The 57,671-nt window shown below is 55.8% G+C and carries 48 protein-coding genes and 1 riboswitch (2 of these 49 cut by a window edge); of the genes, 29 read left to right on the top strand and 19 right to left on the bottom strand.

Annotation, left to right across the window (positions count from 1 at the left end):
* Positions 1-801, top strand: the 3' portion of a protein-coding gene (locus H5P17_RS15020) for an alpha/beta hydrolase (protein ID WP_182823729.1). It extends 108 nt beyond the left edge of the window; the window shows 801 of its 909 coding nt (coding positions 109-909); its start codon lies beyond the left edge, outside the window; its stop codon occupies positions 799-801.
* A 52-nt stretch (positions 802-853) separates the two neighbouring features.
* On the opposite strand, the gene H5P17_RS15015 is transcribed toward H5P17_RS15020, so the two are convergent.
* A complete protein-coding gene (locus H5P17_RS15015; protein WP_182823727.1) occupies positions 854-2,287 on the bottom strand; it encodes an NAD-dependent succinate-semialdehyde dehydrogenase in 1,434 nt (477 codons plus the stop codon).
* Between the two features lie 213 nt (positions 2,288-2,500).
* Here H5P17_RS15015 and H5P17_RS15010 point away from each other — a divergent pair, with 213 nt between their 5' ends.
* Both H5P17_RS15010 and H5P17_RS15005 read left to right on the top strand, forming a co-directional pair.
* Positions 2,501-3,328 (top strand): AraC family transcriptional regulator, encoded by an 828-nt coding sequence (locus tag H5P17_RS15010; protein ID WP_044551382.1) that lies wholly within the window; start codon positions 2,501-2,503, stop codon positions 3,326-3,328.
* A gap of 104 nt (positions 3,329-3,432) precedes the next feature.
* Positions 3,433-4,398: a DMT family transporter gene (locus H5P17_RS15005; RefSeq protein ID WP_044551380.1), complete on the top strand. Its 966-nt coding sequence runs from the start codon at positions 3,433-3,435 to the stop codon at positions 4,396-4,398.
* Positions 4,399-4,429: 31 nt separating this feature from the next.
* Here the strand turns inward: H5P17_RS15005 and fusA are convergent, their stop codons facing one another.
* From fusA to H5P17_RS14980, 5 genes are all read right to left on the bottom strand, one after another.
* Positions 4,430-6,535, bottom strand: coding sequence for an elongation factor G (fusA, locus tag H5P17_RS15000; RefSeq protein ID WP_044551378.1), 2,106 nt, complete (start codon positions 6,533-6,535; stop codon positions 4,430-4,432).
* Between the two features lie 194 nt (positions 6,536-6,729).
* Positions 6,730-6,942, bottom strand: a complete 213-nt coding sequence (locus tag H5P17_RS14995; RefSeq protein WP_044551376.1) for a hypothetical protein — start codon at positions 6,940-6,942, stop codon at positions 6,730-6,732.
* 125 nt (positions 6,943-7,067) lie between these two features.
* Positions 7,068-8,105 carry an ABC transporter ATP-binding protein gene (locus H5P17_RS14990; RefSeq protein WP_182823725.1) on the bottom strand — a complete coding sequence of 346 codons (1,038 nt, stop codon included), beginning with the start codon at positions 8,103-8,105 and terminating at the stop codon, positions 7,068-7,070.
* Complete coding sequence (locus H5P17_RS14985; protein WP_182823722.1) at positions 8,102-9,685, bottom strand: iron ABC transporter permease; 1,584 nt, start codon at positions 9,683-9,685, stop codon at positions 8,102-8,104. The genes H5P17_RS14990 and H5P17_RS14985 overlap by 4 nt, the downstream gene beginning before the upstream one ends.
* A gap of 34 nt (positions 9,686-9,719) precedes the next feature.
* Positions 9,720-10,736, bottom strand: a complete 1,017-nt coding sequence (locus tag H5P17_RS14980; protein WP_182823720.1) for an iron ABC transporter substrate-binding protein — start codon at positions 10,734-10,736, stop codon at positions 9,720-9,722.
* 515 nt (positions 10,737-11,251) lie between these two features.
* Between H5P17_RS14980 and H5P17_RS14975 the strand changes: the two genes are divergently transcribed.
* From H5P17_RS14975 to H5P17_RS14945, 7 genes are all read left to right on the top strand, one after another.
* On the top strand, positions 11,252-12,916 hold the full coding sequence (locus H5P17_RS14975; protein WP_182823718.1) for an ABC transporter substrate-binding protein: 1,665 nt from the start codon (positions 11,252-11,254) through the stop codon (positions 12,914-12,916).
* 146 nt (positions 12,917-13,062) lie between these two features.
* Positions 13,063-13,236, top strand: a riboswitch (M-box (ykoK) riboswitch).
* A gap of 72 nt (positions 13,237-13,308) precedes the next feature.
* Entirely contained in the window at positions 13,309-14,331 is a 1,023-nt protein-coding gene (locus H5P17_RS14970) for a magnesium transporter (RefSeq protein WP_370570042.1), read from the top strand.
* Positions 14,332-14,473: 142 nt separating this feature from the next.
* A complete protein-coding gene (gene mgtS, locus H5P17_RS14965; RefSeq protein ID WP_156033825.1) occupies positions 14,474-14,566 on the top strand; it encodes a protein MgtS in 93 nt (30 codons plus the stop codon).
* 111 nt (positions 14,567-14,677) lie between these two features.
* On the top strand, positions 14,678-14,857 hold the full coding sequence (locus H5P17_RS14960) for a hypothetical protein (RefSeq protein ID WP_020827000.1): 180 nt from the start codon (positions 14,678-14,680) through the stop codon (positions 14,855-14,857).
* 26 nt (positions 14,858-14,883) lie between these two features.
* Positions 14,884-16,260 (top strand): cation diffusion facilitator family transporter, encoded by a 1,377-nt coding sequence (locus H5P17_RS14955; RefSeq protein ID WP_182823715.1) that lies wholly within the window; start codon positions 14,884-14,886, stop codon positions 16,258-16,260.
* A 228-nt stretch (positions 16,261-16,488) separates the two neighbouring features.
* A complete protein-coding gene (locus tag H5P17_RS14950; protein ID WP_182823713.1) occupies positions 16,489-19,593 on the top strand; it encodes an efflux RND transporter permease subunit in 3,105 nt (1,034 codons plus the stop codon).
* Positions 19,594-19,634: 41 nt separating this feature from the next.
* Positions 19,635-20,282 carry a TetR/AcrR family transcriptional regulator gene (locus tag H5P17_RS14945; protein WP_182823711.1) on the top strand — a complete coding sequence of 216 codons (648 nt, stop codon included), beginning with the start codon at positions 19,635-19,637 and terminating at the stop codon, positions 20,280-20,282.
* Positions 20,283-20,333: 51 nt separating this feature from the next.
* Here H5P17_RS14945 and H5P17_RS14940 read toward each other — a convergent pair whose 3' ends face one another.
* Entirely contained in the window at positions 20,334-22,061 is a 1,728-nt protein-coding gene (locus H5P17_RS14940; protein WP_182823710.1) for an ABC-F family ATP-binding cassette domain-containing protein, read from the bottom strand.
* A gap of 491 nt (positions 22,062-22,552) precedes the next feature.
* On the opposite strand from H5P17_RS14940, the gene H5P17_RS14935 reads away from it, so the two are divergent.
* Positions 22,553-24,979, top strand: a complete 2,427-nt coding sequence (locus H5P17_RS14935) for a DUF3772 domain-containing protein (protein WP_182823708.1) — start codon at positions 22,553-22,555, stop codon at positions 24,977-24,979.
* Between the two features lie 5 nt (positions 24,980-24,984).
* On the opposite strand, the gene H5P17_RS14930 is transcribed toward H5P17_RS14935, so the two are convergent.
* Positions 24,985-25,482 (bottom strand): DUF2938 domain-containing protein, encoded by a 498-nt coding sequence (locus H5P17_RS14930; protein ID WP_044551351.1) that lies wholly within the window; start codon positions 25,480-25,482, stop codon positions 24,985-24,987.
* A 100-nt stretch (positions 25,483-25,582) separates the two neighbouring features.
* On the opposite strand from H5P17_RS14930, the gene H5P17_RS14925 reads away from it, so the two are divergent.
* Positions 25,583-26,248, top strand: a complete 666-nt coding sequence (locus H5P17_RS14925) for a metalloregulator ArsR/SmtB family transcription factor (protein WP_044551349.1) — start codon at positions 25,583-25,585, stop codon at positions 26,246-26,248.
* 21 nt (positions 26,249-26,269) lie between these two features.
* On the opposite strand, the gene H5P17_RS14920 is transcribed toward H5P17_RS14925, so the two are convergent.
* Positions 26,270-26,443 carry a hypothetical protein gene (locus H5P17_RS14920; protein WP_182823706.1) on the bottom strand — a complete coding sequence of 58 codons (174 nt, stop codon included), beginning with the start codon at positions 26,441-26,443 and terminating at the stop codon, positions 26,270-26,272.
* Between the two features lie 327 nt (positions 26,444-26,770).
* Here H5P17_RS14920 and H5P17_RS14915 point away from each other — a divergent pair, with 327 nt between their 5' ends.
* Positions 26,771-27,040 (top strand): PTS transporter subunit EIIB, encoded by a 270-nt coding sequence (locus tag H5P17_RS14915; RefSeq protein WP_122079431.1) that lies wholly within the window; start codon positions 26,771-26,773, stop codon positions 27,038-27,040.
* On the opposite strand, the gene H5P17_RS14910 is transcribed toward H5P17_RS14915, so the two are convergent.
* Positions 27,041-27,976 carry a LysR family transcriptional regulator gene (locus H5P17_RS14910; RefSeq protein ID WP_044551345.1) on the bottom strand — a complete coding sequence of 312 codons (936 nt, stop codon included), beginning with the start codon at positions 27,974-27,976 and terminating at the stop codon, positions 27,041-27,043.
* Positions 27,977-28,099: 123 nt separating this feature from the next.
* Here H5P17_RS14910 and H5P17_RS14905 point away from each other — a divergent pair, with 123 nt between their 5' ends.
* The 10 genes from H5P17_RS14905 to H5P17_RS14860 all read left to right on the top strand — a co-directional run bounded on the left by H5P17_RS14905 (position 28,100) and on the right by H5P17_RS14860 (position 39,794).
* On the top strand, positions 28,100-29,365 hold the full coding sequence (locus tag H5P17_RS14905; protein ID WP_182823704.1) for an ABC transporter substrate-binding protein: 1,266 nt from the start codon (positions 28,100-28,102) through the stop codon (positions 29,363-29,365).
* Between the two features lie 47 nt (positions 29,366-29,412).
* A complete protein-coding gene (locus H5P17_RS14900) occupies positions 29,413-30,408 on the top strand; it encodes a carbohydrate ABC transporter permease (protein ID WP_182823702.1) in 996 nt (331 codons plus the stop codon).
* Positions 30,405-31,250 (top strand): carbohydrate ABC transporter permease, encoded by an 846-nt coding sequence (locus H5P17_RS14895; protein ID WP_020826988.1) that lies wholly within the window; start codon positions 30,405-30,407, stop codon positions 31,248-31,250. The genes H5P17_RS14900 and H5P17_RS14895 overlap by 4 nt, the downstream gene beginning before the upstream one ends.
* Before the next feature lie 32 nt (positions 31,251-31,282).
* A complete protein-coding gene (locus H5P17_RS14890) occupies positions 31,283-32,644 on the top strand; it encodes an alpha-glucosidase (protein WP_182823700.1) in 1,362 nt (453 codons plus the stop codon).
* A gap of 62 nt (positions 32,645-32,706) precedes the next feature.
* Positions 32,707-33,822, top strand: a complete 1,116-nt coding sequence (locus H5P17_RS14885) for an ABC transporter ATP-binding protein (RefSeq protein WP_182823696.1) — start codon at positions 32,707-32,709, stop codon at positions 33,820-33,822.
* Between the two features lie 21 nt (positions 33,823-33,843).
* The gene (locus tag H5P17_RS14880; protein WP_182823694.1) at positions 33,844-35,538 is read left to right on the top strand and encodes an alpha-glucosidase; all 1,695 of its coding nucleotides are present in this window, start codon (positions 33,844-33,846) and stop codon (positions 35,536-35,538) included.
* Positions 35,539-35,851: 313 nt separating this feature from the next.
* On the top strand, positions 35,852-37,294 hold the full coding sequence (locus H5P17_RS14875) for a GGDEF domain-containing protein (RefSeq protein WP_182823692.1): 1,443 nt from the start codon (positions 35,852-35,854) through the stop codon (positions 37,292-37,294).
* A gap of 113 nt (positions 37,295-37,407) precedes the next feature.
* A complete protein-coding gene (locus H5P17_RS14870; RefSeq protein WP_122079426.1) occupies positions 37,408-37,761 on the top strand; it encodes a DUF1428 domain-containing protein in 354 nt (117 codons plus the stop codon).
* Between the two features lie 14 nt (positions 37,762-37,775).
* Complete coding sequence (locus tag H5P17_RS14865) at positions 37,776-38,246, top strand: VOC family protein (RefSeq protein WP_182823690.1); 471 nt, start codon at positions 37,776-37,778, stop codon at positions 38,244-38,246.
* A 210-nt stretch (positions 38,247-38,456) separates the two neighbouring features.
* Positions 38,457-39,794 (top strand): D-serine ammonia-lyase, encoded by a 1,338-nt coding sequence (locus tag H5P17_RS14860; protein ID WP_182823688.1) that lies wholly within the window; start codon positions 38,457-38,459, stop codon positions 39,792-39,794.
* Here H5P17_RS14860 and H5P17_RS14855 read toward each other — a convergent pair.
* Together H5P17_RS14855 and H5P17_RS14850 are read right to left on the bottom strand one after the other, a co-directional pair.
* Positions 39,791-40,624, bottom strand: coding sequence for an IclR family transcriptional regulator C-terminal domain-containing protein (locus H5P17_RS14855; RefSeq protein ID WP_044551322.1), 834 nt, complete (start codon positions 40,622-40,624; stop codon positions 39,791-39,793). The two genes, H5P17_RS14860 and H5P17_RS14855, sit on opposite strands and share 4 nt — an antisense overlap.
* Positions 40,625-40,647: 23 nt before the next feature.
* On the bottom strand, positions 40,648-41,277 hold the full coding sequence (locus tag H5P17_RS14850; protein WP_044551320.1) for a TetR/AcrR family transcriptional regulator: 630 nt from the start codon (positions 41,275-41,277) through the stop codon (positions 40,648-40,650).
* Between the two features lie 1,294 nt (positions 41,278-42,571).
* Between H5P17_RS14850 and H5P17_RS14845 the strand changes: the two genes are divergently transcribed.
* From H5P17_RS14845 to pcaC, 6 genes are all read left to right on the top strand, one after another.
* A complete protein-coding gene (locus H5P17_RS14845; RefSeq protein WP_182823686.1) occupies positions 42,572-43,882 on the top strand; it encodes a lysine N(6)-hydroxylase/L-ornithine N(5)-oxygenase family protein in 1,311 nt (436 codons plus the stop codon).
* A gap of 45 nt (positions 43,883-43,927) precedes the next feature.
* Positions 43,928-44,806 (top strand): ATP-grasp fold amidoligase family protein, encoded by an 879-nt coding sequence (locus H5P17_RS14840; RefSeq protein WP_044551316.1) that lies wholly within the window; start codon positions 43,928-43,930, stop codon positions 44,804-44,806.
* Positions 44,807-45,336: 530 nt separating this feature from the next.
* Entirely contained in the window at positions 45,337-46,692 is a 1,356-nt protein-coding gene (locus H5P17_RS14835; RefSeq protein WP_182823684.1) for an MFS transporter, read from the top strand.
* Between the two features lie 10 nt (positions 46,693-46,702).
* Positions 46,703-47,881 carry a 4-hydroxybenzoate 3-monooxygenase gene (locus tag H5P17_RS14830; RefSeq protein ID WP_182823682.1) on the top strand — a complete coding sequence of 393 codons (1,179 nt, stop codon included), beginning with the start codon at positions 46,703-46,705 and terminating at the stop codon, positions 47,879-47,881.
* A 133-nt stretch (positions 47,882-48,014) separates the two neighbouring features.
* The gene (locus tag H5P17_RS14825; RefSeq protein ID WP_182823680.1) at positions 48,015-49,382 is read left to right on the top strand and encodes a 3-carboxy-cis,cis-muconate cycloisomerase; all 1,368 of its coding nucleotides are present in this window, start codon (positions 48,015-48,017) and stop codon (positions 49,380-49,382) included.
* Complete coding sequence (pcaC, locus tag H5P17_RS14820) at positions 49,372-49,761, top strand: 4-carboxymuconolactone decarboxylase (protein WP_182823678.1); 390 nt, start codon at positions 49,372-49,374, stop codon at positions 49,759-49,761. Before H5P17_RS14825 ends, pcaC begins: the two co-directional genes overlap by 11 nt.
* Here the strand turns inward: pcaC and H5P17_RS14815 are convergent.
* The 7 genes from H5P17_RS14815 to H5P17_RS14785 all read right to left on the bottom strand — a co-directional run.
* Entirely contained in the window at positions 49,758-50,693 is a 936-nt protein-coding gene (locus H5P17_RS14815; protein ID WP_044551306.1) for a LysR substrate-binding domain-containing protein, read from the bottom strand. The two genes, pcaC and H5P17_RS14815, sit on opposite strands and share 4 nt — an antisense overlap.
* Positions 50,694-50,788: 95 nt before the next feature.
* A complete protein-coding gene (gene pcaG, locus H5P17_RS14810) occupies positions 50,789-51,412 on the bottom strand; it encodes a protocatechuate 3,4-dioxygenase subunit alpha (protein WP_182823676.1) in 624 nt (207 codons plus the stop codon).
* Positions 51,412-52,140, bottom strand: coding sequence for a protocatechuate 3,4-dioxygenase subunit beta (pcaH, locus tag H5P17_RS14805; protein ID WP_182823674.1), 729 nt, complete (start codon positions 52,138-52,140; stop codon positions 51,412-51,414). The genes pcaG and pcaH overlap by 1 nt, the downstream gene beginning before the upstream one ends.
* Positions 52,141-52,967: 827 nt before the next feature.
* Positions 52,968-54,404 (bottom strand): 6-phospho-beta-glucosidase, encoded by a 1,437-nt coding sequence (locus H5P17_RS14800; protein WP_182823673.1) that lies wholly within the window; start codon positions 54,402-54,404, stop codon positions 52,968-52,970.
* Positions 54,405-54,540: 136 nt separating this feature from the next.
* Entirely contained in the window at positions 54,541-55,275 is a 735-nt protein-coding gene (locus H5P17_RS14795) for a MurR/RpiR family transcriptional regulator (RefSeq protein WP_044551299.1), read from the bottom strand.
* Positions 55,276-55,364: 89 nt separating this feature from the next.
* A complete protein-coding gene (locus H5P17_RS14790) occupies positions 55,365-56,672 on the bottom strand; it encodes an MFS transporter (RefSeq protein ID WP_182823671.1) in 1,308 nt (435 codons plus the stop codon).
* A 91-nt stretch (positions 56,673-56,763) separates the two neighbouring features.
* Positions 56,764-57,671: the 3' portion of a 2-hydroxyacid dehydrogenase gene (locus tag H5P17_RS14785; protein WP_182823669.1), read on the bottom strand. Its footprint extends 43 nt past the window's final position; the window shows 908 of its 951 coding nt (coding positions 44-951); the start codon falls outside the window, past its right edge; its stop codon occupies positions 56,764-56,766.

Below are 57,671 nucleotides of genomic sequence, written 5' to 3'. Positions count from 1 at the left end.
CTGCAGGGCGAAGCCGAAGCCAGCGGTGGCGTCCGTGATGGTTGGGTGACCGCTGACGACGGGCAGGCTATCGCCATTCGTGCCTATACGCCGGTGGGGGCGACACCGGATGAGCCTTTGCCTGCGATGCTGTATGCCCACGGCGGCGGCTGGTGTCTGGGATCGCTGGCGCTGTACGACCGGCCTTGTCAGGCGTTGGCCAATGCCACCGGGCGATTAATCCTGTCGGTTGACTACCGGTTGGCGCCTGAGTATCCCTATCCGCGGCCGCTCGAAGACGTGTATCAGGCCTTGTGCGGCGTGGTGGAAAGGGCCGATGAGTGGGGCGTTGACGTTGCCCGCATGGCGGTAGGCGGCGACAGCGCAGGCGGTAACCTGGCCGCGGCGGTGGCGTTATCGGCCCGTGACCGTAAGGGGCCGCAGATTGAGCATCAGCTGTTGCTGTATCCGGCATTGAGTCGTGCGATGGATACCGCAAGCTATGAGGAGTATGCGCAAGGGTATTATTTGACGCGGGAAGTGATGGAGTTTTGCTGGGACACCTATCTGGGCAACGCGGACGAGTCACAGGATCCTTACGCAGAGCCACTGCATGCCCCAAGGTTACAGCGGTTACCCCCGGCGACCATTCTCAGTTGCGAATACGATCCGTTGCGCGACGAGGCCGAGCTTTATGCCCAGCGGTTGCAGGAGGCGGGTGTAGAGGTGCGTTGTGAGCGGCTGCCGGGCATGGTGCATGCCTGCATTCACATGCTGGGCTTGACCCCGGCGGCGCGCTTGTTGTTCGACAAGCTAGGCTGATAAAAAATGCCCCGAATGGATGATTCGGGGCATTTTTGCCGGCCTGAATGACTTAACGGCCGGCGACGGTGACGAAGCGGGTTTCCAGATAGGATTCGATCGCTTCGCTGCCGCCTTCGGTACCGTGGCCGGAGTCTTTAACCCCACCAAACGGCGTTTCAGGCAGGCCAAAACCTATGTGGTTGATGCTGAGCATGCCACTCTCCACATCGCGCCCCAGCGCCGTCACCGTGGCGATGTTGCGGCTGTAGGCGTAAGCCGCCAGACCGTACGGCAGGCGGTTAGCCTCGGCGATGGCTTCTTCATAAGTGGCGAACGGACGCAGCAGGGCTACCGGGCCAAAAGGTTCTTCAGACATCGCGCGCGCATTCAGCGGCACGTCACGCAATACCGTCGGTTCAAAGAAATTACCGACACCCGCCACGCGGTGACCGCCGGTTGTGGCTTTAGCGCCCTGGGCAATCGCATCTTTCACAAAGGCATCAATAGCCTCTACGCTGCGTTGCAGTACCATTGGGCCCATGGTGACGCCTTCCTGTAAACCGTTGCCCAGCTTGATGTCACGCACCGCCGCGGTGAACTTCTCGACAAAGGCTTCATAAACGCCTTGCTGGATCAGGAAACGCGTCGGGGCAATGCAGACCTGACCGGCGTTGCGGAACTTGGCCAACGCCAGCTCTTTGGCGGCCGCGTCGAGATCGGCATCGTCAAAAATCAGCACCGGCGCGTGGCCACCCAGCTCCATAGTGGCTTTCTTCATGTGCTGACCGGCCAGTGCCGCCAAATGTTTACCCACGCGGGTGGAGCCGGTAAACGAGATTTTACGAATGGTCGGATGCGGGATCAGGTACTCGGAGATCTCCGCCGGAGTCCCGTATACCAGCGCGATAACGCCCGCCGGCACGCCTGCGTCGGCAAAGGCTCTGATCAGCTCCGCCGGTGAGGCCGGAGTCTCTTCCGGGCCTTTGACGATGATCGAACAGCCTGCTGCCAGCACGGCGGACAGTTTGCGAACAATCTGATTAATCGGGAAATTCCACGGCGTAAAGGCGGCAACGGGGCCCACCGGCAGTTTCAGGGTTTGCTGCTGAACATCGCGGCTGCGGGACGGGATAATCTGGCCGTAAGTGCGGCTGGCTTCGCCGGCAAACCAGTCGATCACGTCCGCCGAATTAAGGATTTCAACCTTGGCCTGCGCCACCGGTTTGCCTTGTTCCTGACTCATGATGGCGGCGATCTTCTCGGCGCGTTCACGCAACAATGCTGCGGCCTTGCGCATCAGGTTTGCACGCTGATAGGCGGAGGTGTCGCGCCAGACTTTAAAACCGCGTTCGGTTGCGTCCAGTGCCAGATCGAGATCGGCTGCGGCGGCATGCGCCACGCTGCCAATCACCTCATCGGTCGCGGGGTTGGTGACCGGCGTGGTTTTGCCGGCGACTGCGTTACGCCATTGTCCGTCGATATAGAGTTGAGTATCTGGATACATTGTTGCCTCTTACTTTCAAGGGGTTAAAAACGGGTTTCCCGTTCTGCGGCGGGATAATCAAGACGCCGGTGCTGGCTGGCAGATGCCTGACGCTGAGTAAAATACCCTACGCTGAATGAGCATCAGCGTCCAGAAAACCGCGTTGCGCACTACTCAAAACCTGCGGCGTTGTCTATCCTATCGGCATCGGCACAATTGAAGCAGGGCGGTACGGTGCAGGGTGTTCCACAACAGTTTCCCTTTGAGAAAGACAGCGCGCAGTTTCGGCATCTACCGCAGATGCCGGGCGTTGAGCTTTATCACGCGCATATCGAGCGCTACGTTTTTGAGCCGCACACCCACGATGCTTTCGCCATTGGTACCGTCGATTCGGGGGCTGAGCGCTTTCGCTATCGCGGAGCACAACATTTGGCGGCGCCGGGTTCGCTGATATTGATGAACCCGGATGAGTTGCACACCGGCGAATCGGAAACCGCCGGCGGCTGGAATTATCGGATGCTTTATCTGGAACCGCACACGCTGGAACGGCTGTCCGGTGAGCAGGGGTTTTGGTTCACCGATGCCATACGCCAGGATCCGTTAGCGGCACGGCAGTTGTCCGCCACGCTGGCCGCACTGTGGCAGGCTCGTGATCCGCTGACCATCGACGATCTTCTGATGCAGGTCATCAGCATTTTCCGTCCGCATATCCAGGCTGCACGCCCGTTGAAAGCAGAAGCGGCGCACCGTTTTGATATCGTCAAAAGCTATCTGCACGATAATTTTGCTTCCGTCATTACGCTCGATCAGTTGGCGGCGCTGGTTTCTCTCAGTCCCTATCATTTTCTGCGTAAATTCAAAGCCCAATACCATGTATCCCCTCAACAAATGCTGATGGCGATCCGCCTGTCACAGGCCAAACAGATGCTCGGGCGCGGCATGCCTGCGGCACAGGTGGCGGCCGCAGCGGGGTTGACCGATCAGGCACATTTGACGCGCGCTTTTGCCAATCGTTACGGTGTCACACCAGTGCGCTACCAGAAACAGGTCACCAACCGCTAAAACAGCAACCTGCTACAATATTTTCCCGCCCGAGCTCGTTAGGCTGACTCCAAGTGTTTAATCACGGGTTCGCATTGCTGTCCCCGGTTGTTGATGGAGTCATTATGTTTGTCGGCGTGTTATTTGCCTTGTCTGCCGGGCTGATGTGGGGGCTGATTTTTGTCGGCCCGGTGTTAATCCCTGAATACCCGGCGGCGCTGCAGTCGACCGGGCGCTATCTGGCCTTTGGGTTGATTGCCTTGCCGTTGGCCTGGTTTGATCGTCATCGTCTGAAAAAGTTACATCGTCACGATTGGCTGGAGGCGTTAAAGCTGACGGCGATTGGCAACCTGCTGTATTACCTGTGCCTGGCGAGTGCCATTCAACGTACTGGCGCGCCGGTCTCTACCATGATTATCGGGACGCTGCCGGTGGTTATCTCGGTGACCGCCAACCTGTTTTACAGCCGACACGATGGGCGGCTTTCCTGGCGCAAACTGACGCCGGCGCTGGTGCTGATTGCCTGCGGTCTGGCGTTGGTCAACGTTGCCGAACTGCAGGGCAATACGGCCCCGATCGACGTCTGGCGTTATACCAGCGGCTTGGGCCTGGCGCTGCTGGCGGTGGCGTGCTGGACCTGGTTCCCGTTGCGCAATTCCCGCTGGCTGCGCGAGAACCCGAACCACAGGCCCGCGACCTGGGCGACCGCGCAGGGCCTGGCGACGCTGCCGCTGGCGCTGCTCGGCTATTTGGTGGTTTGCGGTCATTTGGCCCTTACCCGGCCTGAGTTTGCGTTGCCTTTCGGACCCAGGCCGGAGGTGTTCGTGCCCTTGATGATGACTATCGGCATTCTGTGTTCGTGGATTGGCGCTCTGTGTTGGAATGAGGCGAGTCAGCGTCTGCCGACGGTGTTGGTCGGGCCGCTGATCGTCTTCGAAATTCTGGCCGGCTTGGCTTACACCTTTATGCTGCGCCAGGCCTGGCCACCGTTGCTGACGCTGGGCGGTATCGCCTGCCTGATAGTGGGGGTGGTGTCGGCGATGCGGATCAAGCCGCAGTCGGTGGTGGTCAGCGTTGGGGCCAAGGAGTGACGCCTGCCGCTGAATGCGGCAGGCGTTACGCTTACTTTTTACTGTGGTGGATGATCTCTTCGGCCACGTTACGCGGCGCTTCGGCGTAGTGGCTGAACTCCATGGTGTAGGTGGCGCGCCCCTGCGACATTGAGCGTAAGGTGGTGGAATAGCCAAACATCTCGGACAGCGGCACCTTGGCGTGAATTTCCTTGCCGCCGCCGCCCGGGATATCTTCCATCCCTTGAACCAATCCGCGCCGTGACGACAGATCGCCCATTACGCTGCCGGCGTAATCTTCCGGCGTTTCTACCTCTACCGACATGATGGGTTCGAGAATCACCGGATCCGCCTGACGGCAGGCCTCTTTAAAACCAAAGATGGCCGCCATGCGGAAGGCCTGCTCCGAAGAGTCGACGTCGTGATAAGAGCCGAAGGTCAGGTGTACTTTGACATCCACCACCTGATAGCCGGCCAGCACGCCGTTATTCAACGCTTCCAGCACGCCTTTTCTCACCGCCGGGATAAATTCACCCGGGATCACGCCCCCTTTGATTTCATCGAAGAATTCAAAACCCTTGCCCGGCTCATTAGGTTCCACCGTCAATACCACGTGGCCGTACTGGCCTTTACCACCGGACTGGCGCACGAATTTGCCTTCCACGTCGGTCACGCGCTTGCGGATGGTTTCGCGGTAGGAAACCTGCGGTTTGCCGGTGGTGGTCGCCACGCCGAACTCGCGGCGCATGCGATCGACGATAATTTCCAAATGCAGTTCGCCCATACCGTAAATAATGGTCTGGCCCGACTCTTCATCGGTGCGCACGCGGAATGACGGGTCCTCTGAAGAAAGGCGTTGCAGCGCGATGCCCATTCTCTCCTGATCGGCTTTGGTTTTAGGCTCAATCGCCTGAGCGATAACCGGTTCCGGGAAGACCATTTTTTCCAGCGTGATAATGGCGTTGGGATCGCACAGGGTGTCGCCGGTGGTGACGTCTTTTAATCCCACGCAGGCGGCGATATCACCGGCGTGCAGTTCTTCGACATCCTTACGATCGTTGGCGTGCATTTGCACGATGCGGCCAATACGTTCTTTCTTCCCCTTCACCGGGTTGTATACGCTGCTGCCTTTGGCCAGCACGCCGGAATACACCCGCACAAAGGTCAGTTGGCCAACGAAGGGATCGGTCATCAGCTTGAACGCCAGCGCAGAGAACTTCTCATCATCAGACGCCCGGCGGATCACAATATTGTCACGCTCGTCATGGCCTTCCATCGGTGGAACGTCAAGCGGCGAGGGCATCAACTCAATCACTGCGTCCAGCATACGCTGTACCCCTTTGTTGCGGAATGCAGAACCGCACAGCATCGGCTGAATTTCACCGGCTACGGTGCGCAGGCGCAGGCCGCGAACGATCTCTTCTTCGCTGAGGGGCTCCTGATTGAGGTATTTGTCCATCAGCTCTTCCGAACCTTCGGCGGCAGCTTCAACCATTTTATCCCGCCATTCCTGTGCAGATTCGCGCAGGTCTGTCGGGATCTCTTCAAAGCTGAAACTCATCCCCTGGGTCGCTTCGTCCCACAGAATGGCTTTCATGCTCACCAAATCCACCACGCCGGTGAAGTGGTCTTCGGCCCCAATAGGAATGACGATCGGTACCGGATTGGCCTTAAGGCGCTCGATCATCATTTTGCGCACGCGGAAAAAGTCAGCGCCCACGCGGTCCATTTTGTTGACGAACGCCAGCCGCGGCACCTTGTATTTATTGGCCTGGCGCCAGACGGTTTCCGACTGCGGCTGCACGCCACCCACCGAGTCGTATACCATGACCGCACCGTCAAGCACGCGCATGGAGCGCTCAACCTCAATGGTAAAGTCTACGTGCCCGGGGGTGTCGATAATATTGATGCGGTGCTGCGGATAATTATGCTGCATGCCGTTCCAGAAACAGGTCGTCGCCGCCGAAGTAATGGTAATGCCGCGTTCCTGCTCCTGCGCCATCCAGTCCATGGTGGCGGCGCCGTCGTGCACTTCGCCCAGCTTGTGACTGACCCCGGTGTAAAACAGAATCCGCTCGGTGGTGGTGGTTTTGCCGGCATCGATATGCGCCGAGATGCCGATATTGCGGTAGCGTTCGAGGGGGGTAGTACGTGCCATAATTAACCTTTCTTAGCCGCGTTAAAAGAAGGGCGGCTTTAACCAGCATGAAAAATTATGATAATCCTCTGTGGGTTATCTCCGGACGGGTGAATGCTTGCACCGGTCACAAATTAATCGTAGTTGATGAAAGGGTTTTTACTCAACGATGGCTGCGATAGGTTTTTTCGTTCAGAGCGACGGGAAGCTAATAGCTAATAGAGTTTTATTTTGACCTGCTGCTGCTCCAACAGAGTACTGACATAGCCGTAGGCGGAGTAGAAAGCCAGAAACGACAGAATGAGCACGCAAAGCGTCACCTTAAAGTTCACATCGCCGTCCCTCGAAAGCTTAAAAAAGCAGTAGATAAAGGCCAGAATAAACATAAAGGTGAAGATAAGGGCCGATGCGGCATACAAAATAAGCATAATCTGTCGTCTTACGGTGGTAGGGAGTTGAGTGAGGCGTCAGAGTACTACAAGGCGACGACAAAGTTCATAGATGTAATACCGGCGCCTGTTCTGCAGGTACCGGTTTGACTGAGTGGCAGGCATTACCCGGCAAAAATATGTGCCTGACCGATGATATTCAGATTGACGAGGGTGCCGGCCCGCAGGCCTTCTCGGCTGACAGTTTTAATTTCGATCGTCGTGCCACTGTCGGCCATACGCAGGTTCAAGGTGGAGACAAAACCGGCGAAATCGATATGGGTCACCACGGCCTGGCCTGGATGTTGGGAATTGGACTGGCTGATTTGAACTTGCTCCGGGCGTAGCATGATCCGAGCTGGCCCCCGGCGGGCAGGATCGTCGACGGCAATCCGCCCCAGTGCGCACTGGGCCCAACCCTGTTCAAGCTCGGCGGAAAGCACCAGCGTCTCACCTAAAAAGGTGGCAGTAGGCTCGTCCACCGGGCGTAGATAAAGATCCTGCGGTGGCCCAACCTGTGCCAGACGCCCATTGCGCATCACCGCCACCTGGTCGGCAAATGACAGGGCTTCGGTCTGATCGTGGGTCACCAAAATAGACGCCACTTTGGCTTCGGCCAACAGTTCCGCCACTGCTTTTCGGGTCGCGGCACGCAAGCCGGTATCCAGAGCGGAAAAGGGCTCATCCAGCAACATCAATTTAGGCTGTTGGGAGAGCGCCCGGGCTAACGCCACGCGTTGCTGTTGACCGCCAGAAAGCTCATGTGGCCACAGTGCGCCCAGACGGCGATCCAGCGCCACCATGTCCATCAGCGCATCTATACGCAGCTGCTTGTCACTCTTGCTGCCTTTCAGGCCAAAACCTATGTTGCCCGCTACGGTAAAGTGCGGAAACAGCGCGCCATCTTGCGGCACAAAACCAATGCCACGCAGGTGCGCCGGTACCCAGCCGCTGCCATTGCCCATCGAGTGGCCTTGCAGTATCACCTGACCGCTGTCCGGTATTTCGAAACCGGCAATGATGCGCAACAGGGTGGTTTTCCCCGAGCCGGAAGGGCCGACGATCGCGGTGCGGCTGCCTGGTGCAACCTGCAAATCAATATGCTCCAGCACTTTGACTGCGTTATAGGACTTGCCGATGCCTTGTAGTTCAAGCGTGCTCATAATCCCGCCGTGCGTTTGGATTGAGAATAAAGAAGCCAGGTCAGTGGCAGGGACAACGCCACCATAATCAGCGCGTAGGGGGCCGCCGCTACATAGTCGATCTCGCTGGTCAGTGCCCAAAAAGCGGTGGCCAGCGTACGTGTGCCATTAGGCGCCAGCAGCAGCGTGGCGGTCAGCTCATTGGAGATGGCCAGAAATACCAGTGCCGCACCGGCGGCTGCGCCGGGAGCCGCCAGTCGCAGCGTGGTACTCCAAAGAGCCTGGGCAGGGGAACGGCCGAGGCTGCGGGCCACATTTTCCAGTTCAACCGGCGCTTGGGCAATTCCGGCGCGCAGGTTGATCAATGCCCGGGGCATAAACATCAGCAGATAGGCCAGCAGCAGGGTAATTTCGGTTTGATAAATCGGGCGGAAGCTGTGAATGGTGACCGTCACCAACGCCAACGCCACCACAATTCCGGGCAGCGAACTGGTGACATAATTGCAACCCTCCAGAACCCGATACAGTCGTGCGGGGTAGCGTACCGAAAGCCAGGCCATTGGAATGGCGCACAAGGTGATCAACAGGGCTCCGCCGGCCGCCAGCGACAGCGTTTGCAACAGGGCCGGCAGCAGTTCGGCATTGCGCCAGACCTCAACCCCACCCAAAGTCAGCCAGCGGGCCAGGGTGATAAAGGGCACGCCCAGCGCCAGCGCGGTGAGTGCCAGGGGCAGCAGCAGGCCGAACAGGGTAGCGACAGGCCCAAGGCGGTAAGCATTCTGGCTGCGGGCGCTACCGGAACCGACGCGGGCATAGCGTGCCCGGCCTCGGCTGCCGGCTTCCAGCAGCAACAGCACCAGGCAGCAAAGCACCAGTACCCCGGCCAGCATATTGGCCGCCGGGCCGTTAAACGTAGACTGGAACTGATCGAAAATGGCGGTGGTGAAGGTGTCGAAGCGGATCATTGCGTACAGACCGTACTCCGCCAGCAAGTGCAGGGCGATCAGCAGCGAGCCCCCCCAGGTTGCCAGTTTTAGCTGCGGTAATACCACGCGGAAAAATACCGCCAACGGGCGGGTACCCAGAGAAGTGGCGACGTCTTCAATACCGGGATCCAGCCGGCGCAATACGGCCGCGGCCGGCAGATAAATAAACGGAAAATAGGCGATGACCGAAATAAAGACCCCAGCCCCCAACCCATGCATCGAAGGCACCAGGCTGATCCAGGCGTAACTTTGCACGAAGGCAGGAACCGCCAGCGGTGCGGTCGCCAACAGCGACCAAAAACGACGACCCGGCAAAGTGGTACGTTCGGTCAACCAGGCCAGCGTCACCCCCAGCAGGGCGCAAATCGGCAGCGTGAAGAGAACCAGCAGCAGGGTATTTAGCAGCAGTTCGGCCACCCGGGGGCGAAATACCAGAGCTTTCACCGTGGGCCAACCGGTTTCAAACGCCACGCTAATGACAAACCCCAACGGCAGCAGTGCCAGCAGGGAGAGTAAAATGGCGACCGCCACGATAAACAGTCCCGGGCGCTGATGGCGTCGGGCTGAAGCATAACGTGGCGCTGCACCGGCAGCGTTGAAACCTATATTCGACATAGGGTTAAAAGCTCTCTGTACGGGTAAGACAGGCTTATAGCAGACCGGCTTCGGTCATCAGTTCGACGACCTTTTTGCCGTTCAGCGCGGAGGCATCAACTTTAGGCGCATCCAGCTCTTTCAGCGGCACCAGTTTCGGGTTGGAGGCAGCGTTGACGCCTACGGCATATTCGAAGGCATTGTTGGTACGCAGGATCTCCTGGCCGTTTTTACCGGTGATCCACTTCACGAACGCCTGAGCTTGCTGCTGGTGTTTGCTTGAGGCCAGCACGCCACCGCCGGAGATGCTGACAAAGGCACCCGGATCCTGATGTTTGAAGTAGTGGAGCTTGATATTTTTACTGTTCTCGCCGGTCTTGGCACCGTCGACAAAGGGATAGTAGTGGTAGATGACGCCGCTGTCGATTTGCCCGGCATTCACCGCTTTCATGACGGTGCTGTTGCCTTTGTAAGCGGTGAAGTTGGTTTTCATCGCTTTCAGCCATTCCAGCGTGGCTTTCTCGCCCTTCAACGCCAGCAAGGCGCTGACGATGGCCTGGAAATCTGCGCCTGAAGGCGAGGCTGCCCAGCGGCCTTTCCATTCCGGCTTGGCCAGATCCAGCAGCGATTTCGGCAATTGCGCTTCGGTCAACTTCGCCGGGTTGTAGACGAATACCGTTGAGCGGGCCGCGATGCCAATCCAACGACCATGCTGTGGACGGTACTGCGGTTCAACCTGGGCCAAGGTGGCAGCGTCCAAGGGGGCAAACAGTTTGGCGTTATCCACTAACACCATCGCCGGGGAGTTTTCCGTCAGAAATACGTCGGCGGGGGATGCACTCCCTTCTTGCACCAGTTGATTACCCAACTCACTGTCGCCGCCGTTACGCAGGGTCACTTTAATGCCGGTGTCTTTGGTAAAACCGTCCACCCAGGATTTCACCAGGTTTTCATGTTGGGCGTTATAAATAACGATACCTTCATCCTGGGATGCCGCATTGGCGGAAAACGCCAGCATCATGGACGACGCCAGCAGGGCAATGGGGCCGAGAGAAGTGAAACGCAGCTTCATACAGTCATCCTTTTATTGAGAGAGTGCAGAGAAGAAAAGCGAATGAATAAGGCCTGGCGAATGCCGGGCAGCCCTGATTGTATATAAGAACATTAATAATGATAGTGAAAACGATTCGTATTAATTTATTTTTATATTTTGTTCACTAATTATCTTGTCTTAAGGAAAAATTAAGCTTGAGTATTATTGATGGTTTTTATTCGCTAATTCATCAGTATTTATAATGCGTTAACGGATTGGCAGTGAAATGAAACAAATAACCCCGCTGTTTGGCCGATCTTCTTTGCTGACGATGCAGGCGCCCTAAGAACCACGAGTGACGCTGTTTAACGCATTCATCCATCGGCATGAAGTGCCGGTCGGATAGCCGTTGACATTGTTTCAGATCAGGTGAAAAACAGACTCATCGGATAGTGAGTAGAGGTTTGATAATGAAAGAAATTCATGTTGTTTCACCCCCGTCATTTTGGTTATGAGTCATAGCGTTTAATGATTTAATTTATTCAACTGCTTCGATGAATATAGGCGTCGACAAAACACTATTAAGGGATAACGACGTGACATATTCATTCAAGCTTAAGGGATTGGCTGGTCTAATCATCTTGTCTTTACAGGCTGGCGCGGCGGTGCAGGCTGCCGAGGTGCCTGCCGGGGTTCAGCTGGCCGCTAAACAGGAGCTGGTGCGGGCCAATGGTTATGAGCCAGCCACGCTGGATCCGAACCTGGCGGAAAGCAACGTGGAGTTTTATATCTTCAATGACCTGTTTGAAGGGCTGCTGCGGGTGGGTAAAAATGGCGAGGTGATCCCTGCATTGGCCACGAAGTGGGAAAATCAGGGCACCGTCTGGACCTTCCATTTGCGTCCGGAAGCAAAATGGTCAAATGGCGATCCGGTGACCGCCGATGACTTCGTCTTTAGCTGGCGTCGCTTGACCGATCCCAAAACCGCTTCACCTTACGGCAGCTATCTGGCGTCGGCCTATGTATTGAATGCGGCGGAAATTAACGCCGGCAGCAAACCGCCGACCGAGCTGGGCGTGAAAGCGCTGGATGCCCATACCCTGCAGGTGACGCTGGCCGAGCCTAACTCTTATCTGCTTAAACAACTGGTGCATTTCCCGGTGCTGCCGGTAAATCGGAAAGTGGTGGAGCAATACGGCAAAAACTGGACTCAACCGCAAAACTTCGTGGGTAACGGCGCTTTCAAACTGGCGCAGTGGGTGGTGAATGAAAAAGTGGTGGTGGAGCGCAATACCCAGTATTGGGATAACGCCCATACGGTGCTCAATAAGGTGACATTCCTGCCGCTGCAAGGGTTCCCTGAAGTGGCACGTTTCCGCGCCGGTGAGATAGAGTTGGGTTACAGCGCGCCGCCAGAATTATATCAACAGCTGAAAAAAAGCCTGGGCGATGAGCAATTGGTGACTTATCCGCTGTTGTCGACCAGCTACTTTGCCTTTAATAACCGGCAGCCACCCTTTAACGATGTGCGGGTGCGTCAGGCGCTGAATCTGGCGCTGGATAAACAGGTCATTGCCGGCAAGGTCTTGGGCTATGGGCAACAGCCGGCCTGGACCTTTACCCCAACCGGCGCCGGCGGCTTCAGTTTGCAGCCCGGCGTTGCGGCGGGGTGGTCGCAAGAACAACGCATTGCCCAAGCGAAAAAACTGTTGGCGGAAGCCGGTTTTAACGCGCAGCACCCACTGCGTTTCACCCTGTTGTACAGCAACGATGCCACCATCAAGAAAATTGTGATCGCCGGCAGTGCGATGTGGAAAAAGAATCTGGGGGCAGAGGTCACTTTGCAAAATCAGGAGCGCAAGGTGGTGTTGGACAACATCAACAATGGACAATACAGCGTGGCCTTCAGCCGTTGGTTGGCGGATTACAACGATCCTTCCACTTTCTTGAACGTTTTCCGCTCTACCAGCAGCGAGAACTCGGCCAAATATGCCAATGAGCATTACGATCGGCTGCTGCACCAGGCCACCGCGGCGCAAAGCCCGGAGCAGGTGCAGCAGCACTTCCAACAGGCAGAAGATGTGCTGGCGGTGGATACGCCAGTGGCACCGGTTTACTACGAGGCTAACGCCACGTTGGTCAAACCCTATGTGAAAGGCATCGACTTTACCCGCCAGGGGCCGTTGTACGACAAAAACGTGTATATCCTCGCGCATTGACGATAAATAATGTGGGTTAGGATTGTTCCGGCCCACGTTTTATTATTTTTACCGAAAATGTTTTTTCTAAATGTTTCATCAACGGCAAGTCAGATTTTTGCCCATCGATTAAAAACCCTGCCTATACTGCCCCCCGTAGTTTATATGCAGTATCTCGTTTGGCGAGGCTCCTATACAAACACAGGTTACTGATCTGACGACATCGAGAGATGCCCAAGGTTAAGACAGGCTTTATCGGATTAAGGTTCAGCCCAAAGTAACTTCTGATTAACACATCAGATACGTTGTATAGTGCTAAAACCTGGACGCGGAGATAGGCTTTCTGCACTCCCTCTGTGGTTAACGCCCCTATGCGATTCGCTGTTGAAGTTTAAACAGAAATAGGGACTAACATAATGAAGTTACATCAAAATTACCTCTCCCCGGCGCTGGCCCATGCTGAAACTCAAGACGAGTCTTTGGTTGCAAGCTATATGAACGCCGATTTTATTACCGTTCCCGGCAATATGACGGTCAGTAAAGCCAAGGAATATTTTCTTTCTCAGTTAAAAACGGATGAAATTCCCGCACAGCTGTTTGTCACTGCTGACGACTATCATCTGCGTGGCACGCTGTCGGTAAAAAAATTATTGCAGTGTGAAGAAGAGGATAAACCCGTTGGCGTGATGATCAATCACAGCTATTTCCAGGTCTCTCCCGATGACGATCGTAATGATGTCGCCCATTTATTGGGCAAGGGCGGGCTGGACGTAGTGCCGGTGGTGGTGAATAAAACGCTGGTGGGCGTGCTGGGGGAAAAAGAAATTGCCCGGCTGATTGAAGATGAAAATACCGAAGATGCGCAGCGCCAGGGCGCCAGCCTGCCGCTGGACAAGCCCTACCTGGAGACCAGCCCCTGGGCTTTATGGCGCAAGCGTTCGGTATGGTTACTGATGCTGTTTGTCGCGGAGGCTTATACCGGCAATGTGTTAAAGGCATTTGAAGATCAGTTGGAAGCGGCGATCGCGCTGGCGTTCTTCATTCCGTTGCTGATCGGTACCGGCGGTAACAGCGGCACCCAAATCACCTCTACACTGGTTCGCGCCATGGCGCTGGGAGAGGTCAGCCTGCGTAACCTCGGCGCGGTGATGCGCAAAGAGGTGTCCACCTCGCTGCTGATAGCCGTGACCATCGGCGTCGCCGCCTGGGTGCGCGCCTGGATCATGGGCGTAGGCATGGACGTGACCCTGGTGGTCAGCCTGTCGTTGGTGGCGATTACCGTCTGGAGCGCCATTGTTTCATCCATTATCCCGATGCTGCTCAAGCGCTTGGGCATTGACCCGGCGGTGGTGTCGGCGCCGTTTATCGCCACCTTTATTGACGGTACCGGCCTGATTATTTACTTCAAAATTGCCCAGCACGTGTTGGGAATATAAAAGGCTCTCCGCTCCGTGCCGCTGACGGGGCGGAAATTAACTCACATTATACAGGAGGTCCGTAAATATCCATGAGCACTAACCTAATCTGCTTTTTAATTAAAGAGGTTTTTATCGATAACAATTAACCGAGGAAGAAATAATGGGAAATATGACATTTTTTGTAGGATTCCTGTGCATCATCAGTTCATTGGGCCTGTTAGCCGCCTATATGAGCTCTAAATGGGATGACTAATGAACGCTGAAGACTCGCCTGGAGGCATCCTCCCTGAAGTGATTTATTTACTACGGGGAGGATGCGATTAAACTCTGACCGCTAAATGCGGCTTGATGGAGTATAACGATAATGATTATTTCTATTCTTGGCCTTCTCTACGCCATTTTGATGATTGCTGTGGGTGTGAATGAGATTTATTTTTATTCAACCGGAAAATCAGAATTTCTGTCTAGTTTAATGCTGACATTCTCGGGTAGTATGCTGCTGGTTGCTTTTGCCTGGCAATACTCGACTAAAATAAAGAAATGAATGCCCCTTTGAATGTGAGCCGTAATATGCAAAATGAAAAACAATCCGTTGCCAGAAATTCCATGATAGCCAGCGGGCTATTGGCGACCGGGAAATTTATTGCCGGCATTTTTACCGGCAGTATTGGTCTTATTTCTGAAGGGATCCACTCTTTCACCGATTTTATCGCCACCAGCATTACCTGGCTGGCGGTGCGCATCAGCGACAAACCTGCTGATGACGACCATCATTTTGGCCACGGCAAGGTCGAAAACCTGGCGGCGCTGTTTGAAGTGCTGTTGCTGCTGGGCGCCGCGGGCTGGATTGTTTACGAGGCCGGCAAAAGCTTGCTTGGGGAGGCGCATGAAATCGTCGCTGCCCCGGTGGTGATTGCGGTGCTGTTGATCTCTATTGGGGTCGATTTTTTCCGCGTCAGGGCGTTGAACCGCGTGGCAAAGGCTACCGACAGCGCGGCGCTGGAGGCTGATGCGCTACATTTCTTTTCCGATATGCTGGCTTCCGCCGTGGTGCTGTTGGGCATGGTGTTCGTTATGTTGGGCTTCAACCGCGCAGATGCTATCGCGGCGTTGATCGTCGCCTGTTTTATCGTCATCGCGGCGCTGAAATTGGGTAAACGTTCATTCGATTCGCTGATGGATACTGCGCCTGCCGGCACCAAGGAAGAGATCGGCGCTTTGCTCGATACCTTCCCGGCTATTCTGGCTACCGAGAATATTCGCATCCGTAACGCCGGTACCATGCTGTTCATTGAGGTTACCGTCGCCGTGTGCCGCACGTTGCCGCTGGAACGCATCAACGCGCTGAAAAAGTCTATTGCTGAACGTCTGGAACAGCAGTACGCCAATGCCGAGGCTACGGTGATTGCCAACCCGCAAACCCGCAGCGATGAAGACATGGCGACGCGCATTCGGGTGATCGCCGCCAACCACGGGGCGGTGGTGCAAAATTTGGCGCTGCAGCAACTGCCTGAACGCATGTCGATCAGCCTGGATCTGGCGGTGCCTGCCAGTGCCAGCGTGGCGCAAGCGCACGATATCGCCAGTGAGATTGAAACCTTGCTGCGAGAGGCGATTGGCGAGAAGACTGAAATCGAAACCCATCTGGAGCCCCAGACGCACCACTGGATTGCCAGCGAAGATGTTGCGCCGGACGAATTGACCCACATTCGCCAGATCTTGCAGGCAGCGGTGGAAAACGGTGAGATGGTGCAGGACGTACACAACATTCGTGCGCGCAAAACCGCGGATGGCATTATCGTCAATTTTCATTGTCGGGTTTCTCCGGCGGCCTCCATTGTGTCGGCTCACGCGGCGGTGGACAGCATCGAACGCCAGCTACGCGCACTGTATCCCACGGTTACGCGGGCAGTCGGGCATGTAGAACCTATCAAGCCCGGCGTCTAAGTTCACAGGGTGGCCCGTCGTGCGGCCACCCGATCCCAACTTCTTTCATGCAATACGGATAAAACCGGATCGATTCGTTCGCTTGTTTCCTTAGTTTATTTACTTTACTGTAAAGTAAATAAACTAAGGCGAGTCGCGAGGATCCCAATGAAAATCGACCCAAAGCCAGCGGGCCATCTGTGCATATCGATGTGCCATGTCCCCTTCATTCAGAGAGGAGGGTAAGCGATGCTGGCGCATTTCTTTGTATTTCGACCAGTATTCGCCGCCGTGTTGGCTATTTGCATTATGGCGGCGGGTGTTTTGGCATTGCTGACGCTGCCGGTGGAGCAGTATCCGGATATTGCTCCGCCCGGCGTTACCGTTACCGCCAACTATCCTGGGGCCGCGGCCAAAACGGTAGAGGACAGCGTGACTCAGGTGATCGAACAGCAAATCAAGGGGATCGATGGCCTGCTGTACTTCTCCTCGACCAGCAGTTCTGCCGGGCAGGCGCGCATCAGCCTGAGTTTCGACCAACAGACCGATCCGGATATCGCCCAGGTTCAGGTACAAAATGCGGTTAATCAGGCTAACTCGCGGCTGCCGCAGGAAGTGCAACAGCAGGGCATTACCGTCACCAAGTCTCAGGGAGACAGCCTGATGGTGGTGGCGCTGTACGATACCAGTGGGCGTATGGACAACGTTGATATCAACGACTTTCTGGTCAGTTCACTGCAGGATCCGCTGAGCAGGGTCGACGGCGTGGGCGAAACGACGGTATTCGGCGCGCAATATGCGATGCGCATTTGGCTGGATCCTTTACGTTTGACCAGTTACGGCCTGATGCCGTCCGACGTTCAGGCGGCGGTAGAGGCGCAAAATGCCCAGGTGACCAGCGGCGAGCTGGGGTCGCTGCCGACAGAGCCCGGCCAGGCCATGAATGCGACCGTCACCGCGCAGTCGAGACTGCAAACGCCCGAGCAGTTCAGCAACATCATTTTACGCACCAACACCGATGGTTCCGCCGTGTATTTACGGGATGTCGCTCGGGTGGAAATTGGTGCAGAGAATTATCAGAACCAAACCCGGCTGAATGGTTACCCGGCGGCCGGGATTTCCATTCAGTTGGCCTCGGGCGCAAACGCGCTGGCGGTGGCGGAAAGTGTGCGGGCTGAGGTTGAACGCATGAGCCCCCAGTTTCCCGCCGGATTAAAAGTGGCTTACCCACGCGACAGCACGCCCTTTGTCACGGTGTCCATTGAGGGCGTAGTGCAGACGCTGATCGAGGCCATTATCCTGGTGGTGGTGGTGATGTATCTGTTCTTGCAGAACTGGCGAGCCACGCTGATCCCGGCGATCACCGTACCGGTGGTGCTGTTGGGGACCTTCGGCATTTTGGCGCTGCTGGGCTACAGCATCAATACCCTGACGTTATTTGCCATGGTGTTAGCTATCGGTCTGTTAGTGGATGACGCGATAGTGGTGGTCGAAAACGTGGAAAGGGTCATGGAGGAGGAAGGATTGCCCCCTCAGGAGGCAACGCTGCGCTCGATGGGTGAGATCAACAGCGCGCTGATTGGCATCGCTCTGGTGCTGTCCGCGGTGTTTATTCCGATGGCTTTTTTGGGCGGTTCGACCGGCATTATTTATCGTCAGTTTTCCATCACTATCGTTTCATCCATGGTGCTGTCCGTACTGGTGGCATTGACGCTGACGCCGGCATTATGCGCCGGTTTGCTTCGCCCAAGCGGTCACGGCAAACGGGGATGGTTTTTCACCCGCTTTAACCGCACGGTTGATCGCAGTCAGCAGGGTTACAGCCGTTGGCTGACGCATATTTTGGCACGCAAAGGGTTTTATAGCCTGGTCGCACTGCTGATTACCGGCCTGATGGCATGGCAATATATCCGCATGCCTACGGGTTTTTTACCGGTAGAGGATCAGGGGTCAGTCATGGTGCAGTTCTCCATGCCGCCCGGCACCCCAATGGCGAAAACCCAGGAAGCCGCCGACGCCATTGCCGACTACTTTATGACCGAAGAAAAAGAAAACCTGAGCGTGATCTTTATGGTGGTCGGACGCAACAATGCCGGCAGCGGGCAGAATGTCGGTATGGCATTTGCGGAGTTAAAAAATTGGGATTTGCGCGACGGCAGTGAAAATACGGCACAGGCGATCATTGCTCGCGCCAATCAGCACTTTAAAGGCAGCCGTGATGTGCAAGTCAACGTACTGTCACCGCCGGCGGTACGTGGCCTGGGGCAGTCCAGCGGTTTTGAGCTCTGGCTGCAGGATCAAAGCAATGCCGGTCACGATGCATTGCAGTTGGCGCAGCAGCAGGTGATTGCCGCGGCGAACGATGACCCATTATTGACGGCGGTGCGGGTAAACGGTCTGGAAGACAAAGCGCAGCTTCAGGTGGATATCGATCAGCAGAAGGCCAGTGCGCAAGGGCTACAGCAGTCGGACATTAACGACACGCTGTCTGCTGCCTGGGGCGGGGCTTACATTAATGATTTTATCGACCGCGGCCGGGTGAAGCGCGTTTACATGCAGGGGGATTCCTCCTCGCGCTCGGCACCTGATGACATCAATCAGTGGTTCGTTCGCGGCAGCAGCGGCAGCATGGCTTCATTTGCGAGCTTCGCTACCACACGCTGGCTTTCCGGGCCGCAAATGCTGCAACGCTTTAACGGACTTTCGGCGACGCAGCTGCAAGGGGCGGCGGTGCTGGGCGAAAGTTCTGGCACGGCGATGACCCAGATGCAAAACATTATCCAGGACGTCGCCGGGTTTGGCCTTGAGTGGAGCGGGTTGTCCTACCAGGAGCAGGTGGCCGCGGGGCAAACGTTGTGGGTGTATCTGGCCTCCGTGATGTTTATTTTTCTGTGCCTGGCGGCACTGTATGAAAGCTGGTCAATCCCCCTCGCGGTGATGCTGATTATTCCCTTGGGCATTGTGGGTGCGGTGGTCGCTACGCGGCTGGCCGGTTACGAAAACGACATTTATTTCCAGGTCGGTATGCTGACCACGATCGGCCTCTCCGCCAAAAACGCCATCCTGATTATTGAATTTGCCGAGTCGCAGATGAAGTCTGGGCAAGCCCTGTTGGCGGCGACTTTGGAGGGGGCGCGTCTGCGTTTGCGGCCGATTGTGATGACGTCGCTGGCCTTCGTCGCCGGGGTGATCCCACTGGCACTTTCGGTGGGGGCCGGAGCCTCCAGCCGGCGTGAGATAGGGATTGCGGTGATCGGCGGCATGATTTCTGGCACACTGTTGGCCTTGTTATTTGTACCGCTGTTTTTTGTGCTGGTGAAACAAGGGCTGGCACGATTGAAAAGCAAAAAATAATCCTTTCGACATGATCTTTGCGTGGCAGGAGTGAATTCACCATGAATAACCGGCAACCGGGGCGTCCGATGAAGGCCAAACCGCGTATTTTGGCCACTGCCAGCGAGCTGTTTCTGACTCAGGGATTGGACATTTCGCTGGATATGATTGCCACCGAGGCCGGAACCACCAGGCAAACGCTGTACAACCATTTCCCGGGAAAAGATGCGCTGGTACTGGAGACCTTCAGCTACATGAAGGAGATGATGCAGCCACCGCTGAATGCCATTATGGCCGGAGATACGCAGGATCTTTCGCTGGTGCTGGGGCGTTTCGCTGCGGTGGTGCAGGATCATTTTTACCAAAAGAAAAACATTCATTTCCAGCGGCTGTTGATCCAACTGTTGCAGCAACGGCCGGAATTGTACGCCACGCTGCAACAGCGCGAGTCCGGGCGGGTGCTGCAGGGACTGGTCGCCTTATTGCAGCGTGCGCAGCAACGGGGCCAACTGACGCTGGGCAATGTCGAATTGCAGGCGCAGGCTTTTTTGGGTGCGGTGATGGGGTATGGGCTTCCTGCTGCGCTGTTGTCTGACGAACTGCCGGACAAAGCCGAGTTGCAACAGCTGGCCGACGTCGCTGTGGCTCTTTTTCTGCGTGGTTGGGGCTATCACAATGAAGTGCCAACAGAGAATGACAGCGCCCGGTGAGGCCTCTGATTCAGGCAGATTAAAAGGCCGCCCGCAGGCGGCCTGTAAAGGTTAGTCCAAATTTAACTGTGCGGTAAGGCTCGCGATTTCACTCCGCCATTGCTGCTGCAGCTGTACTTTTTGATGCTTGGGTTTACGCGCCAGATCTTCTTGCAGTTTGCTTTCCAGTTCAAACAGCGCGGCCAACAGCCGCTCCTCGTCCGCATGCTGCAATTCACAACTGGCAGGCTGCTCGGGCGAGGTGGTCATTGGCGTGGCCTCCGGCGCTTGTGCCAATCGGTCGTAGACCGGCTCCAGATCCTGCCACTCTTCCAGCCGTTGCTGGTCAATCAACCAGAAGCGGTTACAGCTATTTTCGATCAGCATTCGGTCGTGGGTGACCAGCATCACTGCGCCTTCAAACTGACGCAGGGTCTCGGCCAGCTCCTCTTTGCCTTCCATATCCAGGTGGTTGGTCGGCTCGTCGAGCAATAACAGAGAGTAGTTGGCCAGCGTCAGCCCGACAAACAGCAGGCGCGAACGCTCGCCGCCGCTGAGGGTGCTGATGCGTTGCTGATGGCGCAGGTAAGGGAATCCGGCACCGATCAGCGCCATTTTCCGCTGTTCCTCGGTCAGCGGCGCGAAATGCGACAGCACCTCGCTCAGCGTGTCGTCGTCACGCAGTTGCTGCAGGCTCTGATCGTAATAGCCGATGCGGACTCGCGGGTGGAACACGGCTTCTCGATGGCTTGCATCCTGATACTCACGCCACAGATGATGTAGCAGCGAAGATTTGCCACAGCCGTTACGCCCGACGATGGCGATGCGATCCCCGCTTTTGACCCGCAACGATGCCAGCCTGAAGAGAACCGGAGCCTCCGCCGCCGGGCGCACGTCCAGCTGCGGCAAGGCCAGCAGGCGATCGGCATCCAGCGCCTCGCCCTTTAACCTGAGCCGCCATTGGCTGCCTGCGCTCAGCGTGGTTTGCTCTTCTTTCAGCCGATCAACGCGTTTTTCCATTTGTTTGGCCTTGCGAGCCAGGTCTTCGTTATCGTAAACCCGGCCCCACACGGCCAGCCGCTGGGCGCTTTTCGCCACCCGGTCGATCTCTTTCTGTTCCGCCTGACGGCGATGTGCATCCGCCTCATCCTGTTCCTCCAGCGCCTTGCGTGCGGCGGTACAGGGCAGGCGGAAAAACTGCAGGGTCTTATCGCGCAGGATCCAGGTGCAGTTGGTGACCTGATCCAACAGGTGACGATCGTGGGATACCAGCACGAAGCTGCCGGACCAGTTTTGCAGAAATCGCTCCAGCCACAGCAGCGTGGGCAAGTCCAGGTGATTGCTCGGCTCATCAAGCAGCAGCAGGTCGGGTTGGCGAATCAACGCGCGCGCCAACAGCAAGCGCGTATGTTGACCGCCGCTCAGTGTGCCTGCGGTCAGCGTCCATGACTCAGGCGCAAAGCCCAGGCTGCTTAGCAGCACCTCGCCTTGCCAGCTTTCACTGACACGTTGATTTTCGGGTAACCGCGCCAATACCGCATCCAGCAGGCTACAGTCATGCAGCGCTTCGGGCAGGTGTTGTTCTACCCGCGCCATCAGACACTGGTTGGAAGGGGTTACGCTGCCGGCGCTGGCGGGCAGATCGCCACTGAGGATTTTAAGCAGGGTGCTTTTACCGCAGCCGTTGTGGCCGATTAAACCAATGCGATCGCCTTTCTTCAGGCTGAAGGAAACCTCAACCAGCAGAGGGCCGAAATTGTTGTCGTAGCCGACAGATAATGCAGAAAGTAGTGTGCTCATTGCTTACTCAAGAGTTACAGGCATGCATATGCCTATCGTCAAACATCGCTGACGACAACCCGGTAAGCCGGAGGGAAGGGACTTAAATTTTAGTAAGCTTCGCTCAAGCCTGGGTTATCGCAGCACGATACCGGTAATGCTTGAGCAGCGGCAATTACTATAGAAGTGTGAGTAAAAAAACAATTCACACATCGGCATAGTAATCCTCCTTTTATAACGTTGGTTGATGAATGAGCTGAGTATAGGGAGCTTTGCCGGGTTGCGCTACTGCAAATTATTCAGCTTTTCAGCGCCGTAACCGATGAAAACGCGCCGTGAGGATAGCGGCTCGCCTGAGTGCAAGAATAATCGTGCTGAATGGGAGTAATACTGATATTTAAGCGGAGATTAAGCAGTTATCATAATCTCAGTTTATGATTAGCCAGGCGGATTGGTGACTACCGGCCCGCCTGTTTCGTTTGTCTATCATGTAAAGGCTGAGCCCCGAATTTATGTTAAAGCCCCGTCAAATTATTCTTTTCCTGTTCCTGCTGTTTGGCTTGCAGTTGGCGCCGCTGACCAGCGTCGCCGCACAGGATGATCCCCCGGTAGCCGAAAGCCAGGTGGATCCTGCGACCGCGCTGAAAAACTACCAGAAGCAGTTGGACAGCATCAAACAGCAGGTTTCCAAAGCCAGTAGCGATACCCAGCTCAGTAAGCTGAAATTGACCACTGACGATCTGGCCGCCAAGCTGGAAAAACTCGCGGCCGACTTGCAACCGGCGCAAGAGAAGCTACAGGCGCAGTTGGATGTGCTCGGTCCGCAACCGGCTGCCGGGGCGTTGGCGGAAACCGCAGCGGTGGTGCAGCAACGTAATGCGCTCAATAACAGCAAGAAGCAGCTCGACGAGGCGGTTCAACGCGCACAGGCGATGAGAGCTGGCGTGCTCGATCTGGGGCAACAAATCAGTGATTTACGTCGCGTCGCGTTCAAAAGCCAACTGGCGTTGAACACTGGTAGCGTGCTGGGTACCAAATTTTGGTCGCCGGTGGTAAAACCTGCCGATGATGACGTGCAGCGCCTGAATCAGTTCGGTGCCGCGATGCAACAGGCGTGGGACACCAGCTGGCAGGAAGATGTGCGCTACGGGACTTTGGGGCTGCTGATGCTGGCGGTGGCTATCTGGTCCTGGGGACGCTATTTTTCTGAACGTTTCCTGGCCTGGGTGAGCATCCGTTTTCTTCCGGATGGGCGTTTACGCCGCAGTTTTATGGCGATCATGACCGTCACCGTGACGGTTGTTACCACCAGCATCGCGTTGAACCTGCTGTTCCTCACCTTCACTCGCGTACAGCCTTTACCGGTGATGCTGGAAGACTTCGCCGAGAGTTTTTATCAGTTGGGGATCTTCTGCGCGCTGATTGCCGGACTGGGGCGTGCAACGCTGTCACTTAATCGTCCCTCGTGGCGCCTTGGTACCCTGGATAATGCGGTTGCCTCAGGTTTACGCTATTTCTCACCGCTGCTGGCCGGGTTGGCATTGGCATTTGGGACGGTAGAACTGATCAATAATGCCGTCAGCGCCAGTTTGAGCACCACCATTTTCGGTAACGGTCTGGTTGCCGGCTTGATTGGCATGGTATTGCTGGCGATGCCGCTGCGCTCTCAGCGTATCCGCCGTCGGCTGGAACAGCAGGGCGAACACGTTGAGAAGCGTTCCACCCTCAGTGGCATACTGCATATGAGCACCCTGGTTTGCTCAACGGTGATCTTGCTCTCGCTGCTGGTGGGGTATATCGCTTTCGCCCGTTTCTTGACCTATCAGGTGATTTGGATCGCGCTGGTGTTAATGGCGTTCTATTTTCTGGTGCTGTTCGCCACTGACCTGTGCGGCGCCATCTTCTCGCCGCAGACCGCCAGCGGCAAGATGCTTAAGAAGTCGCTTAATTTTAAGGATCGTCACCTGGAGCAGATGGCGATCATCTTCACCGCCATCGCCAAGTGCTCACTGCTGTTATTGATGATTGTCTCGCTGTTTAACGGCTCGTTTGGCACCACTACGCCCAACTCGCTGTTGGAAAAAATCATCGCCATTCTTAGCGGCGAAGGGCTGAAACAACTGAACATTGTGCCCGGTAACCTGATCAATGCGGTGATTTGCCTGGCCATTGGCATCTACATTCTGCGAGTTACCCAGCGCTGGTTAAGCCAGGAGCTGCTGCCTAAGACCATTTCAGACATCGGGATCCGCGCGTCGTTGGTGACGCTGTTCAGCAACGTGGGCTATGTGTTGTTGATCCTGATTACCCTGGCGGCGCTGGGCATCCAGTGGAACAATCTGGCCTGGATCGTCAGCGCCTTGTCGGTTGGTATCGGTTTTGGTTTGCAGGAAATCGTGAAGAACTTTATTTCCGGTTTGATTTTGCTGACCGAACGCCCGGTGAAAGTCGGCGATATGATCGGTATCGGCGGTGTGGAGGGGGACGTGCGCCGTATCAATGTGCGCGCCACCGAGATCCAGCTTAGCGACCGCTCGACGATGATCGTACCTAACTCTCAACTCATCTCACAAAACGTGCGTAATGCCACCATGGGCAATGCGCAAGGGGTGGTGACCATCGCGTTGACCTTCCCGACGGATATCGATCCGGAGCAGGTTCGCAACATCCTGCTCAGCGCTTATCAGGAATATGAAGCCATTCTGGATGCCCCGGCGCCCTATGTTCGCTTCAGCCAGCTCGGCCCGGAGGGCATTATCCTCAGCGTGACCGGTTATGTCGCCAGCCCGCGCATGGTCGGCTCCACCAAGAGCGAACTGTTGTTCAATATTCTCAAATTACTGCGGGCGCACCGTGTCAGCATGTCCAGCCCGCAGGAAGTGGTGTTTATGAAACAGCAGGCGAAAAATCTGGCCAACGAAGAAGAGCAATCTTCTTAATTCGGCTACCACAGCCCGGCGCAAAGGAAGGCGCTGAGGTAAAGGCCCGCGCCGAACACGGCGTGGGTCATCAGGCTGCGCAACCGTGCTACCGGCGGGTTAGGCGTTTTGCTGGCCGCGACACCGGCACCCATGCCGGGCTGCATCAGGAAAAAGGGCGCGCAGACGCTGACCAGACCGAACGCCAATGCCGGTAACAGCGTAGGGTGGCGTAGCCAGTCTTGCCCGCAGAGTGCCAGCAGCAGTGCGGCGAACAGAACCCCTATAGCGTAATGGGCCCCCCAGCCGATCGGCTTTTCGAAGCGCACCTGCGCTGCCTGCCCAATGTTGCCATGCCTAAAACGGCCGCGCGGAAAATGTCCGATCCAGCGGCCCACCATCGCGTAGTTTAGCGAAGGGATGCCAAACACTCGCTTGAGCAACAACCCCCAAAGATCCATTACCAGGGTGGCTCCGGCGCCAATCGTTAACGATGCCACGATAAACTCCATTCCGTTATTCACTGTCTATTTTCCTTGTCTTGGGGCGTAGTCGATTATTCATGGTATTTTTTATATACTATCATTCAATTGATTTATTGAATGATGAAAGAGGACGGATGGAATGTCAACCAAGGATAACGATCCTCAGCCGCAGTTGTTTGCCGAGTTGGCGGAATTGGCACGCAGCTTGGGGAACGCGCATCGGCTGATGTTGCTGGAGCATATTGCCCAGGGTGAGCGAGCGGTGGAGCGGCTGGCGGCACTTGCCGGGCTGACGATCGCCAATGCTTCGCAGCACCTGCAACACTTGAAACGTAGTGGGTTTGTGCAGAGCCGACGGGAAGGCAAACAGGTCCTGTATCGTCTCGGTGATGGCCCGGTGTTAACCCTGCTGTCGGCACTGCGTCAGTATGCGGAACATAACCGAGCGGAAATCCGCGCGCTGGTGACGGACAGCCTGCAGCAGCCTGAGGCGTTAGAGGCTATCTCGCGTGAAGAGTTGCTGTCGCGGATGGAGGAAAACGGCGTAATTTTGCTCGACGTACGCCCGCATGAAGAGTATGCGCTGGGGCATTTGCCAGGCGCATTGAACATTCCGTTGGAAGAACTTGAGCGTCGGTTAGCCGAATTGCCCAAAGATCGTGAAGTGGTCGCCTATTGTCGCGGTCCTTACTGCGTGCTTTCGGTTAACGCCGTGGTCGCCCTACGCGCCAAAGGTCGCGAAGCCCGCAGGCTGGAAGAGGGGTTTCCAGACTGGAAAGCGGCGGGCCTGCGCATAGAGATCTGATCGCGGCCCGCCTTGCTGGCGTTAGTGCATAGCCGGTACGACAGACTGCGAACAGTCGCTGTTGGCGCTGGCGGAAGTGTTGTTGCAGGTTTGCGGGTCATTATGTACCGGCGGGGGTGGCACGTCCTGTGGGCCACCTCTGCCAATACAGCCGGAAAGCACAAAAATCAGCAGCGCAGGAATTATCGCTTTCATTTCATACTCCTTCAGTCACGCTACTGTCGGTTTCGGGGCGCAGCCACAGGCTTCAGACCTTCGCGCCAGTCATGATGTACAGCAGCAGAAAAACGATCAGTAATGATATAACGATAGCCCAGATTAATCGGTTCATCTGCGGTCCCTGATAATTCTATGATCCAAGGACCCACCATAACGCCGATGACGGCAGGGTGACATCATTGATCGGTGTTTTCTCGCACGCCATAGATTCCCTCTATATTGCCGTGGGTGAAACCAATTTCACTTCGGCCTGCCGACGGCTCTATGCTGTTGTTGCATAGGCAATCTTTTTCTGGAGGCACAATGGAAACACATCAGCTTGCGGCGTCGGTGCTGGCCGCCTTTGGCGGAGCGGAAAACCTGACCAAAATACGTTACTGCGCCAGCCGTATCAGGGTGGAACTGCGCGATGCCGGGCGGCTGGATCGACCAGCTATCGATGGCCTGACCGGGGTCAAAGCGCTGCTGGAGGTCGACACGCCACGCCTGACGACCGAATATCAGCTGGTGGTGGGGCCGGGCAATGCCCGACCGCTGTACCAGGCGCTGGTGGCGCTGACCGGCGAGAGGTAACTACGACAACAGCGGGCGGATCTGTTCCAGGTGTTGCTGCATCAAGGTTTGCATCTGCACCACATGGGGGGCATCCGCTTTTTCGCGCATCAAATAAATACCGACGGTGCAACGTGGTCCTGGCTGGACCAGCTGCAGGGGTTCAATGCCGTAATCCGCAAAATAGCCTGCCATACAGGAAGGATAGCTCAGCAGTACCGCATCGGAATCGTTAATCATGTCCACAGCCGACATCATGGAATTGGTCGAACAAATCACCCGCTCCGCCAGATGCAGGCGGTTTCGCGCCAGCTTTTTCGGTTGCATATCTTCCACCATATGATGGTAACGACTCTCATCCGGGGTCAGCTCAACGCAGGGATAGTCCAGCAGCGCATCCGGCCCCACGCTTTGCCCTAGCAGCGGATGTCCGCGCCGGACGAACATACTGTCGGTGGTGCCAAAAAGCGGCAGAAAGCTGATGCCTGCTTTGGGGTTCAGCCCCTGAATTTCATGGCCGATAAACAAGTCGATATCTCCGCCCAACAGCAGGTCCATCAGGCGCAGGTGGTTGCCCAGATCGATATGGATATTCACCATCGGGTGCAGCTTGCGATAGGCATTGAAGCTGTCGCGCACAAACATATACCACCAGGCGTGGCCGGTGCCCATGCGCAGACTCTGCTCCTGACGGGCCTTGATAAATGCCAGTTTGATCAGCGTATTGTCGTAAATACGCTGCATCATTTGTGCCTGCTCCAACAGCAGATCGCCGTATTCGGTGGTTTTCACTCCGGTTGAGGTGCGCTCCAGCAGCTGTACCCCCAAATTCTCTTCCAGCTTCTTCATGTTGTGGGTCAGCGTCGGCTGGCTCAGGCAAAGTTTGTTTGCTGCATGACTCACATTTTTGAACATTGCCACTTCGATAAACTGCCGCAGAATTTTGTCCACGATCATATTTTCCACTGGTGGTATAGAAAGTTTCTATATCGTAGCGGTGAAAAACGATTTCCGCCAATGACCCGCCTTCGATAGCTTGCTCCTATGCCGGTATTCCCAGCCGCCACCAGAGAGGATGCAATGAGAAGATTGATACCGAGTATGGTTGCCGCCGCACTGGCGTTGATGTCCGGCCAAGTATGGGCCGACACGTTGCGCATGCAATGCGCGCCCAGCAAAGAAGGGCGCCAGTATTGCAACGAGATCAAACAGCGCTTCGAGGCTCAGACTGGTCATACCCTGGAGTTTATCGATCTGCCTCCTGCCTCCGATGAGAAGCTGTCGCTGTTCCAGCAACTGTTTGCCGCCAAAGACGCCAGCGCCATCGATCTGTTTCAGGCCGACACGGTGTGGATCGGCGTGCTGAATAAGCACCTGTTGGATCTGACCGACAGCGTGAGCGACATCAAACAGGATTTTTTCCCGGCAGCCTGGCAAAACAACGTGGTAAACGGCCGGGTCAAAGCGGTGCCCGCCTATCTGGACAGCGGTGCGCTGTACTACCGCAAGGACCTGCTGGAGAAATACGGTGAACAACCGCCGGAGACCTGGGCCGATCTGACCCGTATCGCCACCCGCATCCAGCAAGATGAACGTGCCGGCGGCCACAAAAACTTTTGGGGGCTGGTGTTTCAGGGAAAATCTTATGAGGGGCTGACCTGCAACGCCCTGGAGTGGGTGGCTTCGCAAAACGGCGGCAGTTTTATCGATGTTCAGGGCAATATCACCATTAACAACCCGCAGGCGGCGCAGGCGCTGAATATGGCCGCCGGGTGGATTGGCAAAATCACGCCGAAAGGCACCCTTGGTTACATGGAAGAAGAGTCGCGGGCGGTATTCCAAAACGGCGATGCGTTGTTTATGCGCAATTGGCCCTACGCCTATGTATTAGCGCAGGACAGCAGCAGTGCGATCCGCGGCAAGGTCGGCGTTATGCCGCTACCGAAAGGGGCTGACGGCCATTCGGTCAGCGCGTTGGGCGGTTGGCAGTGGGCGATCAACGGCTATACCAAACACCCCGAGGCGGCCATCGCGCTGCTGAAAATCGTCAGCGATGCCGAATCGCAAAAAAGGGCGCTGGCGTTATTGGGTCAGGCTCCTTCGCGCACCGCGCTGTACGACGATCCGCAAGTATTGGCGCAGGCGCCTTATTTGGCAGACTTCAAGGGCATATTCGCGCAGGCCATGCCGCGCCCGGCCACTCAAACCAAACGGCAATACGCGCAGGTCTCCCGAGCCATCTACAACGCCACCTTTAACGTATTGCGCGGAGACAGTGACGGTGTCACGGCCGTGGCGGATTTACAGCAGCGACTGGAACGGATCAAAGCCAGAGGATGGCGCTGAAAGCGCAAGGCCGAGTTATCTCCCCATTAACCGCCGGAGTCTGATGCATGAAACGCGATACGCACGCTTTATCCCTGACGGCTACCCCTGATGAGTCAGTCCAGGTGCTGCCGGCCAGGCGCAGCAAACTGAATCACCAACAGCGGCGTAGCCGCATCGCCTGGTTACTGGTGGCACCGGCGATGTTGCTGCTGGCGGCGGTTGCCGGCTGGCCGCTGCTGCGCACCCTGTTTTACAGCTTTACCGACGCCATGCTGGACGCGCCGGACGATTACCGCTTTATCGGTTTCGCAAACTATCTGGATCTGACTGAAGGCGGCCACCACTACGGCGTGTTGGCGGATCCGCTTTGGTGGCTGGCGGTAGGCAACACGCTGCGCTTCAGTTTGCTGTCGGTATCGCTGGAACTGGTGTTCGGCATGCTCCTGGCGTTGCTGATGAATCAAAAATTCCGCGGTCAGGGGCTGGTGCGCACCGCCATTTTGGTGCCCTGGGCCATTCCGACCATCGTGTCCGCCAAAATGTGGGGCTGGATGTTCCACGATCAGTACGGAGTGGTGAACGACCTGTTGCTCAAAACCGGCATCATCGCCACGCCGCTGGCCTGGGTGGCGGAGCCGGGGCTGTCGATGTGGGCGGTGGTGATTGCCGACGTGTGGAAGACCACGCCGTTTATGGCCTTGATGCTGCTGGCGGCGTTGCAACTGATCCCCGGCGATCTGTATGAGGCCGCCCGCGTCGACGGTGCCAATGCCTGGCAGCGGTTCCGCCGCATCACCTTGCCGCTGATTATGCCGGCGATGATCGTCGCGCTGATTTTCCGGGTGATGGATGCGTTGCGGGTGTTTGATCTGATTTACGTACTGACTTCCAACAGCGAAGCCACGGTATCGGTGTCCGGTTACGCCCGGGATCGCATGGTCAGCTATCAGGAAATGGGCTCCGGCTCGGCCGCATCGGTGCTGGTCTTTATGATGGTGGCGGGCATCGCCGCTTGCTTCCTTACGCTGGGTCGCCTGAACGACAAGGAGAAACAAGCATGAAACTGAGCCGCCAACAGCAGAAATACGGCCATAAAACGCTGATCTTCGCCGCTGCAGCATTGGCCAGTGTGATCTGCCTGTTTCCTTTCTACTACGCGCTAATCACCTCGTTGCGTTCCGGGCAGGATCTGTTCCAGGTCGCTTATCTGCCGGGCAATCTGCACTGGGGCAATTACCTGACCGCATTGATGGAAAATGGCATCGCCCGCAGCTTGCTGAACTCTATCGTCGTGGCGACGCTGACGGTAGGCATTTGCCTGCTGGTGTCGATCACCGCCGCTTTTGCCCTGGCGCGTATCCGCTTTCGCGGTCGTAAATACCTGCTGTTTACCATTCTTTGCGTCTCGATGTTCCCGCAGGTGGCGGTGCTGTCCGGCATGTTTGAGTTGGTGCGCTTTATGGGCCTGTACGACTCCCTCGGCGCCCTGGTGCTGTCCTACACCACCTTCTCGCTGCCGTTTACCGTCTGGGTGCTGACCACCTTTATGAAGGCGATCCCGGCGGAGCTGGAAGAGGCGGCGATCGTCGACGGTGCCGGTACCTGGACCATCATCACCCGCATCTTCGCGCCCATTATGGGACCGTCACTGGTGACCACCGGACTGCTGGCCTTCATCGGCGCCTGGAATGAATTCATGTTCGCCCTGACGTTCGTCATTTCCAGCGGTAAGCGCACCGTGCCGGTCGCCATCGGCATGCTGCAGGGCGCCTCTCAGTTTGAACTCCCCTGGGGCACCATCATGGCGGCCTCGGTCATCGTCACACTGCCGATCATCGCACTGGTCCTGATTTTCCAGCGCCGCATCGTCAGCGGATTAACCAACGGCGCAGTAAAAGGCTGATTTTCGATTAACCCTGAAGCAGGAGAAAAGTAATGGCTACAAAAATCGTTTTAGTGGGAGCGGGCAGTGCGCAATTCGGCTACGGCACGCTGGGGGATATCTTCCAGAGCAAAACGCTGTACGGCAGTGAGATTGTGCTGCACGACATCAATCCTTCCGCTCTGGCGGTGACCGAGAAAACCGCCCGAGACTTTCTGGCTGCGGAAGACCTGCCGTTTACCGTCAGCGCCACCACCGATCGCAAAACTGCACTGAAAGGGGCGGAGTTTGTGATTATTTCCATCGAAGTGGGCGACCGTTTTGCGCTGTGGGATCTCGACTGGCAGATCCCTCAGCAGTACGGTATCCAGCAGGTGTACGGTGAAAATGGCGGCCCCGGCGGGCTGTTCCACTCGCTGCGGATTATTCCGCCGATCCTCGACATTTGCGCCGACGTTGCCGACATCTGCCCCAACGCCTGGATATTTAACTATTCCAACCCGATGAGCCGCATTTGCACCACCGTGCACCGTCGCTTCCCGCAGCTGAATTTCGTCGGTATGTGCCACGAAATCGCCTCACTTGAGCGCTATCTGCCGGAAATGCTCGGCACGCCGTTTGAAAACCTTAACCTGCGCGCCGCCGGGCTTAACCACTTCAGCGTGTTGCTGGAGGCCAGCTATAAGGACAGCGGTACAGATGCCTATGGTGACGTGCGCGCCAAGGCACCGGACTATTTCTCTCGCCTGCCGGGCTACAGCGACATTCTGGCGTACACCCGCACCCACGGTAAATTGGTGCAGACCGAAGGCAGCACTGAGCGTGATGCGTTGGGCGGCAAAGACAGCGCTTATCCCTGGGCTGACCGCACCCTGTTCAAGGAAATTCTGGAGAAATTCCACCACCTGCCAATCACCGGCGACAGCCACTTTGGCGAATACATCCGCTGGGCCAGCGAGGTCAGCGATCATCGCGGCATTCTCGATTTCTACACCTTCTACCGCAATTACCTGGGGCAGGTGCAGCCGAAAATTGAATTGAAGCTGAAAGAGCGCGTGGTGCCGATCATGGAAGGGATCCTGACCGATTCCGGCTATGAAGAGTCGGCGGTCAATATACCGAACCAGGGCTTTATCAAACAGCTGCCAGACTTTATTGCGGTGGAGGTGCCGGCGATCATCGATCGCAAAGGGGTGCACGGCATCAAAGTGGCAATGCCGGCCGGTATCGGCGGGCTGCTCAGCAACCAGATTGCCATTCATGACCTGACCGCTGACGCGGTGATTGAAGGCTCTCGCGATCTGGTGATCCAGGCGCTGCTGGTGGATTCGGTCAACGACAAATGCCGCGCGATCCCCGAGCTGGTAGACGTGATGATCTCACGCCAGAGCCCGTGGCTTGATTACCTGAAATAAACCGGATAGCGGGGCGCATATCGGCGCCCCGCAGGATGCCAACTGGGGTAAACGGGAGGAATATGGCGCAACTCACGCTGGAAAAGCTGCAAAAACGCTACGGCGCAAACGCAGAGGTTATCAAATCGCTGGATCTGCAAATCAACAGCGGGGAATTTGTGGTGATCGTCGGCCCTTCCGGCTGCGGAAAATCAACCCTGCTGCGGATGATCGCCGGACTCGAGGAGATCAGCAGCGGCGGCATGTATATCGATGGCAACTACGTTAACGACGACACGCCGGCGGAACGCGGCATCGGCATGGTGTTCCAGTCCTACGCGCTTTATCCGCACATGAGCGTTTATAAAAACATGGCCTTTGCGCTGGAGTTGGCGGGCCATTCTGCGGCTGAAATCGACAGCCGGGTACGCGAGAGCGCACGTATTTTACAGCTCGAGCCGCTACTGGATAGGCGTCCAAAGGATCTTTCGGGCGGGCAGCGGCAACGGGTAGCGATTGGCCGCGCCATCGTACGCGAACCCAAGTTGTTTTTGTTCGACGAACCGCTGTCCAACCTCGATGCGTCGCTGAGGGTGCAAATGCGGATGGAAGTGGCGTCGCTGCATAAGCGGTTGGGTTCGACCATTATTTATGTCACCCACGACCAGGTTGAAGCCATGACCTTGGCGGATCGCATCGTGGTACTGAACCAAGGCCACGTCGAGCAGGTTGGCACGCCGCTGGAGCTCTACGATCAACCGGCCAATGAATTTGTCGCGCAGTTTATCGGCTCGCCGAAGATGAACCTGATCCCGGCGATTTTGCGGCGCGCCGGTGAGCAGCAAAGCGTGGTCGAACTGGATAACGGCAAGGCGCTGGTCCTGCCGATCGCCACGCCGAGCGAAGCGGAAGGCCAGAGCGTCAACGTGGGTATACGCCCGGAACATATTCGGGGCGGCGCACGGTCGGAGTGTGAGTTTCAGGGTGAGGTAATGTTCGTCGAACATATGGGCAATGAAACCTACCTGTATCTGGACAACGGCAACGCCGGTGAACCCTGGGTACTGCGCAATCCTGAGCGCTCCACCATCCAGGCCGGCGATACCGTCGGCCTGCGGCTGCCGGTAGAGTGTTGTTATCTGTTTGACCGTCAAGGTCGGGCGTTTCAGCGCATTTTGGCCTCGGAACAGGCGCATTAATTTATCGAAGGGAGCAACGGCATGAGCGGTGGACAAACAGCGCAATGGTGGAAGCAGGCGGTGGTGTATCAAATCTACCCGCGCAGCTTTATGGACTCTAACGGCGACGGCATAGGTGACCTGAATGGTATTACCGCCAGGTTGGATTACCTGCAATGGCTGGGTATCGACGTGATTTGGATCTGTCCGATGTATCGCTCGCCGAACGACGACAATGGCTACGACATCAGCGATTATCAGGCCATTATGACCGAGTTCGGCACCATGGCGGACTTTGACCGGTTGTTGGCAGAAGTGCATGGCCGCGGGATGCGGTTAATACTCGATCTGGTGGTTAACCACACGTCTGACGAACATCCGTGGTTCATTGAATCCCGATCGTCCCAAGCCAGTGCCAAACGCGATTGGTATATCTGGCGTGACGGTAAAAATGGCGCGGAACCCAACAACTGGGAGAGCATTTTCAACGGCTCGGCCTGGAAATATGACCCCGGCAGCGAGCAATACTTCCTTCATCTGTTCTCGGAGCGTCAACCGGATCTGAACTGGGAGAACCCGCAGGTGCGCGCGGCGCTGTATGACATGATGCGCTGGTGGCTGGACAAGGGCATCGACGGTTTCCGCATCGACGCCATTTGCCATATGAAAAAGCAGCAGGGGCTGACCGACATGCCCAACCCGCAGGGGCTGCGGTACGTGCCGTCTTTCGAGCGGCATCTGAACTGTGAGGGCCTGCTGGAGTATGTCGATGACCTGTGCGAACAGGTGTTTAACCGCTATGACATCATGACGGTAGGCGAAATGAACGGGGCCTCGGCGGAGCAGGGTGAAGACTGGGTGGGCGAACAGCACGGCCGCTTGAACATGATTTTCCAGTTCGAGCACGTCAAGCTGTGGGAAAACAACCATCAGCAGTCGCCGCACGCCGGGGCAGACGTGATGGGCCTGAAGGACATATTTACTCGCTGGCAGACGCTGCTGGAGGGAAAGGGGTGGAATGCCCTGTACGTCGAAAACCACGATATTCCGCGCGTGGTGTCAAAATGGGGCGACGATAAGCTGTATTGGCGCGAAAGCGCCACTGCCATCGCCGCGATGTATTTCCTGATGCAGGGAACGCCGTTTATTTATCAGGGGCAGGAGCTGGGGATGACCAATACCCGTTTCCAGAGCCTGGCCGATTTTAACGATGTTGCCGCCAGGAACCGTTTTGCCAAGCTACGCGAGCAGGGCATGGACGAGGCGCAGATCCTGGCGTTTCTCGGCCGCAGCGGGCGCGACAACTCGCGCACGCCAATGCAGTGGGACGACGGCGCCCACGCGGGTTTCAGCTCTGTCGCGCCCTGGTTTGCGGTCAATGCCAACTATCCGCAGATCAACGTGGCGCGTCAGCGCGAAGAAGCCGATTCGGTACTGAATTTCTACCGGGCGCTGATCCGTCTGCGCAAGCAGGATCCGGTGTGGATCTACGGCCGCTATCAATTGCAACTGGCGGAGCATCCGCATATTTACGCCTACAGTCGCCGCTTGAATCAGCAGCAAGGACTGGTGCTGTGTAACCTGAGTGGTGAACCACAGCGGGTCGACCCGTTGGCATTGCCACCCGGCCCGTGGCGCTGGCTACTGGGTAACTATCAGGAGAATGTCGAAGGGTTAATGCTGCGCCCTTATGAAGCCAGGGTCTATCAGCAGGGAGAAACCCTGGACGGTGTTTAACCCTGGCTGCAGCTTCCCCGGAGCCGGTTGGCGGTATCCGGGGGAGGTAACCCTCAAAACGCCCCGTCATTGGCCGTAGCGTCGCAAGCCTTCCGCATCTGAATCCACTCTCCTCAGCAAATCATCGCGTGACAGATTGAAACATAATAATATTTTTAAATTTTCAATTAGCTGATGCCAGCCCGGTGAAAACTAGCAATAATATCTGGCTGACTGCGCGTTTTGCGTGCAACGTCAGGCATGCTGGCCAGAGGGTTGGACGCCGTCATGCAGACAGGATTTTTCGTATTTTTTGCCAGCTTCTGGAAGCAAGATGCACACCACTGAGTTACCTGGTGCCACAAAATTACAGCACGCGTTAATCGTATTCCTGCTGGTGTTCTGCCTGTGCCTGTTTGGCATCTTGAGCCGGCCCACCGGTCTGTTATCCGCCTTTTGGCCGGCCAATGCGGTGTTGCTGGCTGTCCTGGTGCGTTACCCGGCGCTGGCCAGCCCCTGGGGTTGGCTGATGGCGATTTTGGGCTATATGGCGGCGGATCTGATCACCGGCAGCACGGTCGGGAAAGCAGTATTGCTCAACGGCGCCAATATTACCGGTGTTGCGGTCGGGTTTTACCTGTTTATGCGTTTATCGCCGCAGGTCAGAACTCTGGAACGCACTTCGTCCAGCATTTTTCTGTTTGCCATCTGTCTGACGAGCGCGACCGCCACGGCGTTAGTCGGTGCCGGGGCTTCGGTACTGCTGTTCGACCGCCAATTTCTGCCCGCCATGGCGCTGTGGCTGTCTTCGGAGTTCACCCATTACATTACCCTGATGCCGTTCATCCTGACTTTCCCGACCGACGGGAAAGGCTATTTGCGCAGCATCAGCCAGGCCGCGACCCAACGCAGCCTGTGGTATGCCACCTGTAAAAAAATGGCGGTGCTGGTCCTGCTGCTGATTGCCTGTACCGGCAGCATCCTGATTGGCGGCCCCGGAGCCGTCATTTTCCCAATGCCAATCCTGCTTTGGCTGGCAATGTCGTTCTCCTTATTCAGCACCATGATTGCCGTGCTGGCCTATGTGCTGTGGTGCCATCTGGCGATCGACATGGGCCTGATTGCGACCAATCTCGATATGAAACTGCTGCAAAACACGGTGTCGATGCGCCTTGGCGTGGCGCTATTGGCGCTGGGGCCAATAGCCGTCGCCAGCATGAATTACGCCCGCAATGCGCTGCTGCGCAGGCTGGAGCACGTGGCGAATCATGATGCATTAACCCATGTCTTGACCCGTAGCGCCTTTATGCAGCGCGGTACGCGCTTGGTCAGCCAAAAGGGGGAGCACGTCTGCATCATGATGCTGGATATCGACTACTTTAAGTCGATCAACGATCGCTTTGGTCACGCAGGCGGTGATGCTGCGCTGTTGTCCTTCACTCGAGCCATTACTGCCGATCTGCGCGATCAGGATCTGTTTGGCCGAATGGGCGGGGAAGAGTTTGCTATTGTTGCACCGATCTCTCAGCAACAGGATGCCCTGTCGTTGGCCGAGCGCCTGCGTCACCGCGTGGAAATCGAGTCCATCACCATGCCCGCCGGAACCTCGTTGCAGATTACCGTCAGTATCGGCATGGTCACCTGCATCGGCGGATCGGGGCAGAGTCTGGATAATCTGCTGAAAATCGCCGATCTGGCGGTCTACAAAGCCAAAAACAGCGGCCGCAATCGCGTCGCCACCCCTGAATTTCTTCCACGCACTTACCCCAACCTCTGAACTTCGCCAGCGCCCTTGATGGTTGACCCCACTAATGGGGTCTAAAATGGTAGAGGGCGCGGGCAGTTCCGCCGGCGCCACCCCGACTGTCGAACAGACAAGAGGAATCTCCCATGAAATACGTTGATGGTTTTGTCGTGGCGGTACCGGCCGCCAATAAGGAGGCGTACTTAAAACTGGCGGCTGCGGCGGCACCCTTGTTCAAAGAGTTCGGTGCCACGCGGGTCGTGGAATGTTGGGGCGATGACGTCCCCGACGGCAAACTGACCGATTTTCGCGGCGCAGTAAAGGCCGAGGCCGATGAAGTGGTGGTGTTCAGCTGGATTGAGTACCCCTCCAAGGCGGTACGTGACGATGCTAACCAGAAGATGATGGCGGATCCGCGTATGAAAGCCTTGGGTGACCAAATGCCATTTGACGGCAAGCGCATGATTTTCGGCGGTTTCGAACCTATCCTTGATCAATAGCGGAGGGGGATATCGTGAAAATCACCCAACATCTTTGGTTTGAGAAAGACATGGATGCCGCACTACGCTGTTACATAGATTTGATCCCCGGCTCCTCCCTGACCTGGCACTCTACCTTGCCCGCCGATACTCCCAGCGGCCCGGCAGGCAGTGTCAAACTGGCGACTTTTATTCTCGGCGATCAGCGCTATGCGGCGATTGAAGCCGGCCCCCTGGATCCGTTCAATCACAGCTTTTCCATCATGGTCGAATGTGCGGACCAGTCCGAAGTGGATCGACTGTGGGAAGCGCTGAGCGACGGTGGCAGCGTCGAACAGTGCGGTTGGTTGCGCGACCGTTGGGGATTGAGCTGGCAAATTGTGCCCAAGCGGCTGACGGAGCTGATGAATGACCCCGATAGCCTGAAGGTGAAAAGGGTCACCGAAGCGATGCTACAGATGGTCAAACTGAACATCGCCGGGTTGGAAGCGGCGGCTCGTGAATAATATAGCCTTGGCAAATGCCCCGTAGCAGGTTTGGCTGCGGGGCGTTATAGGTGATTCATTATCATTCAAAACCTACCTAAAGTTTATAAATTGACGTAAATCACCTTATTGCATCAATACTGCTCATGTAAGGCTGATTTTTTATCATTTGTCAGCTCAGGCGAATCGCTGCACTCTAGGGCTAACCTTTTTGCAGCGCAGAGAATAACAATGGAAAAGACACAGATTCAGCAATTAGTGACGCAATTCCCGCTGGTGCAGGAGTTGATCGACCTTAAGCCGGTGACCTGGTTCAACCCGCAAGCGACGACTTTGCAGGTCGGGCTGCCCTACGTCGGTCTTGGTGCCGCGGACGTGAGTGACGCCCAGCAGCGTCTGGCGCGTTTTGCCCCTTATCTCAGCGCCGCTTTTCCGGAAACCCGAGCAACACAAGGCGTGATCGAGTCTGAAGTTGTCGCTCTGCCTGCGATGCAAACGGCAATGAATCAACGCTATGGTTTGACGCTTAGCGGGCGGTTGCTGCTTAAAAAAGACAGCCATCTGCCGATCTCCGGTTCGATCAAGGCTCGCGGCGGTATTTACGAGGTGCTGGCGCATGCGGAAAAGCTGGCTCTGGAAGCCGGGCTGCTGCAGTTGACGGATGACTATGCCAAGCTGTTTTCGCCGGAGTTCCGCGAGTTTTTCGGCGGTTATCGCATTGCCGTAGGGTCAACCGGCAACCTCGGGATGTCGATCGGCATTATCAGCGCTCGCCTTGGTTTTAGCGTCAGCGTGCACATGTCGGCGGATGCTCGCGAATGGAAAAAGCAAAAGCTGCGCGATAACGGCGTCAACGTGGTGGAATATGAACAAGATTATGGGGTCGCCGTCGAACAGGGCCGTTTGCAGGCGGCGAGCGATCCGCGCTGCTTCTTCATTGATGACGAAAATTCGCAAACGCTGTTCCTGGGCTATGCCGTGGCCGGGGAGCGGTTGAAGCGCCAGTTTGCCGAGAGTGGCATCCGGGTCGATGCTCAGCATCCTTTGTTTGTTTATCTGCCCTGTGGCGTCGGCGGCGGTCCTGGCGGTGTGGCATTTGGCTTGAAGCTGGCCTTCGGTGACCACGTACGCTGCATCTTTGCCGAGCCAACGCACTCGCCATGCATGCTGCTTGGTGTGCATACCGGGTTGCACGACGCTATCTCGGTCCAGGATCTGGGTATCGACAACCAAACTGCCGCTGATGGATTGGCGGTGGGGCGCGCCTCCGGTTTTGTCGGCCGTGCGATGGAACGTCTGCTTGCGGGGTTCTATACCCTGAGCGATCAAGAGATGTTTGCGCTGTTAGGGCTGTTGGACCGCCATGAACATATCCGGCTCGAGCCATCCGCGCTGGCGGGGATGCCAGGGCCATGGCGCGTAGCGGCCGATGCTGAGTGGTTGACGAGCCAGGGCTTGAATGAGGAGCAGATGAACCGTGCTACCCACCTGGTGTGGGCAACCGGCGGCGGCATGGTGCCGGAAGCAGAGATGGCGAAATACCTGGCTGCGGCTCAGCAGTCCCTTTAATGGCTCAGTAACGACAGCTCCTGCGCGCCTTCCAACAGGATCGGCAAGATGCGGTCGGTTAGTTCGCTTAGCGGGACATGACCGGCCTGCACACCCACGTTTAATGCGGCGGTGACCACCCCGTCAATCGAGGCGATTGGCACGGCAATCGAACGCAGACCGATCTCCAGTTCCTGATCGTTTATCGCATAACCCTGCGCGCGAACCTTATCCAGTTCGTCGCGCAGTTTGTCGATCGAACCGATGGTGTATTGCGTATAGCGCATCAGGGTGATGCGCTGCAGGTAATCATCACGTTTATCGGGTGGCAAATGGCTTAACAGCACGCGGCCCATTGAGGTGGCGAAGGCCGGCAGGCGACTGCCTATGTTCAGATCGATCGTCATAATGCGCTCGGCAGAGGCGCGAGCGATATACAGGATATTGTCGCCGTCCAGCGTGGCGATAGAGCAGGACTCATTCAACAACTGGCTGATGTGTTTCAGCACCGGCTGGGTGGCTTTGGCCAGCGGTGTGGCGCCAAGATAGGCGTGGGCCAGCGTCAGAATGCGCGGACGCAGCTCAAAATTCTTGCCGTCCTGCGCGTAGACGAAGCCTAATTTGTTTAGCGTATACAGGCAACGGCGCACCGCCGCGCGCGGAATACCGGTTTTCTGGCTGATTTGGGAAATGGACATCAGGCGGCGCTGCGGGGTAAAAGCCTGGATAACCTCAAGACCGCGAGCCAGCGACGCCATAAAGTTGGGATCGCCCTTGAAAGGATCGCCACTGGCAGGGGACAGTAAAGCATCAGGTGCGGAAATCTCTTCTCCGCCAGAGGTTTTGGTCATCACAAAGGCTCCCGGGTTGGAACTTACAGTGTTACGTAGCGCAGCGTTGCCATGACGGTCAATCGACGATTACGGATCACCTGATCTTCCGCAGGTTCATGGCTTTCAAACAGCGTATTGAAGGTATACCGGTTGGCCACATAGTGGAAACACAGGCTGCTGATCAAGCGGTGCACGTCTGTAGCGCTGACGTCGGCAATGAACAGTTGCGCTTGTTTACCTCGTTGCAAAATATCCTCAAGCAAGGTCAGTGCGCTTTGATTCAGCGCCTTGATGCGCAGCGACTGACGAATGTATTGGCCGCGCATCATGTTCTCCATACAGATCACGCGGATGAAGTCAGGATGCTCTGCATGGTAATTGAAGCTTTCCTCTGCCAGGCGGGCCATGGCTTCTACCGGTGGCAACGCATGCAGATCCAGGCCCGATTCGTGTGCGCGGATATGCTGATAGACATGTTCCAACACCTCTATGTAGAGCGACTCCTTATTTTTGAAATGATATACCACCATACGTTTGGTGGTGGCCGCATGCTCAGCAATGTTCTCCATGCGACCGCCTTTAAGGCCGGCTTCGGCAAACTCGCTCAGCGCCGCAGCGAAAATGCGCTGTTTCAGGCCTACGGGGTCATTTTTGCGCTTGGTGGCGGGCATCTCGTCATTCTTCAAAACATCAGTCACTTATCTTTTAGAGGGCACCGGTTAAGATTAACCGGGGTTCGTCGGCAATACAATCTGGCACGTTAGCGCTTTGCGAAGCTCATCATGTTGAACCACCCTCAGGTTACGCACTAATAATGGCGTATCGGGATAATACCTGTATGTGATGATATATCCACTGTGGGTTTTTAAGTTTAGGTAACAGAACAGGGAATAAGGAAGGTTAAATAACTTACCTAAGAACAAATTCAACAGCACATAATTTGTTTTCTCATTTCCGCCGTGTGGGCTAACTGATTAATTGTTTCGACATGACCTTTTGCATAAAAATCTTAATTAAGAGGTGAAACAGTAAACCACCTGCCGATGGTGATGATTTGTACTGATGAGCACGCTCGCCTTTTTTTCTGGCCTCTAGCGGTTTTGATATTCAGTGTTTTGAAGATGATTGATAAAGAGGTACTTTAAAAAATGAGGGGAGGGGGTAAGAAACTTCAATGCCGAGAATGTCTCCATGGATGTCAAAGCAACGATATTATCGGAAAGTCAGATTGGATATCCGCGGTTAAGAGTACAATAACAGGTGAAATATTGGAGCCGGACAGCCACAACAACCGAAGGGGTGCAAAAGCCAGTTTAAGGGACAGGCTCAGGCTGAATGGCCTCATTTTGGGGAGGGCTGGAAACGGTGTTGTCAGGCCCAGCGCCGCTTTGGTGCAGGTTTCACTTGGTAAAGCCCACCTGCAACGGTAGCTAAACCAAGGTGAAATTTTAGCATTTTTTACGATTTCACTTTTAATTTTACAATAACAACGTGGGTTTTGACTTCAATATTATTTTTTTTCACATGCCAGAGTGCAACTTTAGCGCTACTCTCATTTGGCAATGTCTGATCAAGGAAGATGCCATGCGTGGTATGCAGATTAACATAGGGATATGTTATGAATTACTCTGTTAATTCATTAGGTTTTAGGGTCTTAAAAACCTCTCCCCAAACACTCTCTTTTTATAATGCTGTAAAGTGTTTTTTTACTTTTACGGAAAAATGGCTGGCTGAAACATTTAACTTAACGCCCCAAGGTAATAAATTGCCGGGGTGATCCGGTTATTTTTACCGTCTTGGCTAATGCGCCAAATTCACACGGCGATAATGCAGGGTGTTTTCGATAGGGCCGCTCAATTGAGGGGTTTCTATCATTCCCATGCTGGCGTTAAGTTTCGTTACGGTATTTTATCAGGCCAAATTATATATCTGGTAAATATGTTTACTTATTCAGGAGCACACTCAATGAACCAGCGTTTGGACTTTATCGGTATTGGCATCGGTCCGTCCAACCTCAGTATTGCTGCGCTTGCTAGCGAAATCGAGGGATTCAGTTGCAAATTCCTCGAACGCAAACCGCACTTTTCCTGGCATCCAGGCATGATCCTGGCAGAGAGCAGCATGCAGACGAATTTTTTAAAGGATCTGGTCACTGCCGTTGCCCCTACCAACCCTTACAGCTTTCTCAACTATCTGGTGAAAAAGAAAAAGTTCTACCGTTTCCTGACCACCGAGCAACGCACTGCTTCGCGCGAAGAGTTCGCCGACTACCTGAACTGGGCAGCAACGGGGTTGGACTCACTGGCGTTCAACCAAGAGGTTCAGCATGTGGAGTTTGATGACCAGCAGCGGCACTTTGTCGTCACTACCCAGAATGATGTGCTCTACGCCAAACACCTGTGCGTGGGGATTGGCAAGCAAATCAAACTGCCTGACTGCGTGACGCAGCAAAATGATCAATGCTTCCACGCCAGTGAAATGATGTTGCGCCAACCGAACCTTACCGGAAAACGCGTGGCCATCGTGGGCGGGGGGCAAAGCGGTGCCGATCTGTTCCTGAACATTTTTAAAGGGGAATGGGGTCAGCCAGAACACCTGAGCTGGCTATCCCGGCGTAACAATTACAACGCTCTGGATGAAGCGGCATTTGCTAACGAGTATTTTACCCCTGAGTATGTCGAGAAGTTCTGCACGCTGGGCCATGAGGCCAAACAGCACATGCTGCACGAACAGAAAATGACGTCTGATGGCATCACCAGCGAGTCTCTGTTGGCGATTTATCGCGCCATGTATCATCGTTTCGATGTGCTCCGTGAGAAGCGATGGGTACAGCTGCTGCCCAGCCGTTCAGTGACTGCCCTCAGCACCCGAGACCATGCCTATCGGTTGGAGACGCAGCATCACCTTGATCAAGGTCGAGAAACCTTTGACGCCGACGTGGTGATTTTTGCGACCGGCTATCAACAGGCACGCCCGGCGTTTCTTGATTCCCTGGCCGGCGTTTTATCAACCACCGCTGACGGACAATACCGCATTGCCTCTGATTTTACCCTTGCGCGCCCAGGCGCTGAGGGAAACTGTTTGTTTGCCGTCAACGCCAGCATGCACCACCACGGCATTGCCGATCCCCAACTGAGCCTGATGGCTTGGCGTTCGGCCTGCATTCTCAATCGCGCCTTAGGCCGCAACCAGTTTGATTTAAGCACCACCCCAGCGATGATCCAGTGGCGCAGTGAGCAAGAAAAAGCCACCGCTTCAGCTTCCTTTGGTGTCTAACCGTCACCGTTTTAATTTTTTCGTCATAATGATGAGACAGGGCGTATGAGAAAAAACATTAATAAATTTATCATGAATCAATTGGCGACATTTACGCCGACTTTCAAGACAAAATTTATCTATAAAAAGGCATTTGGAAAAAAATTAAACCTCAATCCGCCGGTGACGTGGAACGAAAAAATCAACTACCTCAAACTGAACGGCTACAGCAAAAATGCGCTGGTCACGCAGTGTGCGGACAAATACGCCGTGCGAGAGTATTTGAAGGCGCAGGGGTGCGAAGAAATTCTCAATGAGCTGTACTTCGCCTGCGACACGGTCGATGAGATCCCATGGGATTCCTTGCCCGACAAGTTTGTCATCAAGGGCAACCATGGCTCCGGTTACAACCTGATTTGCCAGGATAAAAGCAAGCTGGACATCGGCCGTGCTTCCAAAATCATTGATAACTGGATGCGGGAGGACTATTGGAAGGTCTACGCGGAATTAAACTACAAGAAAATCAATAAAAAGATAATCGGTGAGAAGTATATAGAGTCACCTGGCGGCCATGGCCCAGAAGACTACAAAATATACTGTTTCAATGGCGTTCCCTACTGCACGTTGCTTTGTGTCGGCAGGGACAAGGGCATGCCGAAATATTACTTTTTCGATAAGGACTTCAAGTTTCTGTGCTACAGCCAAGACTGCCTGGCCCTTGGCCCAGAAGAGATTGCGGCTTTTGTTAAGCCGGAAGGTTACGATGACCTTTTTGACTACGCCAGAAAGCTCTCGGCGCCGTTTGAGTTTGTCCGCGTCGATTTCTATATCTCCAACGGCAAAGTGATCTTTGGCGAGTTGACCTTCACCCCCTCAGCAGGGATTGATACGGATATCCTCGAGCCCACGGATATCCTGCTTGGGGAGATGCTTAAACTGAAATAACCGTGGGTGTGTTCAATAGCCCGCAATAGTAGAAGTCCCCGCACCCTGTACCTCGCAGGGGGTGGGGCCGTTGACAATGTGCTCTGTTGTTTAATGGTAGGGGCGCTGCACGCTGCGCCCAATAGCATAATCAATGAGTTAAATCGGGTCGAACATGTTCGACCCGATTTAGCCTTTTGAGTGTTTGTCAGCAGTCTGACACCCTGTGCCCCGCAGGGTGTTTTTATTGGTGCGCAGCCAGTTATGTTTCTTCAATGTTAATCGGCTCACAGAATCCATGCCCCATCGCCTTACGTGAATATGACGTATCCATCTGAAAATAATCTGGTTATGTGAATATCGCTCTTTTCTCGTTCGGTTATCGCACGCTAATTGATTTAACAATATTGAAACTTATAGCCGCCGATGCTTTGATAATTAGGCGATTAACGAACCAAGTTTCGATAATCGCACAGTTAGCGGCTTTGCCAGGGGAATGCCTGGCCGTATCCGCAGGGTTTATTTCGCCAGACCAACCCAGGAAACGCTCTATGTCCCAGCCAAACACGCTAGAAATTCAGTCATTTATCAATAACAGCCCTTTCTCACGTTACCAGTGGTTGATCCTGGTACTGTGTTTTTTGACCGTGGCGTTGGACGGGTTCGACACCGCAATCATCGGCTTTATCGCTACTTCACTGGTGCAGGACTGGGGGATTGAGAAAACCTCGCTGGGGCCGGTAATGAGTGCCGCCCTGGTCGGCCTGGCGGTTGGCGCGCTTACCGCCGGACCGCTGGCGGATCGTATTGGTCGCAAGAAGGTGCTGGTCCTGTCGCTGATCCTGTTTGGCGGCTTCAGTTTATTGACGGCCTTTGCCACCACGTTGCCAATGCTGACGTTGCTGCGTTTTTTAACCGGCCTGGGGCTGGGCGCAGCGATGCCGAACGCGGCCACTTTAATGTCGGAATATGCCCCGGAACGTAAACGCGCACTGTTGGTGAACCTGATGTTCTGCGGCTTTCCGCTGGGATCGTCGATGGGGGGCTTCGTTTCCGCCTGGCTGATCCCGCATTTCGGCTGGCAGAGCGTGATGGTGCTGGGTGGGGTAATGCCTCTGCTGCTGGCGGTGGTGTTGATTGTCGCGCTGCCGGAGTCCGCGCGATTTATGGTGGTGCACGGCTACCCGGCGCAGCGTATTGCTGCCGTGCTCAAGCGTATTGCACCGCTCAATCTCGTCGAACCGCTGCACTTTAGCCTGAGCGAAGACGGGCAGGTAAAGAACAAGTCGGCGCTGGGGGTGATTTTCTCCCCGCGTTATCTGTTGGGGACGCTGATGCTGTGCCTGACTTATTTTATGGGACTGATGATTTTCTACCTGTTGACCAGTTGGTTGCCGCTGCTGATCCGTGAAACCGGGGCTTCTATCCGCCAGGCCTCGCTGATTACCGCGCTGTTTCCTTTAGGCGGCGGTATTGGCGTGCTGATCATCGGTTGGCTGATGGACCGGATGAACCCGCACAAGGTGGTGGCGGTGGGCTATCTGTTAACCGGGGTGTTCGTCTGCGCGATTGGCTACGTCTACACCGATCCACTGCTGATGGCCGTGACCGTCTTTATCGCCGGAACCTGCATGAATGGCGCGCAGTCATCGATGCCTGCGCTGGCTGCCGGTTTCTATCCCACCCAGGGGCGAGCGACCGGTGTCGCCTGGATGCTGGGGCTGGGACGCTTCGGCGGCATTCTGGGGGCCATGAGCGGCGGGGTGCTGATGCAAATGCAGCTGTCGTTCAGCACCATTTTTACCCTGTTGGCGATCCCTGCACTGGTGGCGGCACTGGCGCTGGTAGCCAAACACTTTTCCAGCAAAGCGGCGGCATTGTCCGGTTCGCTCAACAAAGCCTTATAAGGAGATAACCATGCGGACACAAATAGCGATTATTGGTGCCGGCCCGGCCGGATTGATGTTGTCGCACCTGCTGCATTTACAGGGCATCGAGTCGGTAGTGCTGGAGTCACGCAGCCAACAGGCGGTGGAATCGACCATTCGCGCCGGGGTTCTCGAACAGGGAACGGTAGATTTGCTCAATCAAACCGGGCTGGGCGAGCGCATGCGCAAAGAAGGGGCACAGCACCATGGCATCCGGCTGGCATTTGGTGGCCAACAACACCGGATCGACTTAACGGAACTGACCGACCGGGCGATCACCGTTTACGCTCAGCACGAGGTGCTGAAAGATATGATTGCCGCCCGGCAGGCCGCGCAGGGGCAACTCCATTTTGAGGTGGAGGAGGTGGCACTGAAGGGGCTGGACAGCGAAAGGCCACAGGTGCATTACCGCCACAACGGCGAACAACGGCGGCTTGACTGCGATTTTGTCATTGGCTGCGACGGGTTTCACGGCATCAGCCGGGCCGCAATGCCCGGCGGGCTGCGTCAGGACTACACCCGGGTTTATCCCTTCGGCTGGTTCGGCATTTTGGTGGACGCGCCGCCGTCCAGCGATGAACTTATCTACGCCAGACATGCACGCGGATTTGCACTGATCAGCACCCGCTCGCCGGGCGTGCAGCGCATGTACTTCCAGTGTGACCCGGCGGAAAATGTCGACCACTGGTCAGACGATCGCATCTGGAACGAACTGGAAAGCCGGCTGGAAAATCACGATGGCTGGTCACTGAAAAAGGGGCGCATCTTCCAGAAAAACGTGGTTGGTATGCGCAGCTTCGTCACTGAACCAATGCGTTACAAACGCCTGCTGCTGGCCGGGGACTCGGCGCATATCGTGCCGCCGACCGGGGCAAAGGGGTTGAACCTGGCGATGGCGGACGTCTGCCTGTTGTCGCAGGCGCTTGAGGCATTTTACCGGCATAAGAGCTGGCGGCGACTGGACAGCTACAGCGACGATGCCCTGCAACGGGTTTGGCGCGCCGAGCATTTTTCCTGGTGGATGACCAATATGCTGCACACCCACCAGGACGACAGTGCGTTTCAGCAACGCCTGCAGCTGTCTGAACTGCAATACACCGTGAAGTCACGCAGCGCCATGACGGTGCTGGCGGAGAACTACGTCGGTTCGCCCTTTCAGATGATGTGATCCGGTTGGTATCACAAATATCAATAAAATTGACGATTGTTTCGATAATCGCCCAGGACAGCGTTTATCGTTGTTGACGCTGGCGGCGGTGCCGCGCCATCATCGAAAAAATGGCTCTTTGCCTGGAGGAACTATGGAATTACTGACGCCGTTGCTGCGGTCATCAGCGGTGACGGCCTGTTTTAGCGATGCCGCGACGCTGCAGGGAATGCTGGATTTCGAAGCGGCGTTGGCTGCGGCTCAGGCCCGCCTCGGCATTATTCCCCAGGAGGCGGCCCGGCGGATCGCCGAAGCCTGCCACAGTGCCTTATTCAATGAGACGGATTTGGCGCAGGCAGCCGCGCAGGCCGGTAATCTGGCGATCCCTCTGGTTAAACAACTGACGGTGCGGGTGGCGCAGCAGGATGCCCATGCCGCTCGCTTCGTGCATTGGGGCGCAACCAGTCAGGATGCTCTCGACACCGGATTGATGCTGCAACTGCGAAACGCGCTCGCATTAACACTTATCGACCTGGATCGACTGATGGCGGCGTTGGTGCAGCAAATCACCCGTCATCAGGATTGCGTGCTGGTCGGTCGCACCTGGATGCAGCATGCATCGCCGACCACGCTGGGCTTAAAGCTGGCGGGAACGCTGGATGCGCTGTTGCGCTTTCGGCAGCGGTTGGAAGATATGCGACCGCGCGTGTTGACGCTGCAGTTGGGCGGTGCCGCCGGCACGCTGGCGTCGTTGGGTGAGCAGGGGGCGGAACTGGTCACTACGCTGGCCGCCGGCCTGCAACTGACCGCGGCCTATACGCCCTGGCACAGTCAGCGCGATCGCCTGCTGGAAATTGCCGGCTGGTACGCCGGATTAACCGGGTCGCTGGGCAAGTTGGCGCGGGATATCTCTTTGCTGACCCAAACCGAAGTGGCGGAAGTGGCCGAACCGGCGGCGGCAGGACGCGGCGGTTCTTCCACCATGCCGCACAAGCGTAATCCGGTGGCCTGCGCGGTGATCCTCGCGGCGGCCAATCGGGTTCCAGCGCTGGTAGGGGGGCTCTATGCCGCCATGGTACAGGAGCACGAACGCGGTTTGGGCGGATGGCATGCAGAATGGGAAAGCCTGCCGGAGCTGGTGATGTTGGCGTCAGGTGCCTTGGATACCGCCGCTGATTTGATCGCCGGGCTACAGGTGTTCCCTCAGCAGATGCAGCATAACCTGAAGTTAACCGACGGGTTGATCATGGCGGAAGCGGTGACGATGGCCCTGGGTGAGGCTATTGGCCGTCAGCAAGCGCATCATCACATCGAAAAACAGTGCCATCAGGCGCTGGCGCAGGGGCTCACGTTGCAGGCGGTTTTGTTGGACGATCCGGTCGTCATGGCGAACTTAACGGCGCAACGGCTGCATGAATTGCTGGATCCACAGCAGTATCTCGGCAGTGCGCGGATCTTTACCCAGCGGGTGCTGCAACAGGCTACGGAATTAACTTCAGGAGTCCATAAACATGAAGGATGAACAACGTTATCAGCAGGGCATGGAGGTACGCAGGGCGGTTTTGGGGGACGCGCATGTGGACCGCACTCTGAGTCAACTCACCCCGTTGAACGAAGAGTTTCAGGACTTTATCAGCCGCTATGCCTGGGGCGAGATCTGGACCCGCCCCGGGCTGGCGCGCCACACCCGTAGCCTGATCACCATTGCCATGCTGATAGCCCTTAATCGCGAGGCCGAACTGCGCATGCACCTGAAAGCGGCGGTGAACAACGGCGTGACTCGCGAGGAAATCAAGGAAGTGCTGATGCAGAGCGCGCTGTACTGCGGTTTGCCGGCGGCGAACTCGGCATTTCATCTGGCGGCGGAGGTGTTTGCCGAACAGGATGCGCAGGGCGATTAAGCCGATCTCGCTGCGCCGACAATATTGCGCACCGTCGCGATGAAGGCCAGTACCGCCTCGCTCAGCTGACCGTCATTGCGAGTCAGAATGCCCACCGCTTCCTCCATGCCTTGGGTGGGCAGCGGCAAGGGCACCAACTGCCCGGTGGCAATATCGGCTTTTACCGCGCTGGACGGCACAAACCACACATAGTCAAATTGCAGCGTCATTTGACGCGCCAGCGAGGCGGAAAGCGTTTCAATGTATTGGGCGGGCAGGCTGAACCCCTGCGTCGACAGCAAACTCTCGGTATTGTGGCGCGGCACCGTGCCTTTGGGCGAGACGATGGCGGAATAACTCAGCGCGCGCTCCAGGGTGACAGTTTCGCTTAGCAACGGATGGCCCGGTCGGGTCACCATCAGCAACGATTCCAGCAGCAACAGTTCGAAAGCCAGCCCGCTCATCATTTCCGGATCCGCCATTCGGCCTATCGCTACGTCAATCTCACCGGCCTTAAGCTGAGCCAACAACCCGGTGTTGGTGCCGGTGATCACCTGGACCCGTGAATAAGGATGCGCCTGTTGGTACTGCCCGATGGACTGCGGCAGCATGCCCAGCGCGGTGGTCGGCAGGGTGCCGATGCGCAACATTTTGGCCGGTGCGTCCTCGAGCCGATCGAGCGCATGCCCGGCGGCGGTCAAGGCTTCCAACACCCGTGTGGCATAACCAAGAAATTGCTCGCCCTGTTCGGTCAGCAACGTGCCCTGTCGATGACGCACCAGTAACCGGTTACCGGTCAGGGCTTCCAGTTCGGTGAGCGTTTTGGACAGCGCCGGCTGGCTCAGACTCAGTTTTTCGGCGGCCCGGCTTAGTGAGCGCTCCTGCGCGACGGCAACAAAACCGTTGATGTGGCGTAAGCGCATGCGCTGAATAAATAAATTGGCTTTTTTCATACCTCAGTGTAGGAAGTTTTCCTCAGAGGTAACAAGTGACGGCGGCCGCATATTTGTACTGGCGTGCAAATTCCTGCGGCCGCGCTCCCAGAGCATCAGAGATCGAAAAACACCGTTTCGCCTTCGCCCTGGATCACAATGTCAAAATGGTACACCGACTCTTCGCCCCGACGCTCCGGCTGCGCAATCAACGTTTTACGCCGCACTTCCAGCTCAATCAGGTTCAGCACCGGATCCTGCTGGTTGGCCGCCGCCTCATCGGCAAAATACAGCCGGGTATGTAACCCAAGATTAATCCCGCGTGCGACGATCCACAGGTTGATGTGCGGTGCCATCATTCGCCCGTCACGGCCACAAACGGCGCCCGGTTTGATGGTTTCAAAACGATAGAGCCCGGTGTCGAAATCAGAGCAGCTGCGTCCCCAGCCACGGAACGTGGCATCGAGCGGTTTGTGCTGTTGCAGATCGCTTGGGTGGTTGTAACGACCATGGGCGTTGGCCTGCCAAATCTCCAGCAGCACGTCGCGGATCGGCGTGCCGCTGCCGTCGAATACCCGGCCCTCCAGGGTGATGCGTTGTCCCTGGGTCTCCGGCTGGGTCAACACGTGACCGAAGTTGTTTTCGAAAATCTCGAAACCGGCCGCCAGCGGCGCAAGACCGATATGCACGTAAGGCCCGGCGGTTTGTGACGGCGTTTCCGGCAGATACTGTAGTGGCATTATGCTTTCCCCTGCAGGCGGTTTTCAAACAAGGTGGCGCGGTGGCCGCGCAACACCAGATCGAAACGATAAGCCAGGCTGTCCAGTTGCACCGAAGCGGTTTTGTCCAGTCCGGCGATCAGGGTGCGCACCGCATCGTCATTTTTGATGGCGCGGACGATCGGGCAACTGGCAATCAACGGATCGCCCTCGAAGTACATCTGGGTAATCAGGCGTTGGGCGAAGGCGTCGCCGGACAGCGAGAAATGAATATGGGCCGGGCGCCAGTCATTGACCCGATTGCGCCAGGGATAGGGGCCGGGTTTGATGGTGCGGAAAAAGTAATAGCCGTTATCGTCGGTCAACACCCGTCCGCAGCCACCGAAGTTGGGATCGATCGGCGCCAGATACTGGTCTTTCTTATGGCGATAACGCCCACCGGCGTTGGCTTGCCACACTTCGACCAGCGCATTGCGCATCGGCAGACCATTTTCATCGCGCACGTAGCCGTGCACGATAATCCGTTCACCGATCGGCAAGCCTTGCGCGGCGTAATTGAGGATCAGGTCGTTATCCAGTCGGCCGAGTTCATGCTGACCGAACACCGGACCGGTGATCTCCGACAGTGAATTCTGCAGCGATATCAGTGCGTTTTTGGGTGAACGCAACACGCTGGTTTTGTATTCCGGCACCAGCACCGGCGGGTGCAGATCGTAGTTACGTTGATACAGTTCGTTAATCTGGCTCATGCGGAAATCCTCATGGCGTAGGCAGGGTGCAGAGGGCTGATCGGTTTTATTGTTGTGTCAGCGCGAAGGGGCGTGAAGCTCATTCCCCCGTCTGAGTCTCGCAAGCCAGAGTGTTACGATAAAGTGAAATTTGCAGTGTTTTACTTAACCTGAGGTTATGTGATGATGGTGTATCTTTTGTACATCATGCCCTCATTTTAAAATGCTGAGATACCCTTAGGGAAAATTAATTAAATATCTTATTAACTGTTTTTGAATGAGGTTTTCTATTTATGTTTTTGAATTATTACCTGCATTAAAAGCAATCGGTATTCCATGGGGATAAATCATGGAAATTAAATTTTGTGGTTGACATTCCTGAGGTGTTGATCGATTTTAAATCTCCAGAGATATCATTTAATTTTATTTCTATTGTGTGGTGGTGGTTGTTTGTAATGTCATGAAAATTAACGTGAAGTGAGGTGGTTCATGAAAAACAAAGCAAGAGAGGTGTTACATTACTCCTTCACAATGTTTACGGTTATCTGCACGGTGAAATACATAAATTCACTAAATGGTTTTGAAGGCGCGGCCACTCTATTTTTAATGTGTATTTCTTCCTTTTTTATTGGTGTTTTTATTGTTTTAATTAACCACGTGAGAATGTCAAAAATGGATGTTTGATTTTAAATTAAAATGGAGTTCGAAAATGAAGGAAATGAAGATCGGTTGGAGTAGATTTCAGAGAGATGTTTGGGGCTTTTAACTCGTGATGGCTCTGACCATGACAGATTAAGAATGAGCCACAGGGACGTGGCTCATCATGTTTTTCCTGAAAAACGCCGGGGTTAAAGCTGTTCGCCGTTGCTGGCGATCACGGTGCGGTACCAGTCGAAACTCTTTTTGCGCGAGCGCTCGAGGGTGCCGGTGCCATCATCGTGTTTGTCGACGTAGATAAAGCCGTAACGCTTGCCGTATTCACCGGTGGTGAAGGACACGCAGTCGATGCAGCCCCACGGGGTGTAACCGATCAGGTCCACGCCGTCTTCGATAACCGCCTTTTTCATCTGCTCGATGTGCGCACGCAGATAGTCGATGCGATAGTCATCGTTGATCTGACCGTCAGCCTCAACCGTGTCGAATGCGCCGAAGCCGTTCTCAACGATAAACAGCGGTTTCTGGTAACGTTCGTAAAGCACGTTCAGCGAGTAACGCAGCCCGACCGGGTCAATTTGCCAGCCCCAGTCGGAGGCTTTGACATGCGGGTTCGGCACGTTACCGGGGAAACTGAACATCTCGTTATCGCTGCTCACCGCATCGGCCTGCAGAGCGTTGCTCATGTAGTAGCTGAAACCGATGTAGTCCGCGCAGCCTTCGCGCAGGGTTTGCTCGTCCTGCGGTTGCATCTCAATCTGGAACCCTTTGCGCTCCCAGTCTCGCAGCAGGTACGACGGATAGTAGCCTCGCACTTGTACGTCGGTGTACAGGTAGCGTGAGTGCATGGCTTCGACGCTGTACATGACGTCGTCAGGTTTGCAGGAGTACGGGTAGAAGGGGACGCAGGCCAGCATGCAGCCAATTTTGAATTCCGGGTTAATCTGGTGACCGAGTTTCACTACCAGGGCGCTGGCGACAAACTGATGGTGCAACACCTGATACAGCGTCTGTTCCGGGTTCTCTTCCTGGGTATACACCACGCCGGAGCAGCAGTAGCCAAACAGCGGATACTGGTAGTTACTCTGGTTGTTGATCTCGTTAAAGGTCATCCAGTATTTCACTTTGTGCTGATAACGGCGCAGCACCACTTCGCTGAAGCGCACGAAGAAATCGACGACCTGTCGGTTCTTCCAGCCGCCATATTCCTTCACCAGGTGATAAGGCATTTCAAAGTGGGACAGGGTGATTACCGGCTGGATATTGTATTTCAGCAGCTCATCAAACAAATCGTCGTAAAACTGCAGGCCGGCTTCGTTTGGCTCTTGCTCGTCGCCATTCGGAAAGATACGCGTCCAGGCGATAGAGGTGCGGAAGCACTTAAAGCCCATTTCGGCGAATAACGCCACGTCCTGCTTGTAACGGCCGTAAAAGTCCACCGCTTCGTGATTAGGGTAACGATAGCCTTCCTGCACCCCGTCGGTCATAACGCGATCCACACCGTGAGAGCCGCCAGACAACACGTCGGCAATGCTTGGGCCTTTGCCGCCCTGATCCCAACCGCCTTCAACCTGGTGCGCCGCTACGGCACCGCCCCACAGAAAATCTTTCGGTAACTGTTGTTGTTTCATCGTAGGTTTCTCATCGGATTATTATCAGAAAGCACTGAACTGCCGGAATGAGAATATAGTAGCAAGCTGAAATGGAATGTCACGATATAACAAATTACCGTTCAGGTGACGTGTCACATTAAAAAAACAGGCTGTTTTATTTTGCGTAATTAATATGCCCCAGCCGCTTGCCGATGGTCTCGATAATGTAAATGACCGGGATTTGGGTGGTGATGTTGTGTTGTCCGGCGATCAACTGCGGGGGAACGTGGTAAGAGAGGTTGAAGTCCGCCATGCGCGCCAGCGAGGAGGTCTCGTTGTTGGTGATGCTGATGATTTTGCAGTGGTGCAGGCTGAACTGGCTGGCGAGGCGTAAAATTTCTTCGGTCTCTCCAGACACCGAAAGTATTATTGCGACCGCGCTTTTATACATGTCGCTATTGATGGGGTAATAAGGATCGTCGATATGGGTGCTGAATTTTCCGACGTTGGAAAAGAAACGCGCACCGTATTTCCCCAATGCTCCGGAGGTGCTGACGCCGACGAAAATAATGCGCTCAGCGGCGGCAATATGCTGTACCGCCTGGTCTATCAGTTGATTAAATTCGTCATTGTTAATGCTTTTAAAGAAGCTGATGATTTCGCTGGTGCCGAAATCCACCGGCGGTGCTTCAGTCTGCTCAAGATACAGCTTAAAACGGATGCGAAATTCGGAGTAGCCGTCGCAGCCCATTTTCTTGCAAAAGCGCAGTACGGTAGTGGTGGATACCCCGGCGGCCTCGGCCAGTTCGCGGATGGTCATATACATCACCGGGTTCTTGTTTTTGGTGATGTAGTTATAGACCAACAATTCCAGCGCATTGAGTTCGGCGATTGCTTTATGGGTAAACATAGACCTAATCCAGCGAGTAACAACAGACCTTAATCAGCGGACTAACATAGCAAATTTTGCCGTAGCCCGCTCGTGGTTTTCGTTGTTATTCAGGCCCGTTTGGCGTTGTCCAGCAGCTTGTCGTGCGCCGGTTCGCTGCCGGTCAGGTCACATTCCTTCGGCAAGCGCCAGGCGATGATGCCGGCGATGATCAGTGAGACTGCCAGAGCGCATACCGCCACGTTCTGACCATACAGGTAGATCATCACCCCTACCAGATAAGGCCCGCAGAAGCCGCCCAGGTTGCCGAGTCCGTTAATCACACCGCGCGCGCCGCCGGCGACTTCTGCCGAGGCGATACGCCCCGGCATTGACCAGAACGGGCTGGTGGCGGCTTTGAGGAAGAAGCCGCACACCACCAACGCGATGTAGGCCGCCACTACGTTATGACGCAGCACCACCGAAGCCAGCAGCGCCGCCGCGAAGCAGAACAGAGAAACCATCACCCACAGGCGGCGCTTGCCGGTTTTGTCGGTCAGCACCGAAATCAGGTAGATCCCCAACAGGGTGGCGACGAACGGCAAAATCGCCAGGAAACCGACCGAGGCCATGTTACCGCCGGTGAGGTTCTTCAAAATGGTGGGCAGCCACAGGGTGTAGCCGTAGTCGCCGGTTTGATAGAAAAAGTTCAGCAGCACCAGCTTCATCAGCCCTTTGTTGCGAAAGACGTCTCTCAACGGCGCCTTGCTGACCGGCTGCAGGCTGCTGCGCGCTTGCCGTTCACGCGTCAGTTCGGCGATCAGATACTCACGCTCACGGGCCGGCAACCAGCGTGCTTCCTGCGGACGATCGCTGATCAGCAACCACCAAACGGCCAACACCACCAGCGACAGCAGGCCTTCGAGGATAAACAGCCAGCGCCAGTCGAGCTGATTAATGATGGCGCCGGAAATCGGTGCGGTAAGCATACCGCCCAAAGGGGCAAACATCATGACAAAGGCGTTGGCGCGACCCAGTTCTTTTTCCGGGAACCAGTTGCTGATCATGGTCAGCACCACCGGTAACATGCCGCCCTCGGAAATGCCCAACACGAAGCGCAATACCAACAGTTGATAGTGGTTAGTGACAAAACCGGTCGCCACCGAGACTACCGCCCAGGCGCACAGCGACCAGGCAATAAAACGCTTGCCGCTGCCGTTGACCGCAATGCGCCCGCCGGGAACCTGCAAAAACAGGTAGCCGATAAAGAAGATGCCGCTGGCCAGCCCGGCCATCTGGCTGGTGATGCCCAGATCGCTTTCCATACCGCCGGGCAGTGCGAAACTGATATTAACCCGGTCCATAAAGGAAATAATGCAGGCGATCAGGATCGGGGCAATAACCCGCAGCCAGCGGGTGTTGGGTATTTTATTATCCATGGCGATCTCTCTTTACAGGGCGCAGGGAGAACCTCTCGTTAAAGAGGTTCTGTGGTTCGGCAGTAATAAAATCGAAAAGAAAACGCGTTAATTATTCAATGGCGTGGGGCAGCGGCGCCCGATTGAAGAAAGCTTCAACGTTGCTAAACACGATATCGCTCATCTTTTGCCGGGTTTCCTGGGTGGCGCTGGCGATATGCGGTTGCAGCACCACGTTTTCCATGGCGATCAGTTCGGCAGGCACCTCGGGTTCGTGAGCATAAACGTCCAGCCCGGCACCGGCGATGGCGCCGCTTTGCAGGGCGGCAATCAGGTCGGGTTGGTTAACGATGCTGCCGCGAGCAATGTTAATCACCAGGGCATGCGGCGGCAGGGCGTCGAACACCGCCTTGTCCACCAGGCCGGCGCTGTCTTTACCGCCGGAAATGGCAATGATAAAGAAGTCGCTTTCCCGCGCTAATGCCAGCAGGTCCGGGAAATAGCGATAGGGCAGCGAACTGTCCTGCGTGCGGCTGGCGTATTGGATGCGCATATTGAAACCGGCGGCGCGTTGGGCGATGGCGCGACCGATATTGCCCATGCCGAAAATACCCAGCCGTTTGCCGCTGACCTGCACCGACAGGCCAGGCGCTTCCTTCAGCCAGCGACCTTCACGCACAAAACGATCGTTGTGACACAGCTGACGAGCGGTAGCCAGCAACAATCCCAGAGCCATATCCGCCACGTCTTCCGTCAAGGCGCCCGAGGTAATGGTGACGGCAATGCCGTGTTTACGGGTGTAATTCAGATCAATCGCGTCAGTACCTACGCCAAACACCGCAATCAGCCCGAGGTTGGGTAATTGTTCGAGCACCGGTGTGGTTACGCCGATATCGCCACGGGTGACTAGCGCACGGAAATCGTCGCCTTTTTCAGCCAGAAAAGCGGCTGGGTCAGCCTGCTCATACAGCCGGTGTACCGCATAATTAGCTTCGAGACGGGCCAACAGGTTTTCCATCA

The sequence above is a fragment of the Serratia sp. OS31 genome (assembly GCF_014164835.1).
Classification (GTDB): domain Bacteria; phylum Pseudomonadota; class Gammaproteobacteria; order Enterobacterales; family Enterobacteriaceae; genus Serratia; species Serratia liquefaciens_A.
Note: the sequence above shows the minus strand (reverse complement) of the source record. Positions and strands in the feature narration are given on the sequence as shown.

Coding starts and splice junctions, on each gene's coding strand:
- H5P17_RS15015 (WP_182823727.1), bottom strand. CDS start 2,287: ATGTATCCAGATACTCAACTCTATATCGACGGACAATGGCGTAACGCA.
- H5P17_RS15005 (WP_044551380.1), top strand. CDS start 3,433: ATGTTTGTCGGCGTGTTATTTGCCTTGTCTGCCGGGCTGATGTGGGGG.
- fusA (WP_044551378.1), bottom strand. CDS start 6,535: ATGGCACGTACTACCCCCCTCGAACGCTACCGCAATATCGGCATCTCG.
- H5P17_RS14995 (WP_044551376.1), bottom strand. CDS start 6,942: ATGCTTATTTTGTATGCCGCATCGGCCCTTATCTTCACCTTTATGTTT.
- H5P17_RS14990 (WP_182823725.1), bottom strand. CDS start 8,105: ATGAGCACGCTTGAACTACAAGGCATCGGCAAGTCCTATAACGCAGTC.
- H5P17_RS14985 (WP_182823722.1), bottom strand. CDS start 9,685: ATGTCGAATATAGGTTTCAACGCTGCCGGTGCAGCGCCACGTTATGCT.
- H5P17_RS14980 (WP_182823720.1), bottom strand. CDS start 10,736: ATGAAGCTGCGTTTCACTTCTCTCGGCCCCATTGCCCTGCTGGCGTCG.
- H5P17_RS14975 (WP_182823718.1), top strand. CDS start 11,252: ATGAATATAGGCGTCGACAAAACACTATTAAGGGATAACGACGTGACA.
- mgtS (WP_156033825.1), top strand. CDS start 14,474: ATGGGAAATATGACATTTTTTGTAGGATTCCTGTGCATCATCAGTTCA.
- H5P17_RS14960 (WP_020827000.1), top strand. CDS start 14,678: ATGATTATTTCTATTCTTGGCCTTCTCTACGCCATTTTGATGATTGCT.
- H5P17_RS14955 (WP_182823715.1), top strand. CDS start 14,884: ATGCAAAATGAAAAACAATCCGTTGCCAGAAATTCCATGATAGCCAGC.
- H5P17_RS14950 (WP_182823713.1), top strand. CDS start 16,489: ATGCTGGCGCATTTCTTTGTATTTCGACCAGTATTCGCCGCCGTGTTG.
- H5P17_RS14945 (WP_182823711.1), top strand. CDS start 19,635: ATGAATAACCGGCAACCGGGGCGTCCGATGAAGGCCAAACCGCGTATT.
- H5P17_RS14940 (WP_182823710.1), bottom strand. CDS start 22,061: ATGAGCACACTACTTTCTGCATTATCTGTCGGCTACGACAACAATTTC.
- H5P17_RS14935 (WP_182823708.1), top strand. CDS start 22,553: ATGTTAAAGCCCCGTCAAATTATTCTTTTCCTGTTCCTGCTGTTTGGC.
- H5P17_RS14925 (WP_044551349.1), top strand. CDS start 25,583: ATGTCAACCAAGGATAACGATCCTCAGCCGCAGTTGTTTGCCGAGTTG.
- H5P17_RS14920 (WP_182823706.1), bottom strand. CDS start 26,443: ATGAAAGCGATAATTCCTGCGCTGCTGATTTTTGTGCTTTCCGGCTGT.
- H5P17_RS14915 (WP_122079431.1), top strand. CDS start 26,771: ATGGAAACACATCAGCTTGCGGCGTCGGTGCTGGCCGCCTTTGGCGGA.
- H5P17_RS14910 (WP_044551345.1), bottom strand. CDS start 27,976: ATGATCGTGGACAAAATTCTGCGGCAGTTTATCGAAGTGGCAATGTTC.
- H5P17_RS14905 (WP_182823704.1), top strand. CDS start 28,100: ATGAGAAGATTGATACCGAGTATGGTTGCCGCCGCACTGGCGTTGATG.
- H5P17_RS14900 (WP_182823702.1), top strand. CDS start 29,413: ATGAAACGCGATACGCACGCTTTATCCCTGACGGCTACCCCTGATGAG.
- H5P17_RS14895 (WP_020826988.1), top strand. CDS start 30,405: ATGAAACTGAGCCGCCAACAGCAGAAATACGGCCATAAAACGCTGATC.
- H5P17_RS14890 (WP_182823700.1), top strand. CDS start 31,283: ATGGCTACAAAAATCGTTTTAGTGGGAGCGGGCAGTGCGCAATTCGGC.
- H5P17_RS14885 (WP_182823696.1), top strand. CDS start 32,707: ATGGCGCAACTCACGCTGGAAAAGCTGCAAAAACGCTACGGCGCAAAC.
- H5P17_RS14880 (WP_182823694.1), top strand. CDS start 33,844: ATGAGCGGTGGACAAACAGCGCAATGGTGGAAGCAGGCGGTGGTGTAT.
- H5P17_RS14875 (WP_182823692.1), top strand. CDS start 35,852: ATGCACACCACTGAGTTACCTGGTGCCACAAAATTACAGCACGCGTTA.
- H5P17_RS14870 (WP_122079426.1), top strand. CDS start 37,408: ATGAAATACGTTGATGGTTTTGTCGTGGCGGTACCGGCCGCCAATAAG.
- H5P17_RS14860 (WP_182823688.1), top strand. CDS start 38,457: ATGGAAAAGACACAGATTCAGCAATTAGTGACGCAATTCCCGCTGGTG.
- H5P17_RS14855 (WP_044551322.1), bottom strand. CDS start 40,624: ATGACCAAAACCTCTGGCGGAGAAGAGATTTCCGCACCTGATGCTTTA.
- H5P17_RS14850 (WP_044551320.1), bottom strand. CDS start 41,277: ATGCCCGCCACCAAGCGCAAAAATGACCCCGTAGGCCTGAAACAGCGC.
- H5P17_RS14845 (WP_182823686.1), top strand. CDS start 42,572: ATGAACCAGCGTTTGGACTTTATCGGTATTGGCATCGGTCCGTCCAAC.
- H5P17_RS14840 (WP_044551316.1), top strand. CDS start 43,928: ATGAGAAAAAACATTAATAAATTTATCATGAATCAATTGGCGACATTT.
- H5P17_RS14835 (WP_182823684.1), top strand. CDS start 45,337: ATGTCCCAGCCAAACACGCTAGAAATTCAGTCATTTATCAATAACAGC.
- H5P17_RS14830 (WP_182823682.1), top strand. CDS start 46,703: ATGCGGACACAAATAGCGATTATTGGTGCCGGCCCGGCCGGATTGATG.
- H5P17_RS14825 (WP_182823680.1), top strand. CDS start 48,015: ATGGAATTACTGACGCCGTTGCTGCGGTCATCAGCGGTGACGGCCTGT.
- pcaC (WP_182823678.1), top strand. CDS start 49,372: ATGAAGGATGAACAACGTTATCAGCAGGGCATGGAGGTACGCAGGGCG.
- H5P17_RS14815 (WP_044551306.1), bottom strand. CDS start 50,693: ATGAAAAAAGCCAATTTATTTATTCAGCGCATGCGCTTACGCCACATC.
- pcaG (WP_182823676.1), bottom strand. CDS start 51,412: ATGCCACTACAGTATCTGCCGGAAACGCCGTCACAAACCGCCGGGCCT.
- pcaH (WP_182823674.1), bottom strand. CDS start 52,140: ATGAGCCAGATTAACGAACTGTATCAACGTAACTACGATCTGCACCCG.
- H5P17_RS14800 (WP_182823673.1), bottom strand. CDS start 54,404: ATGAAACAACAACAGTTACCGAAAGATTTTCTGTGGGGCGGTGCCGTA.
- H5P17_RS14795 (WP_044551299.1), bottom strand. CDS start 55,275: ATGTTTACCCATAAAGCAATCGCCGAACTCAATGCGCTGGAATTGTTG.
- H5P17_RS14790 (WP_182823671.1), bottom strand. CDS start 56,672: ATGGATAATAAAATACCCAACACCCGCTGGCTGCGGGTTATTGCCCCG.